Origin of the sequence: Burkholderia sp. AU6039, from assembly GCF_002223365.1 — a bacterium.
In the GTDB taxonomy this organism is placed as follows: Bacteria; Pseudomonadota; Gammaproteobacteria; order Burkholderiales; family Burkholderiaceae; genus Burkholderia.
On sequence record NZ_NKFK01000008.1, the window covers coordinates 1 to 57,671 of the forward strand.

The window sequence follows — 57,671 nt, forward strand, 5'->3', positions numbered from 1 at the left end:
GATCCCCTTGAAGGGTCGTTCGAGACCAGGACGTTGATAGGTCAGGTGTGTAAGCGCAGTAATGCGTTCAGCTAACTGATACTAATTGCCCGTAAGGCTTGATCCTATAACAAGTCTGTCTCGCGCTGAACACAGCGCGTCGGACTGGTTGATTCTCGTGTGTGATACACACAACTCAAGATTACTGCTTCTTCCCAGATTGGTCGCGTTGCGAAGCAACGTGACAACCCTCTTTGCCTGATGACCATAGCGAGTCGGTCCCACCCCTTCCCATCCCGAACAGGACCGTGAAACGACTCTACGCCGATGATAGTGCGGATTCCCGTGTGAAAGTAGGTAATCGTCAGGCTCCCTAAGCCGAAAACCCCCGCCCGAAAGGCGGGGGTTTTTGCATTTGGGCGACGGAAATGCACAAGGAATCGGAACGGGCGGTGGTGCTCTTTAGCCCGAGATCCCATGGAAGAAACGCTTCGACGGCATCGCCACTCAAGAAACGACGACCGTGAATTCAACCCCCGATTCAAAGTCCAGGGTCGTGGTCGAAAACCGCGGGTCGTTGTCGAGGTAGTGCTTGTACGGTCGAACGGCGTCCTCGGCTGTGTACATGTTGTCGGCCAGTACGACCGATCCCGGGCGCAGCAGGCGCTCGATCTGCTTGAAGAGTCTCAGATAGGCGTCGGCCCATACGTCGATAAACACCATGTCGAACGTACCGTCCAGTTCGGCGACGGTCTCGAATACGTCGCCCTCCCGCATGTCGACATAGGCATCCAGCCCCGCCGTCCTGACGTGATCGCACAAGCGTGTGAACTTGAGCGCATCGCGTTCGGTCGCGACGACCACGCCACGGCCCAACGTGCGCAGCGCCTCGGCGAAATACAGCGTGGATACGCCGCATGAACTGCCGAGTTCAAGGATTCTGGCCGGTCGTTGCGAGAGCACCATGTTGCGCAAGAATCCGCCCGTTTCCGGCGACACGGCCAACGATAGCGGACTGCCTTCGGGGGAATCGAAGTCGTCGCTGGACAGCCCGAACGTTTCGAGAAACCGCCCCCGCAGACGGGGCGCGATCGCGTCATATTCCTCGGCTAACGACAGAAAATCCTCGTTCGATCCCTGGAACTGCGCACGGGCGCGGGCGACGATTTCGGTCCGGCTCTCTTCGTGGAGCCGCTGCAGAAGAGCGAGGGTGGGTGAAGCCATGTGCGTTTCCTTGAAGAGATTGATTCGGTCGACGCAGTATTCAGCGGCGGCATCTCTCATCAGAGATCCCGCGCTGTCGCTCGATATCGGCGATACACGGAGGTTGCTACACCGTACGGGCGAGCGTGATTGCGCGCTCGGGGCACGCCGTCACACATAGTCCGCATGACCGGCACGCGTGCGCATTCGGCGTATAGGCGACCTTCATTCCATGCACACGCTGCTTCAGGCGATGCATCAGATCAAGGCCGAGGTAATCGACTTTGTCGATGCGCCGGATCTCGAACACGTTCTCGGGACAAACGGCGACACAATCCCCTTTGCCTTCGCAACGTTTCAGATCGACGACCGGCGCAATCACACCCGGCTTCTGTTTGCAGCCGCCCGTTGATTTGTCGGGCATGTTCATTCTCCCGTGGGCCGGTTGCTGCCGGATCGCCACGCGGTCCGGAAATGCTCGCGTTCCTCGGGGGTCATGGATTCCCACTTGCGCCAGTGGCGTCGACCGCGCCAGCCGTGATGTCCGCGGAATCCGCCGAACAGGATGCGGCTCAACACGAGCAGACCCAGCGCATGGGCGAAGTCGATCGTACGGGCGCCGACGAATAGCGCCGGCATGACCCAGTTCCATAACATCATGACGACCCATCCGAGCACGCCTATCGCGATCAACACGAGAAGCGCCTTGCCTGCACATCTGATTCGGAAATTCATCTGTCGATTCCTCTAGGTGTTATCCAGTTCGTCATAAATGGGCTGCAGTCGGGCACGCAAATGCAAGACCGCATAGCGTTTGCGAGCGAGCAGCGTATTGAGCGCGACACCGCTCTGTGCGGCCATTTCCTTGAAAGACTGGCCCTCCAGCTCGTGTGCGATAAATACCTCCCGCTGATTCGTCGGCAACTCGTCGAGCGCATCCTGCAAGGCCTTGAGCACCAGCGTGCGCGCGTAGCGTGCTTCGGGGCCGGCATCATGCGCCGGTAGCGCGAGGTCCAGGCGATACTCACCGTTTGTGTCATCGTCGACCTCGGGCAGATCGGTCAGCGGCTGTTCCTTCTTCTTGCGAAAACGGTCAACGATGCGGTTGCGCGCGGCACGGAAAAGCCATGCACTCGCCTGCTCGATTGGCGCAGGAAGTCGATACGCCTGTACGAATTCGTGAAACACATCCTGCAGGATGTCCTCGGCGTCGTCCGGGTCGCGAATCCGACGCCGGATGAAATTCACTAGCCTCGATCGTTCACGCATCACTGTCGCTGTGATGTCGCGGTCTGGGTCGGTCATCGTGTGCGAAGTGGGTGGCGATTCCATGTGCCTGAAGACGTTTCAGGCGCGCGAATATTGTGGCGAGAGAAAAAAATCTGCTGCCGAACGCGTCGACATTGCGTAATACCCTTTACCGCCGGCCACGAGCCAAGTGGATACCAATCGTAGGCGACCCATCGAGCACGCGTGCCAGAAAGGAATGGATACCGCGTCTCGTCCTTTTGCTTCGATATGCTGAACCCGGTGCGCTCTCGCAGTTGCCCATGCGGAAGTCGACCGGATCGCGATGCAGATCCACCGTCAACCCTTCGGCGAACCGGAACATGGCAACCTTCAGCGTATCCGGACGAGCGTTGCCGGTTCTTCAAGGCTCCCTGCTACGCGCCCCGGTCAGCTCGCACGGTATCCGATCTTGTCGGATCGGCCCGTCCGTCTTCCGATCCACGGTTCCGCCGATCCGTTGCCCGCACTGGTCTGGCCAGTCAGGCCTTAAGTTCCCGCAGCCGCTGTCGTTAAACAGTACGTTGCCCGCTTTCGGCGACCCCATTCATATAACGCGGTAACGGAGATCGAAGTCATCATGTTGTCCTCGATTCGTGCACGGATACTCGCGACCTGCGTCGCCATCGTGGTAACGGCGCTGGCCGTGACAGGCGGCCTGGTCTATTACGTCGTCAAGCAACACAACGACGAGACAATCGACCAGAATCACAAGTCGATCCTCGCCGGGCACGCGCTGGCGATCAACGAATGGGTGGCCAGCCGAGGCCGGGAAACCCAGGCACTCGCGGACACGATCCCGATCGGCGAGGGCGACCCGCTGCCGGCGCTGAAGTTGCTTGGGAAGTCGGGCGGCTTCGAGGTGTTGACGCTCGGCCTGCCGGACAAGACCGCGTTCTCGAACGTGCCGCTCGCACCCGGCTACGACCCGACATCACGCCCGTGGTACAAGCAGGCCGTCAGCGCCGGCAGCCTGGTCGTGACGGCACTCTACCGTGATGCAACGACCGGCAAGCCGGCTGTCGCGTTCGCGGTACCCGTGGTGCGCGAAGGCACGGTGAAGGGGGTACTGGCCGCCAGCCTGTTCATGGAGAGCGTGAGCTCGATCGTGACCTCGGTACACCCGACACCCGCGAGCTTTGCATTTCTGGTGGACAAGAGCGGACGCGTGATTGCGTCGGCCAAGACCGACCTGATCATGAAGCCGGCAACCGGGCTTTCGCCGGCACTCGACGCCGACCACCTCGGCGCGCTGCAAACCGCGTCCGAGCCCGTCGCGGTCGACATCGACGGCGCCACCAAGCTGCTGCGGGCCCAGCCGATCGCCGGTACCGACTGGTCCCTCGTGCTCGCGCTCGACAAGGCCGACGTGACGGCCGGCATGCGCGCGGTCGCGACGACGACGCTGGCGGCGATCCTGATCGTGGCCGTGATCGCGGCCGCGCTCGTCGGTGCGATGACGAACGCGGCCTTCAAGCGCATCCTGCTGGTTCGCGACGCGCTGACGGATGTCTCGACCGGCAGCGGCGACCTGACGAAACGCCTGCCTGCCGACGGCGCGGACGAAGCCGCGCAGATCGCGCATGCGTTCAACCTGTTCGCCGAAAAGATCAGTACGATCCTGCTGCAGATTCGCGAGTTCAGCGAATCCGTCAACCTCGCGAGCGCCGAGATCGCGCAGGGCAACCAGGATCTGTCCGGCCGGACCGAGCATGCTGCATCGAGCTTGCAGGAAACCGCCGCCGCGCTCGAGGAAATCGCCGGCACGGCCCGCAACTCGGCCGATGCCGCGAGCCAGGTGAGCCGTCTGGCGGAATCGGCGTCGGACGTCGCGGTGCGCGGCGGCACGGTCGTCAGCGAAGTCGTCTCGACGATGAACGAGATCACGCAGGCGTCGAGCGAGATCGCCAACATCGTCGGCGTGATCGACGGCATCGCGTTCCAGACCAACATTCTCGCGTTGAACGCTGCCGTCGAGGCCGCACGTGCGAACGAGCACGGCCGGGGCTTTGCGGTCGTCGCGGGCGAGGTGCGAGCGCTCGCGCAGCGCAGCGCGCAGGCCGCCAAGGAAATCAAGCAGTTGATTCACTCGTCGGTCGAGAAGATCGAGGGAGGCTCGGGACTCGTCCAGACGGCCGGCACGACGATGAACGAAATCGTCGAGGGCGTGCGCAGCATCACGAGCGTGATTGCGGAAATTACCGTGGCCGCCAAGGAGCAGAGCACGGGGATCGAGCAGGTGAATCAGGCGGTGTCGCATCTCGACAATGCGACGCAGCAGAACGCGGCGCTCGTCGAACAGTCGGCGGCGGCCGCGACGTTGCTGCGCGAGCAGGCCGCCAGGCTCGCGCAGACGGTCGGCGAGTTCAAGCTCGAGGACCGCCGCGCGATGACGTTGCAGTCAGCATGAGATGGGCGATACCGGGTGCGTCTGGCGGCGGTGCCGACGGACGTTGCAATCAGATCGTGATCCTCACGATCGGGAAGTACCTGCCCGGGACGACGCTCGATTCCTTTTCGCCGATTTGTTCAGCGCCGAGCGCCAGATAGAACGGAAGCGCATTGGGGTCCGCTTCGATCACGAAGCTTCTGATCCCCCTCGCGGCGCTTTCCCTGCGGACCTCTTCCCACAGTGCCCGGGCGACACCACGGCCCATGTGGTCGGGATGGACGAACAGCCATCCGGGCGTCGGGCGATCCGATTCCGATGACGCCCGGACCCAGAACCCGATGATTGCTTCGCCGGACTCCGCAACGTATCCGATCGACCCGTCGATCGTCTCCGGCGCAATCGTGAGATCGCTCTGCCACAAGTCGAGCCAGTCCTGCGGATAGCCCCAGTGTGCCTTCGAAATGCGAGCCAGCCGCGTGAGTGCGTCCGCGTCCGCGGTACGGGCAGCGCGTACGGTGAATGCTTGGTGCATCTCGTCTCCTGTGATGGTCGACACCTTCGTCGGGGTATCGCCCGGCTCGCATCGACTCAACGCCGGATTCGCCGCTGGCCGACTCGAAGGAAGGCCAGGCTCGGCGCGGCTACGCGACCTGCGACGCATGCCCGGCGACGACGCGCCAGCCGGCGGACGATCGGCGCCAGAGCCGAGTATAGGCAAACATGCCGTCGAACGCCGTGCCGTCGAAATGGCCGGCGAGTCTCGCCTTCGTCGTGGTCAGGATCATCTCGCCGATCGCGTATGCGTGTGTCTCCTGCACATCGAGCCTGTCGAGGCGCAGCAGCTTCGCGTGATGCGCGGCCAGGTCGTCCTCCTTCGAGATGACCTGGCCGGTCGGGACGGTGAACACCAGGTCGTCGTCCAGCAACGCATCGAGCGCTTCGACATCGCTGGCCAGCATCGCGGCACGAAGGGCGATTTCACTGGGTTCGATCGCTGTACGGATTGCATCCATGTCAGGGCCTCGCATCGTCTCTGAAGGTCTGTGGTTCAGCTCATACCGGCGAGCAACAGCAGCAACGAACATACCGCACCGACGAATACCGTCTACCGCGCGTTCGACAGCGATTGGCGCCGGACGAGCATCACCACGCAGATGCCGATCGACGCGACGACGTTGACGGCCGGATAGAACGCGACCGCGACGCTCCACGTGCTCAACGCCAGCAAGGCCAGCGCGTACTTGAGCACGCACAGCGCGAAATACGCGAGGCTCTCGCTCCACGGATCGCGGATCGTCTTGCGGACGGTCGGGCCGAGGCCGGCCAGCTCGATCAGCGTGACCAGGCAGATCGAGAGCGTCGGGTCGTCGGTCAGCATCCACAGCGGAATGGCCGACAGGGCCGCGACCAGGAAAAACCAGTCGATGCGGGTCCAGCCGCGTTCGCCCCGAAAGATGCTCGCCACCAGCGTCAGGAAGCAGGTAACGGCAATGGCTGCCGTGCACCACGCGGACGGCCCGGCACCCGCGACGAACTGGCCGGCCGCCGCGATCGCCGTGACGACCGACCACACGAGCCAGGTGAACAGATGCGGGCGAACCGTGCGCCGGTAGATGGCGAGCGCATACGGAATCGCCGCCAGCAAAGACACGGCCGTTCCGATCACGCCAAAGATCGAAGCGGCGCCCTGATCGACACTCGTCATCGATGCATCCTCGTTCGCGCAGGCCGACCAGTATGTGGTCGGACGGGCCGGGGCGCAATGTCGTACCGGCCAGATGTCGTCGCGGATGACACGTCGAATCTCATCGGAAAGCCGACGCGATCGCACGCAAACAAACGGCACCGGGATCGCGACGTGGCAGGAAAACCCACTGTACGACCGCGGAATGAATAGAAATAACCTCTTCAATGAGAAGAAAAACTGTTCTTTCAAATCTCTTTTTGACGACCGACAGTTTGCCAACCGGACGACTGCGGCGATGCGCGGCGGTCATGGGCATCGGTCGTGCCCGCTGGCGTCTTTCGTCGGGTCGAGTTCAGGCGCAGAACAACGCATAAACGCCTGGTCGTCAAAACGGAGTCTTGAATGAACCCAACTTCAGCAGAAACGCTTCAGCACGCGGACTGGAGACGCCTCGCGGCGCAAGTGGTCCCGAGAACCCTCGCGCATATCGGCGGGCGCGGCGTGCCGGCTCGAAACGGCCGGACGTTCGCCGCGATCAATCCGGCGACGGAGGCCGTCATCGCGGAAGTCGCGTCGTGCGATGCATCGGACGTCGACGACGCAGTGCGCGCCGCGCGTCACGCGTTCGAATCCGGCGTCTGGTCACGTTGCGCGCCGGCCGAGCGCAAGCGCGTGCTGTGCCGGCTGGGCGAGCTCATCGCAGCGCACGGCGTGGAGCTCGCGCTGCTCGACTCGCTCAACATGGGCAAGCGCGTGGCGGACGCGTTCAGCATCGACGTGCCGGCCGCGGGCGGCCTGTTCAGCTGGTACGGCGAAGCTGTCGACAAGCTGCACGGCGAAGTCGCGTCGACCGACCCCGGCAACCTCGCGATCGTCACGCGCGAACCGTTGGGCGTGGTCGGCGCCGTGGTGCCGTGGAATTTTCCGCTCGACATGGTCGCGTGGAAGGTCGCGCCCGCGCTGGCGGCGGGCAACAGTGTCGTGCTGAAGCCGGCGGAACAGTCGCCACTGTCGGCATTGCGTCTCGCGGAACTGGCGCTCGAGGCCGGCCTGCCGCCGGGCGTGCTGAACGTCGTGCCGGGCTACGGCGAAACCGCGGGGCGTGCGCTCGGGCTGCATCCCGACGTGGACGTGCTCGCCTTCACCGGATCGACGGCCGTCGGCAAGAAATTCCTCGAGTACGCCGCGCAGTCGAACATGAAGCAGGTGTGGCTCGAGTGTGGCGGCAAGAGCCCGAACCTGGTCTTCGACGATACGGACGATCTCGACCTGGCCGCACGCAAGGCGTGCTTCGGCATTTTCTTCAACCAGGGCGAGGTGTGTTCCGCCAATTCGCGGCTGCTGGTCCAGCGTTCGATTCACGATGCGTTCGTCGACCGGCTGATTGCGCATGCCGCCGCGTTCATGCCGGGCGATCCGCTCGATCCGGCGAGCGGGATGGGCGCCATCGTCGACGAGCAGCAGCATCGGCGCGTGCGCGAGTGGATCGCACGCGGCCGCGATAGCGCGACGCTCGCGATCGGCGGAGGCGCGCCGCGCGTCGACGGCAAGGGCTACTTCATCGAGCCGACGATCTTCATCGACGTGAAGCACGACGACGCCATCGCACGCGAGGAGATCTTCGGGCCGGTGCTGTCGGTGATGGCGTTCGACACCGAGGACGAGGCCGTCCGGCTCGCGAATGATTCGATCTATGGGCTGGCCGCGTCGCTCTGGACCGGCAGCCTGTCGCGTGCGCACCGTGTATCGGGGCGGCTGCATGCCGGCACGGTGTCCGTCAACACTGTCGATGCGCTGAGCGCGCAGACGCCGTTCGGCGGGTTCCGCCAGTCGGGCTTCGGCCGCGATCTTTCGCTGCATGCGATCGACAAGTACACGGGCCTCAAGACGACCTGGATCAGTTACTGATTCGACGCGGCGGCCCGCATGCGGTTGCGCCGCGCAACACGACAACGCTTTTCATCCACACAACGAACCGGAGACTCGCCCATGAATGCGCCCAACTTTCCGCATCGTACGACGCAGGACTATCAACGCAGCGACGCCGCCCACCACCTGCACGCATTCGTCGACCAGAAGGCGCTGAACGAGGAAGGCGCGCGCGTGATGGTGCGCGGCGAAGGTATCCATCTATGGGATAACGACGGCAACCGCTACCTGGACGGCATGTCCGGGCTGTGGTGCACCAACGTCGGCTATGGGCGGCCGGAGCTGGTCGACGCCGCCGCGCGGCAGATGAAGGAACTGTCCTACTACAACATGTTTTTTCATACGACGCACCCGTCGGTGATCGAACTGTCGGAGCGGCTGTTCGCGCTGCTCGGCAATCGCTTCAGTCACGTGGTGTATACCAATTCGGGATCCGAATCGAACGAAGTGCTGATTCGCACCGTGCGGCGATTCTGGGACGTGATGGGCAAGCCGCAGAAGAAGGTGCTGATCGGCCGCGTGAACGGCTATCACGGGTCGACGGTGGGCAGCGCGTCGCTGGGCGGGATGGCGTTCATGCACGAAATGGGCGACCTGCCGATTCCGAACATCACGCACGTGGACGAACCGTACTGGTACGCGAACGGCGGCGACCTGAGCCCCGAGGCATTCGGCAAGCAGGCGGCGCTGTCGCTCGAGCGCAAGATCCTCGAGATCGGTGCGGACCGCGTGGCCGCGTTCGTCGCGGAGCCGTTCCAAGGGGCGGGCGGGATGATCTTTCCGCCGGACGGCTACTGGCAGGAAATCGAGCGTATCTGCCGTCAGTATGACGTGCTGCTGTGCGCGGACGAGGTGATCGGCGGCTTCGGCCGCACCGGCGAGTGGTTCGCGCATCGTCACTTCGGCTTCGAACCGGACCTGATCTGCATGGCCAAGGGCCTGACCTCGGGCTACGTGCCGATGGGCGGGCTGATCATGAGCCGGCGCATCGGCGAGGCGCTGGTCGACAAGGGGGGCGTCTACGCGCACGGGCTGACCTATTCGGGGCACCCGGTCGCGGCCGCCGTCGCACTGGCCAACCTCGACGTGCTCGAGCGCGAAGGCCTCGTCGAGCGGACCAAGACGGATACCGGGCCGTACCTGCAGAAGGCGCTGCGCGATGCGTTCGGCAATCATCCGCTCGTCGGCGAGATCCAGGGTGTGGGCGCGGTCGGCGCGATCCAGTTCGCGAAGAACAAGGCGACGCGCGAGCGCTTTGCGAACGAGGCCGACCTGACCTGGCATAGCCGGACGGTCGGGTTCGAACTCGGCGCGATCGTGCGTTCGACGAACGGCCGACTGATCGTTGCGCCGCCGCTGGTGATCGATCACGCGCAAATCGATGAACTGGTCGACACGATGCGCAAGGCCGTGGATGCCACTGCGCGCGAAGTGCTCGGGATTGACTGCTGACGGATTGAGCGACGCGCTTGGGCCCGATGAGCGTCGGGCGCAAGTGCGCCAAACGACAGGATCCGGTTCGGCGACGAGCCAATTGCGTGCGGCCACCGGAGCGGCAATCTGACCGGGTGAAGACTGGGCGTCATGGGCGGTGGTCGCGATAAGTCGATGTGCTGCTGACTGCGTGTTGATAAGGAATGCAAATGGTATGGCCGGCGTGTTGAAGCACGCACGTTTTTGAGCCGCCCACGTATTCCCAGTCACCCTTCAGCCCCCGAATCCACGAACATCACAACAGAAACAAGGAGACGAAATGAGTCAGGGCGAGTCCGTTGCTCATCTCGAGGAAAGCACCATCCAGCCGATTCCGCTGACCGAGCGGCACGGCAGCGCGAAGGATCTGTTCACGATCTGGTTCGGGTCGAACATCATGATGCTGACGATCGTCACCGGATCGCTCGCGACCACGGTGTTCAAGCAGCCGTTCTGGTGGGCGGCGCTCGCCACGCTCGTCGGCAGCCTGATCGGCGCGGTGTTCATGGCGCTGCATTCGGCGCAGGGGCCGCAGCTCGGCGTGCCGCAGATGATCCAGACCCGCGGGCAGTTCGGGTCGTTCGGCGCGCTGCTCGTGGTCGGGCTGGTGGTCGTGATGTATGTGGGCTTCTTCGCGTCGAACTGCGTGTTCGGCGGGCAGGCGCTGCACAGCCTGAACGCCGGCATTCCGCTCGACGCGGGCGTGGTGGTGATCGGCCTGATCAGCCTGCTCGGATCGATCTACGGCTACAAGCTGATCCACGCGTATGCGCGGCTGTTGAGCTGGTGCTCGGGCAGTGTGCTCGTGCTGGCGTTCGTGTGGATCATCTTCGTGCACGGACTGCCTGCCGATACGTTCTCGAAGCATTCGCTGAACCTGTCGGGCTTCCTGGGCGCGATGTCGGTCGCCGCGCTGTGGCAGATTGCCTATGCGCCTTACGTATCGGACTATTCGCGCTACCTGCCGCCCGATACCGGGCCGCGCACGGCGTTCTGGTCGAGTTACTGGGGCTGCGTGCTCGGCTCGTTCTTCCCGATGCTGCTCGGTTGCCTGGTGGGGCTCGCGACGCCCGACGGCAATGTCGTGAGCGGCCTCACGGGCCTCACACAAGGGATCAGCGTGCTCGTGATCGTCGTGCTGTCGTTCGGCATCGCGGCCAGCAATGCGATGGAACTGTATTGCGGCGCGCTGTCGGCCATCACCGTGCTGCAGACGCTCTTTCCATCGTGGTCGGGCAAGGCGCGGGCGCGGGCGATCACCGCGATCGTCCTGTGCGGCATCGCGCTCGCGATCGCGCTGTTCGGGCAGGACAATTTCCTCGCCGGCTACACGAACTTCATCCTGCTGCTGCTGTACGTGCTCGTGCCGTGGACCGCGATCAACCTCGTCGACTATTACCTCGTGTGTCACGGCGAGTACGACGTCGATTCGTTCTTCCGGCAGGACGGCGGCATCTACGGGCGCTTCAATACGATCGCCGTCGGCTCGTATCTCATCGGCATCGTCGCGCAGGCGCCGTTCATGGCGACCGATCTCTATACGGGCGAACTGGCGAGCCGGCTCGGCGGCGCGGACGTGTCGTGGATCGTCGGTTTGTCGCTGACGTCGCTCGTCTACTACGCGGGATGCAAGCTGTTCTCGCGGCCGCTGCAACGCGTCGCGTGAGCGTTTCCGGGTCGGCCGGGCATGCAGTGTCGACGGCTACGTGCCGCATCATCCGCTCGCCACGCCCGGCTCTCTCTCCGCCGCATGGACGTCCCGCCGGAACGCACCCGGGCTCGTGCCCGTCCATTTGCGGAATGCGCGATGAAACGCGCTCGGCTCGGTGAACCCGAGCTCGGCCGCGATCTCCGCGACGCCGAGCGCATGCCCGCGCAGCAGCGACTGGGCCAGCGCGCCGCGCAGCTCGTCCTTGATTGCCGCGAAGCTTTGCCCTTCGCTGCGCAGACGCCGCCGCAGCGTCGCGGGCGTCGTGCCGAGGCGCACGGCCAGCGTATCGAAGTCGGGCCACTCCGCGGCCGGTAACGCCTTCAACTGCGCGCGCGTCTTCGCGACCCAGCCCGTATCGTGCCGGTAGCGGACGAGCAGGTTGCCGGGCGCGCCGCGCAGGAAGGTCTTCAGCGCCTGCTCGGAGCGGATCGTCGGCAGCGCGAGGTATGCGGCGTTGAACGCGAGCCGGCTGTCGGGCCGGTCGAAATGCACGGGCACGCCGAAAAACTGGTGATAGTCGCTGCGCTGGCCGGGGCTCGGGCACGCGAAGTCGATGCGCTGCAGCGGGATGCGCCGGCCGATCAGCCAGCACGCGACGCCAAGGAGGATCAGCCAGAACGTCCGGTACGCGAACGCCGGGTAGGGCGCGCCCGTCTGCGTCAGCACGATCTGCGCCTGCCCATCGGCCACGATGAGCTCGCCATGCGGCTCGTCCAGCACCACGCGCAGGAACTGCAGCGCGCGCCGCAGCGCCTTGTCGAGCGTGCCGGCGTGCAGCACCGCATGGCACAGCAGCGTGAAGCTGCCGCGCCGCATCGGGCGCGCGGCGAGCCCGAAGAATTCGTCGTCGAGCGCACCGGCGATCGCGAGCCACAGCCTGCCGTACTGCTGCGGCGTGACGGGCTCGCGCACGGCGGCCGGCAGGCCGGCGGCGCGCAGCACGGCCTCCGTCGGAAGGCCTTGCCGGCGCAGGCACGCGAGCGCGTCGTCGACGAAATCCGGCGAAATCATCTGCGGCCCCATTTTCCTGCATCCTCCCGACATGGCAAAAGCGATCACGATTCTAGATTCGGTTTGTCATTGATTGCAATGTACGGGCTGTCTACTATCGAACTATCCCCGTCGCGCCCCTGGCTCGCCGGCGGCCATAACACACAGGAGACACGCATGTCTGATGGAGCTACCGCCCGCGCGGTGCCGGCCTACGCCGACGCCGTGGCCCGGTTCAGTATCGAGACCGCCGCGCAGCAACTGCACGGCGACCTGGAGCGCGGCCTGAACGCGTGCGTGGAATGCTGCGACCGCCACGCATCGGCGGACGCGATCGCGCTCGACTGGATCGACGCCGGCGGGCAGCACCATCGCTACACGTTTGCGCAGATGAAGGCGCTGTCGGCACGCGTCGCGAACCTGCTGGTCGCGCAGGGCGTGAAGCCGGGCGACGTGGTGGCGGGCCTGTTGCCGCGCACGCCGGAACTCGTCGCGACGATCCTCGGCACGTGGCGCGCGGGCGCCGTCTACCAGCCGCTGTTCACCGCATTCGGCCCGAAAGCGATCGAGCACCGGTTGCGCATGAGTGACGCACGCCTCGTCGTGACCAACGTCGCGAATCGCGCGAAGCTCGACGAGATCGCCGGTTGCCCGGCCGTTGCGACGGTGCGCGAGCCGGGCGAGACGCTGCCGGAAAGCGACATCGATTTCCGCGCGGCGCTCGATGCGCAGTCGGACGCGTTCGAGCCGGTGCTGCGCACGGGCACGGACCTGTTCATGATGATGTCGACGTCGGGTACGACGGGGTTGCCGAAAGGCGTGCCGGTGCCGCTGCGCGCGCTGCTCGCATTCGGCGCATACATGCGCGACGCGGTGGACCTGCGTGCCGGCGACCGATTCTGGAACATCGCCGATCCGGGCTGGGCGTACGGCCTCTATTACGCGATCACGGGCCCGCTGTTGCTCGGCCACGCGACGACACTCTACGAAGGCGGTTTCACGGTCGACAGCACGTACGACGTGATCGAACGCCTCGGGATCACGAGCCTCGCCGGCTCGCCGACGGCCTACCGGATGCTGATGGCGGCCGGCACGGAGGCGGCGGCGCGGCTGAAGGGCAAGCTGCGCGTGGTCAGCAGCGCGGGCGAACCGTTGAATCCGGAAGTCGTGCGCTGGTTCGACGCGGCGCTCGGCGCGCCGATCTACGATCACTACGGCCAGACCGAACTCGGGATGGTCGTGAACAACCACCACGGCCTCGCGCATGTGGTCCACGCCGGGTCGGCCGGCTTTGCGATGCCCGGCTACCGCGTCGCGGTGCTCGACGACGCGAGCCGCGAGCTCGGCCCCGGCGAGCCGGGCAACCTCGCGATCGACATCGCGCGCTCGCCGCTGCTGTGGTTCCACGGCTACTGGCAGCAGGACACGCCGGCGATCGCGGGCGGCTATTACCGGACCGGCGACAACGTCGAGCTGGAGCCGGACGGCACCGTGAGCTTCATCGGCCGCGCGGACGACGTGATCACGTCGTCCGGCTACCGGATCGGCCCGTTCGACGTGGAAAGCGCGCTGATCGAGCATCCGGCCGTGAGCGAGGCCGCCGTCATCGGCGTGCCTGATGCGGAGCGCACGGAGATCGTCAAGGCGTTCGTCGTGCTGTCGAAAGACTACGACGGCACGCCGGCGCTGGCCGAGGAACTGAGCCTGCACGTGAAGCGGCGGCTGTCCGCTCACGCCTATCCGCGCGCGATCGACTTCGTCGACGCGCTGCCTAAAACCCCGAGCGGCAAGATCCAGCGCTTCGTGTTGCGCAAGATGGAAGCCGAGAAGGCCGCTCAACCCTGAACACAACCTGTACGGACTGCGAATGGATATCAAGGATCGCGTTTTTCTGATCACGGGCGCCGGTTCCGGCCTCGGCGCCGCGGTGGCGCGCATGGTGGTCGCGGAAGGCGGCAAGGCCGTGCTGCTGGACGTCAACGAAGAAGCCGGCGCGGGCCTCGCGCACGAGCTTGGCGCGGCTGCGCGCTTCGTGAAGACGGACGTGACGAGCGAAGCCGACGGGCAGGCGGCCGTCGCCGCCGCGCGTGACGCGTTCGGCCGCATCGACGCGCTCGTCAACTGCGCGGGCGTCGCGCCGGGCGAGAAGGTGGTGGGCCGCGAGGGCCCGCATTCGCTCGACCGCTTCGCACGCGCGGTGTCGATCAATCTGGTCGGCACGTTCAACATGATCCGCCTGGCCGCCGACGCGATGTCGAAGCAGGAGCCCAATGCGGAAGGCGAGCGCGGCGTGATCGTCAACACCGCGTCGGTCGCGGCGTTCGACGGGCAGATCGGGCAGGCCGCGTATGCGGCGTCGAAGAGCGGTGTGGTGGGCATGACGCTGCCGATCGCGCGCGAGCTCGCGCGTTTCGGCATTCGCGTCGTGACGGTCGCGCCGGGCATCTTCGCGACGCCGATGATGGCCGGCATGCCGCAGGACGTGCAGGATGCGCTTGGCAAGAGCGTGCCGTTCCCGCCGCGGCTCGGCCGCCCGGAAGAATTTGCGGCGCTGGTGCGCCACATCGCCGAGAACACGATGCTGAACGGCGAAGTCATCCGTCTCGATGGCGCGTTGCGCATGGCACCGCGCTGACACTGGAGGAAACGAATCATGACGACTCAGGATCCGATCGTAATCGTGGGTATGGCGCGTACGCCGATGGGCGGTTTTCAGGGCGACCTGGCGGCTGCCAGCGCGAGCGACCTCGGCGCGGTAGCGATTCGCGCGGCGCTCGAGCGCGCGAACGTGCCGGCCGAGCGCATCGATGAAATCGTGTTCGGCTGCGTGCTGCCGGCGGGCCAGGGCCAGGCGCCGGCGCGGCAGGCCGCGCTGAAGGCCGGGCTGCCGCTCGCGGCGGGCGCGACCACGGTCAACAAGATGTGCGGCTCGGGGATGAAGGCCGCGATGTTCGCGCACGACCTGCTGCTGGCGGGCTCGGCAGGCGTGGCCGTCGCGGGCGGGATGGAGAGCATGACGAATGCGCCGTACCTGCTGCCGAAGGCACGCGCGGGGATGCGCATGGGTCACGGGCAGGTGCTCGATCACATGTTCCTCGACGGGCTCGAGGACGCATACGAGAAGGGCCGCCTGATGGGCACGTTCGCCGAGGATTGCGCGCAGGCGTACCAGTTCACGCGCGAGGCGCAGGATGCGTTCGCGATCGCATCGCTGACGCGCGCGCAACGGGCGATCGCCGACGGGCACTTCGTGTCGGAAATCGCGCCGGTGACCGTGAAGGCCGGCAAGACCGAAACGGTCGTGTCGATCGACGAACAGCCGGGCAAGGCGAAGCTCGACAAGATCCCGACGCTGAAGTCGGCGTTCCGCGACGGCGGCACGGTGACGGCCGCGAATGCGTCGTCGATCTCGGACGGCGCGGCCGCGCTCGTGATGATGCGCCGCTCGGAAGCCGAGCGCCTCGGCCTCACGCCGAAGGCCGTGATCGTCGGGCATTCGACCTACGCGGACAAGCCGGGCCTGTTTGCGACCGCGCCGATCGGCGCGCTGCGCAAGCTGTCGGAAAAGACCAGCTGGAACCTGCGCGACGTCGACCTGTTCGAGATCAACGAAGCATTCGCGGTGGTGCCGATGGCCGCGATGCGCGATCTCGACCTGCCGCACGAGAAGGTCAACGTGCACGGCGGCGCGTGCGCGCTGGGGCATCCGATCGGTGCATCGGGCGCGCGCGTGATGGTGACGCTGCTGGCCGCGCTCGAAACGTACGGGTTGAAGCGCGGCGTCGCGTCGCTGTGCATCGGCGGCGGCGAGGCGACGGCGATCGCGATCGAGCGCATCGCGTAACGTATCAAGCGTAGTTCGCACGCTGCGACGCGGGCGACGGGTATCGTGCGGGATTCTCTCGTGCGCTGCTCGTCGCCCGTTTTGTTTTTGGAGGCCTCGTATGGGCCTGTTGATCAATCGATACGAAACCCGCTAGGATGTGACCAAACCGTTTCGTTGTGCGATCTTTACGAGTTCCACCATATTCGAAGTGTGGAGCTTGCTCATGAGACGTACCTTATAGGTACTCACCGTTTTGTGACTGAGCATGAGGGTACGTCCGATTTCCTGGTTGTTCATTCCTTTAACCAGTAGGCCGAGGACCATCATTTCGCGGTCGGTGAGGCCATCGAGTCCTGCGGTCGCGCCGGTGCCTTCACTCGTCGCGACCTCCTGCAAGTTTTCGCGGAGCATGTTGGTGACCACCTGCGGGAAATACGAATAGCCGGCGAGCAAGGCCTTCACGGCCTTGGATATTTCATCCAGCCCGTCGTCCTTGCAAACGAAGCCTGACGCGCCGGCTTGCAGGCAACGCATTGCATAGTTGCGCGTGTCACCGGACGTGAGCACCAGGATGCCGGCGTTCAGTTCGGTGCCGCGCAGGCGCTCCATGACCGAGAAGCCGTCCAGATCGGGAATGACCAGATCCAGGACAACCAGATCGGGCTTGAGCGTCCGGACAGCCTGGACGCCGTCCACCCCCGTGCGGCATTCCGCGACGACTTCATGGCCGTCCTGCTCCAGGACCATTCGCACCGCCATTCGAATCAGCGGGTGGTCGTCCACGATCACAATACGACGATTCACTGTCCCCTCTGCGCAATTGATCTCTATTGGCCAAACACACCATCCATAACCTGGTGGCCCCTCTGGCGAATGTTTGTTTGGATGATATTGCCGCTAACCATACTTGAACGCAGATTGATCGCGAATGGGCTGAGTGGCTGGTCAGATATTTCTCGGTGAAAAACAGACTCTTCCGAATGGCCTGTCCCGGGGCGTGGGCGGTAAATTTGTTCACGCGATGGCGCCACGGTTTTTCCGGAGTCAGCACATTTGGCGGACCATCATTTTTCGGCTCATATTGATCGGAGTAAGACATGAAGAAGAAACTCGCGGGATTGGGACTCGTTGCTGGTGTATTGGCCGTTGCCGGTCATGCGCAGGCGGAAACCTCCGCGGAGATCAAGATCACCGGCAAGATCTTGCCCGATGCGTGCAATCTCACGATCGGCAACGGTGGTGTCTATGATTTCGGCTCCATCGCGTCGGCAAATCTTTACCAGGATAAGACGACGCAACTCCCGGGCAAGCTTCAGACCGTGTCCATCTCCTGCAATGCGGCCGCCAAGGTTGCGTTGAACGTGCGGGACAATCGGTCCGGCACGGCCGCCGGCGGCGCGGGCGACGACACCGAATTCGGCCTGGGCAACGGCAAGGTTGGCTACTACACGCTGAGTCTGGGCGGTGCCACGGGTGACAACAGCGGTGTGGATATCGTGGCCGCTCCGGCTGGATCCGACGCGTGGGCTTCCGATGCGGCGGGGCTGATGACGAAAGGCAGCGCGCGCAAATCGTTTGCGAAACCTGGCGACGTGACGCCCGGCGCATACAAGACCGTCACGGCCAATCTGACCGTGATCCCGACGATCAACAAACTGTCGGAACTGGATCTATCCGGCGGCAGTGTCGATCTGGATGGCTCGGCGACTATCGAAATGGCCTATCTGTAAACAGGTGAGATCCGGACTGGATCAGGATGTCGGACGGCTGCAACGGCTGACGTTCGAGTCGCCTCTCTCGAGCGCCTGCGTTAGCGCGGAGGCCTGAGTGACGAGATACCGGTCCGTATTGCTGCCGTTGGTGGGGGCTGGAATTGGCGTAGCGGCTGTCGACGCATGGGCTCCGGATGCCGCGTGTCTGCCAGCGCTCGGGCGATCGTGCCTTCGAGAGACGCACGTGGGAATGAGGTGAATCGAACCGTCGGCACGACGCACCTAGCGGAAAATGATTCGCAATCCGAATGACAATGCTGGACGCGGACGACCATGCCATTCCAAACGAAAGGGATATTCAGATGAGCTTGAAGCAGTGGTGTGTACGTTCCGTGCTCGCCTGCACTTTGTCGAGCACGGGCGCGGCATCGGCGGACGATCTTAAATTCAACGGCCAGGTCGACCTGAGTCTCAACGGTCAAATCAGATCGGTCGGCGCGTGCAACTTGACGCTGGAAAACGGCGGCGTCGTCGATATCGGCAATCTGTCGAAAGACGATTTTCCCAAGGATTCGTACTTTACGCTTGAACGCAGCATGTCGTTTCAGGTGGGCTGTCCGCGCCCGACCAAGGTCGGATTCGTGCTGATCGACAACGTCGGTGCAGGCGATCAGCACGATCAATCATTTAGTCTGAGCAATCCGAAAATTGGTTCGTACTACATGGGGTTAAGTACCGGTGACTACCGCGTGGTCGACGGAAAAAGAGCGCAATCGCTTCTCCACTCCTATGGCAACACGTGGGAGAGCGCTTCTTGGGGGGGATGGCATGTGATCCGCGGGCGTACCTATTCATGGGGTGTTGGAGGATCGGATCCGGCGGCGGGCACGTGGATGCAAGACATGTTGCGGATCTCGGTCTCTTTCAAGCCTCAAGACATTCCGTTCACCGACGAGATGGAGATCGCCGGTTCCGCGACCCTCGAACTTGTATACCTGTAGCGACCGCTCATTTCGTGGCTGACTCCGCTTGTCGGTCCACTGTGTTCGAGGGAAGTTCTTCAAACCCTGACGGTGGCGCGGGTTTGGAAATAACAGGCACCGGGTGGTCAATGTATCCGCGTGGTGGAGCGATGGTTTGTCCGATATCGGCACGTGTGATGCTTGACTCGGGCCTTCATTTTTTTGGTTCGTTTTCTATTGGAATAAGGCGATGAAGAAGAAACTCGCAGGACTGGGGCTGGTTGTCGGTTCATTGGTCGCTGCCGGTCATGCGCAGGCGGACACGTCGACGGAGATCAAGGTCGCCGGCAAGATCGTGCCCGATGGTGCGTGCAATCTCACGATCAGCAACGGCGGCGTCTATGATTTTGGCGTCATCGCGTCGGAAAATCTTCACCAGAACAAGACGACACAATTCGTTCCCAAGTCGCAGACTGTCGCCGTGACCTGCAATGCAGCCACCAAGGTCGCGTTGAGCGTGCGGGACAACCGCGCGGGTACGGCCGCCGGCGGCACGGGAGAAGACTTCGAGTTCGGCCTGGGCAAGGGGAAGGTCGGCTACTACACACTGACCGCTTTCAGCGCCATGAGCGACGGCGGTGACGCCAAGCTGGATGTCCTGGCGGCTCCGGCTGGATCCAACGCGTGGGCTTACGACGAGGCGAGGCTGATGACGAAAGGTAGCGCGCGCAAAGCGTTTGCGGATCCAGGCAGCTTGACGCCGGGCGCATACAAGTCCATCGCAATCTATTTAGCGGCGACCCTGACGATCAACAAATTGTCGGACTTGGATCTTTCCAGTGGCAATGTCGATCTGGATGGTTCGGCGACCCTCGATCTGACCTATCTGTAAAAAGGCGCGGTCGGAGCGGGCCCGGACGGCTGACGTTCGGCCTGTCGTTTCCCGAACGCTCATTTTCGGCAGGCAGATCAATGACGGGAATGAGCCCAGCAACCGGCCAAGGTCGGATTCGACGTGACCGACAATCGCGCCGGTACGCAACTGCCTTGGCCTTATAAACGGGGAAGGGGATCCGGACCCGATGAGATCGCTTGGGCGACCGTCCCTATTCGTGGAAAGGCCGTGCTGGCGGGCAGGGGAGCGAGCCCGTGGCGCTCAAGACACCGACGAGCCCGTTTTCCGCCATCGTTCATTTCGAAGCCGGCATCGTTGTTCACGGATGATCTCGTGACCGAGGGTCTCGCCACGCTGGAACCCCGCTACCTGTAACGTCGCCCTCTCGAATAGCGCGCTTGGCGGTAACCGCCACATCGCCGCAGCGGCCTCTTCCGCTGCTCTCGTTGAATTTCCTCAAAACTCGGACGTGACAGTCATTCTCGTCCTTAAAATCCATTTAAGTTGGATTGCTAATCATGTGCAGCCGTGTCGTGTGTCTATCGTCTCATCTTCAGTTTTTCTCGTCGTGCCGGCATGCATTGGCGAAGGCCATTCTGACGGCTGGATTGCCGATATGCCTGAGCGTTCCGGCCGTTGCGCAAGCCTCGGGCGTCCTGCCGGAGTCTTCCGTGGTGATCCTGAACGAAGCGGACGGCGAAGCCACGATGAATGTGAAGAATACAGAGTCGATTCCGCTGCTGCTGCATGCATCCATACAGAACACGCCGGAAGATCAAGCGTTGCTGGTCGTGGCGGTGCCGCCGGTGAGCCGGGTGGAAGGCCAGGATACGCAACTGGTGCGATTCCTGCTGCAGAGCCCGGCGCCGCTCCAGGTGCAACGGCTCAAACGCGTGACGTTCGAGGGCATTCCACCCAAGGGCCCCGACGGCAAGGCGCGCATCAGCATGACGATTCGCCAGAACCTGCCGTTGATCATCCATCCCGCCACGCTCGCGAAGCATGCCTCCCCCTGGACGCTGCTGCAGTGGTCGGTCGCGGACGGCAAGCTGCGCGTGCGCAACGACAGCCCGTATGTGGTGCGTCTGGGGCAAGGCGTGCAACTTCTGCCGGAAAAGACCGCCGTGGATCTGGGCAAGACCTATGTGCTACCCGAAAGCACCGTGGAAGTCTCGCTGCCGAAGGGGGCCGGTGCGCGGGCAACCGGCGTCAAACTGTCGCCGGCGACGATCTACGGCTACGAAGTCGACAGCTACGAGGCCCCGCTCGTCAATCTCACGACGCAACAGTAATGCGGCTCGATCGCGCCGCGCGCCGGGTACGGCCCCAACGCGAATCGAACGCGTACCGCAATGGGACGGCCGCATCGCTGTTGATGTTGCTGGCGAGTGCCTACCCGTCGCGGGCGCACGCGCAGACAGCCACGCCGCCTGACACGGCATCCGCCGTCCAAGCGACGACCGCGCAAACCACGTTCGATCCGGCGTCCGTCGATGCAGCCTTCAACTTCGATACGAGCATCCTGCAGCAGCGCGGGCTCGATCCACAGATCGCCGACTATTTCCGCACCATGCCGCGGTATCGGCCTGGCCGCAGCCGCGTTGTCGTCTACGTCAACGACATTCGGCGAGGGCGGATCAATACGTGGTTCGACGAGAACGGCGCGCTGTGCTTCGATCGCGCGTTTCTGGATGCGGCCGGAATGGTTGTGCCCGATGCGAAGTACGCGATACCCGGCGATTCGGAACCCGACACGTGCTACGACTTCGCGCGGGCATTCCCCGGCACGGATGTGGCGCTCAAGCCGGGGCGGGAAGAAGTGCGGCTCGTCGTACCGACCACGGCGCTTCGTCAGGCGTTGGCGGATTTCTCCGGTTACAGCCGGGGCGGCAACGCGGCGCTGCTGAACTACGAGCTGATGACCCTGCGCAGCGAGGCGAGCGGCATGCCGGGCTCGAACTTCCTGTCGCTCAACACCGAAATCGGCGTGAACGCCGGCGACTGGATCCTGCGCAGCCGCGCCTATTCTCAACGTCAGGACAATTCAGGATTCCAGAGTCGCCACCTCTACGCATACGGCCAGCGAACCTGGCTGCGATGGGGCGCCACGTTGCAGGCCGGACAGATCAATATCGCCAACTCCGTGCTGACCGGCGCGCCGTTGACCGGCATCCAGGTGTTTCCCGATGCCGCGCTGAGCAAGCAGGAGCGCAACATCGTCATGGTCGAAGGCGTCGCGCAATCGCAAGCGCGCGTCGAGGTGCGCCAGGCGGGCGGGTTGATCTATACCACGGTCGTGCCGGTCGGCCCCTTCTCGCTTACGGACTTGCCGCTGCTCAACGACAGCAACGACCTGGAGGTGACCGTCATCGAGTCCGATGGTGCGCGACGCAGCTTCGTCGTGCCCGCTGCGTCGATCGGCGCGGGGGCGCTCGGGCAGCGGCCGGGCTACGCGTTCGCGCTGGGCAAGCGTCGCAATCTCGACGGCAACAAGGCCCGCAATCCGTGGGTGGCGAGCGCGAGCGGCAACTGGGCGCTTGGCAAGCGCGGTAATGTCGGCGTGGCAGCGCTGTTCGCGCCCGGATACCAGGCCGCCAGTTGGGGCGTGGATATGCGCGTGTCGCAGTCGAGCAGCGTCAAGTTGCAGCAGCGTATGTCGTTGCAGGCCACGAAGTCGGGCACGGAAATCGAGGTCTCGGGCATTTTCGGCGGGTTGCACGAGAACCTGAGCATGAGCTTCAGCAGTGCGTATCAGAGCAACGGCTATCGCACGCTGGACGATTTCACCGTCGATGTCGGCCGGACCGGGTTCGCTGCATCGCGTTACCGGAGCCGGCATACCGCGGCGCTGGCCTGGTCCGATGCCAGGCTGGGCGGTCTGACGTTCGGCTACGCATTCACGAATCAACAGAACGGGGAGCGTACGCAGCGGCTGAACCTTTCGTGGGGCAAGAGCTTCGCGTTCGGCACCGTGTCGCTTAACGTCGAGCGCGATCTCAGCCCGCGCCGGGAGGACCGATATTACGGGAGCCGTGCATATGACAGGCCCGGCAACACCTATTACGCGTCGTTGAGCATCCCGTTCGGCAAGCGCAGTGTCCGCACCTATGCAAGCAATGCGAGCGGCTATACGCGTTTCGGCGCCAGCTACAGCGAGCGGATCGGCGATAACCTGAATTACTCGGTCAACGTGGATCGCAACACGCGCGACCGGAGCAACGCGGTGGCAGGTCAAATGGCGGCGACGCCGCGCATTGCCCAGGTCAACCTGGGTTTCTCCGATACCGGCAAGCGCGCCCGTTCGTATTACGCCGGGGCCTCGGGCGGCGTGGTGCTGCACGCGAACGGGGTGACGCTCTCTCCCTATCCCGTGCAGGACACGTTCGGCATCGTGTCGGCGTCGGGCGTATCGAACGTGAAGATCAATACGCCGCAGGGGCCGGTGTGGACCGACCTCTGGGGGCGTGCGGTGGTGCCCCGGCTCTCTGCATACAGCAGCAATCGCGTGGAGGTGATGACCCATACCTTGCCGCGCAACGTCGATATCGGCAACGGTACCCGGCAGGTCGATCCGGGGCGCGGATCGGTGAACCGGATCGACTTCGAACTTGCCCGCGTGCGCCGGGTGCTGCTCAATGCGCGCGACGCCGACGGCAATCCGCTGCCCGCCGGCGCCTATGTGCTGGATGGCCGCCAGCGATATGTCGGCATGGTGCTAGAGCAGGGGCAGGTGTTTCTGAACAACGGCGCCGGCGACGAGGTGTTGCAGGTGGCGTTGCCGGACGGCAGGCAGTGCCGGTTGCAATATGCATTGCCCGAGCCCTCGGGTTCCGGTGCGCTGTTCGAAAGCGCCGATGCCCGATGCATTCTTCAATGAGCCCCTGGCTTCGAGAGACGACATGTTGCAACAACCGAAACGCATTCGCCGGTGGGCGTGGACGATGTGCGCGGGCCTGAGCCTGGGCGGGGCCGCACAGGCCGCGGACAATTGCCGGATGCATACCGGGCACGCACAACTCGACTACGGTGCCCAGTACCGGCAAACCATTCTGGGGCAGCCCGCATCGCCCTTCGGATACTCGTTGGGAAAACGCCTCGTGTCGGTGAGCATCTTCTGCAAGGAGCCGGTGCGCATGGCGATTTTCCTTCGCGGCGATGCGCTCGACGACGGCGCGTTTCGCTTCGGTCAGCAGGGCGTGCTTTCCGTGACAGCCGGCGACGCCAATCTGGATGGCAGGTCCGTTGCATTGGGCCGTGTCGAGCATGCCGGTCAGCAACCGTCGGAGCCGGCCGGCAGAGTCGGCTTGCATCCGCGCTCGGGCGTTGTCGTCTTGGCGCACGGCGTGCCGGAGGCGGGGAGCCGGTTGAGTTTGCAACTGGAACTGGAACCCGTGATTCCGCGCAGCGCGGTCGACGTCGTCAACAGCGAATCGCACTGGTCCAGCAGCCATGCGCTGGAGCTGGTTCCGTTCTGAAGGCAACCGACCGGCGAGCTTTTCCGTGACGGCGCAGCGATGAGCCGCGCAGCGGCGCGGTGCGCGCTATAGCGCTCATTCCGATCGCTTCGCCTCCGGCGACACCGCCCCGCATGCGCGAATCACGAGCTGCACGACCTGCTCGGTCTTCTCGTCGTACGCCTTCTGCGTGAACGTGCGCTTGCCGCTCAGCGCGCGGATCTGCGCGTCGAAATCCGCGTAGTGCTGCGTGGTTGACCAGATCAGATACATCAGCGCATGCGCGTCGATCGGCGCGAGCAGCCCGCGCGCGATCCAGCCGTCGATGACCTTCACGCGCGTATCGAACCACGGCTTCACGCGTTCCGACAGGATGTCCTGCATGTGCTCCGCACCGTGGATGATCTCGTTGGCCCAGACCTTCGAGCCGAGCGGGCGCCGCCGCGACAGCGCCATCTTCGCGCGCACGTAGGCACCGATCGCTTCGACGGGATCATCGTCGGCCTCGAACGAACCGGCCGCGCGATGCCAGTCCTCGAACAGGTCGTCGAGCACGCGGCGGTACAGCGCAAGCTTCGTCGGGAAGTAGTAATGCAGGTTGGCTTTCGGCAGGCCGGCACGCTCCGCGATCATCGCGGTACTCGCGCCGTCGAGCCCGCGTTCCGCGAACACGGCCTCCGCGCAGGCGAGCAGATGCGCTTCGTTGGACTCGCGGATGTGCGCCTTGCGTCGCCGCAAAGGCGCGTGCGTTTCGTCGCTGTCGGTGGCTGCGGTTGCCGCCTGGTCATGTCTCATCGTTGCCCTCGCGCGGCGGGCATGCCGCGTTGGGCTTCATTCTAGCCGCTGATTCGCATCGAACGCACGCGTGCCGATCTCGCGCAGTCATCGCCATGCTGCGTTGCGATGGCACGTTTCTCGCTCCATTCATTCACGCAAGAAAGAGATTGATTTGGTCATTTTGATCGTCTAAAACCTGTCCAATCGGACAGGATTCGACGAGCGGCAGAAACCTTTCGGCCCGATTCGTCGGACGATCTTCGCGAACGACCGGGCATGCACCGCGCTTGGGCGGCGTTGCCCCGAAACAGGCATGACACGCACCGGCACAGACCGGGCTGACGACATCACCGACCCCACAGGAGCGATACGAATGAACGCGGTATCGGAAACAGTGAAGCGGGCAGCTTTCGACACGTCGATCAAGGTCGACGGCAAGCGGTTGTGGGACAGCCTGATGGAAGTCGCGAAGATCGGCGCGACGCCGAAGGGCGGCGTGTGCCGCCTCGCGCTGACCGATCTCGACAAGGCCGGCCGCGACCTGATCGTCGGCTGGGCGAAGGCCGCCGGCTGCACGGTGACGGTCGATACGATGGGCAACGTGTTCATGCGCCGCGCGGGCCGCGTGGCCGATGCGGCGCCGGTCGTCACGGGCTCGCATGCGGATTCGCAGCCGACGGGCGGCCGCTTCGACGGCATCTACGGTGTGCTCGGTGGCCTCGAGGTGATTCGCAGTCTCAACGATCACGGCATCGAGACCGAGCATCCGGTCGAGGTCGTGATCTGGACCAACGAGGAAGGCTCGCGCTTCGCGCCCGCGATGGTTGCGTCGGGCGTGTTCGCGGGCGTGTTTTCGCTCGAATACGGGCTGTCGCGCAAGGACGTGGATGGCAAGACGATCGGCGAGGAGCTGGCGCGGATCGGCTACGCGGGCGACGTGCCGTGCGGCGGACGCAAGCTGCACGCGGCGTTCGAACTGCATATCGAGCAGGGGCCGATTCTCGAAGCGGAATGCAAGACGATCGGCGTCGTGACCGACGCGCAGGGGCAGCGCTGGTACGAGGTCACGTTCACCGGCCAGGAAGCGCACGCGGGGCCCACGCCGATGCCGCGGCGCCGCGATGCGCTGCTCGGCGCGTCGCGCGTGGTCGATCTCGTCAACCGGATCGGCCTCGATCATGCGCCGTTCGGCTGCGCGACGGTCGGCATGATGCAGGTCTACCCGAACTCGCGCAACGTGATTCCGGGCCGCGTGTTCTTCACCGTCGATTTCCGTCATCCGGACGACGCGGTGCTCGCGAAGATGGATGCTGCGTTGCGCGACGGCGTGGCGCGCATCGCCGGCGAGATCGGGCTCGAAACCCAGCTCGAGCAGATCTTCTATTACAAGCCGGTCGCGTTCGACGCGGCCTGTGTGGAAGCGGTGCGCAGCGCGGCCGACCGCTTCGGCTTCTCGCATCGCGACATCGTGTCCGGTGCCGGCCACGACGCGTGCTACCTCGCGCAGGTCGCGCCGACGTCGATGGTGTTCGTGCCGTGTGTCGACGGCATCAGCCACAACGAGATCGAGGACGCGACGCCCGCGTGGATCGAGGCCGGCGCGAACGTGCTGCTGCACGCGATGCTGTCGCGCGCATGCGAACCGGCTTCATGACGCCGCGACCTTAACCGCCGGCAGGCTGCTCGATGCCTGACAGCCTGACCGTAGCATGCCTAACAACGACCGCCCCGACTGTGCATTCGCAGCCGGCGGGGACGGCTTTGTCTCCACCCAGTCGAAGGAACGCGTATGACCACCCAGCCAACCGGCGATATCGCCGCGCATCGCCTGTCGTCCACGCAACTCTCGTGCGAATTCGCCGACATCGCGCCGCTGCTCGATCCGACTGCCGCGGCGGCGGCGGCCAGCCGCTGCCACTACTGCTACGACGCGCCGTGCGTGCAGGCCTGCCCGACGCAGATCGACATCCCGAGCTTCATCCGCAAGATCGGCAACGGCAACCTGAAGGGTGCCGCGACCGACATCCTGTCGGCGAATCCGCTGGGCGGGATGTGTGCCCGCGTGTGTCCGACCGAGATCCTGTGCGAGGGCGCATGCGTGCGCAACCACCAGGATGCGCAGCCCGTCGCGATCGGCGCGCTGCAGCGGCATGCGACTGACTGGGCGATGGAGACCGGCGCGGTGCGCTTCACGCGCGCGCCGGACACGGGGCGCCAGGTCGCGGTGGTCGGCGCGGGGCCGGCCGGGCTCGCATGCGCGCACCGGCTCGCGCTCGCCGGGCACCGCGTTACGCTGTTCGACGCACGCCCGAAGGGCGGCGGCCTCAACGAATACGGGATCGCCGCGTACAAGACCGTCGACGATTTCGCGCAGCGTGAAGTCGAGTGGCTGCTGTCGGTGGGCGGCATCACGTTGCAAACCGGCGTCGCGCTGGGCCGCGACATCACGCTCGACGCGCTGCGCGAGCAGCACGACGCGGTGTTTCTCGCGATGGGCCTCGGCGGCGTGCGTGCGCTGTCGATCGACGGCGAGCAACTGAACGGCGTGATGAACGCGGTCGATTTCATCGTGCAGGTGCGGCAGACCGATGCGCTGGAGAACGTGGCGGTCGGGCGGCGCGTGGTCGTGATCGGCGGCGGCAATACGGCCATCGATGCGGCGGTGCAGAGCCGCAAGCTCGGCGCCGAGCGCGTGACGATGGTGTACCGGCGCGGCGTGGAGGCGATGAGCGCGACGTGGGCGGAGCGCGAGTTCGCGCAGAAGAGCGGCGTCACGCTCGTCACGCATGCGAAGCCGGTGCGCATGGCGGGCGAGAACGGGCAGGTGACGGGCGTCGAGTTCGAGGCGGCATCGGGCGAGCGTTTCACCGTCGATGCGGACATGGTGCTGAAGGCGATCGGCCAGACGCTGGTGCCGGACGCCCTCGACGCCGCGCTGCTGACGGCGGACGGCACGCGCATCGCGGTGGACGCCGACGGGCGCACCGCATGGCCCGACGTGTGGGCCGGCGGCGACTGCGCGGCGACGGGCGGCGTCGACCTCACGGTGCAGGCCGTGCAGGACGGCAAGCGCGCGGCCGCGTCGATCGACGCCACGCTCGCGCAGCGCGACGCGAAGGCCGCGTGAGCGCGCCACGCGCGTCACGCACCACGAGCACAACCAACACGACCCCACTCTCACGGAGCCGACCATGGCCGACCTTCGCTGCACCATCGCGGGCATCACTTCGCCGAACCCCTTCTGGCTGGCGTCCGCGCCGCCGACCGACAAGGCCTACAACGTGAACCGCGCGTTCGAGGCGGGTTGGGGCGGCGTCGTGTGGAAGACGCTCGGGCTCGATCCGCACGTCGTCAACGTCAGTTCGCGCTATGGCGCGGTGCAGTGGAACGGCCAGCGCATCGCGGGGCTGAACAACATCGAGCTGATCACCGACCGTCCGCTCGACGTGAACCTGAGAGAGATCGCGCAGGTGAAGCGCGACTGGCCGGACCGCGCGCTGATCGTGTCGCTGATGGTGCCGTGCAACGAGCGCGACTGGAAATGGATCCTGCCGCTCGTCGAGGACACGGGCGCCGACGCGGTCGAGCTGAACTTCGGCTGTCCGCACGGGATGAGCGAGCGCGGGATGGGCGCGGCGGTCGGACAGGTCCCCGAATATGTGGAGATGGTCACGCGCTGGGTGAAGGAGGGCACGAAGCTGCCGTGCCTCGTGAAGCTCACGCCGAACATCAGCGACATCCGGATGGGCTCGCGTGCCGCGTACAAGGGCGGCGCGGACGGCGTGTCGCTGATCAACACGATCAACTCGATCGTCGCGGTCGATCTCGACCACATGGCGCCGATGCCGATGGTCGACGGCAAGGGCACGCACGGCGGCTACTGCGGCCCGGCGGTCAAGCCGATCGCATTGAACATGGTCGCGGAGATCGCGCGCGACCCGGAAACGCCGAACCTGCCGATCTCGGGCATCGGCGGCATCTCGTCATGGCGCGACGCGGCGGAGTTCATGGTGCTCGGCGCCGGCAGCGTGCAGGTGTGCACCGCCGCGATGCATTACGGATTCCGGATCGTGTCGGACCTGGCCGACGGATTGTCGAACTGGATGGACGAGAAGGGCTACGCGACGCTCGACGACATCCGCGGCCGCGCGGTGCCGAACGTGACCGACTGGAAATACCTGAACCTGAAGTACGACATCAAGGCGCGCATCGACCAGGACCGCTGCATCCAGTGCGGGCTGTGCCATATCGCGTGCGAGGACACGTCGCACCAGGCGATCACCGCGACGAAGGACGGCGTGCGCCACTTCGAAGTGGTCGATTCGGAATGCGTCGGGTGCAATCTTTGCATGCATGTGTGTCCGGTCGAGCAATGCATCACGATGGAGCGTGTCGATTCGGGCGACTACGCGAACTGGACCACGCATCCGAACAATCCGGCAAGCGCGGACGCGGGGGCGAGTGCAGGCGCGGCGGCACCCGAGAAGCACGCGAAGAAGGCTGCTTGACGGCGTCCGGCGAGGCAGGTCATCCTGCATTGTCGCCTTTCGTTCCACCCGGGCCGGCATCGGTTGATGCCGGCGCTGACGTTTTAGTGGAGTGCGTTCGATGAATCACGCAGCGAATCCCGCCGATCCCGACAGCGCCGCGGCGCAGGGCGGCAGCCTGTACAACGACGACCTCGCGCCGACGACGCCGGCGCAGCGCACGTGGAAGTGGTATCACTTCGCGGCGCTGTGGGTCGGGATGGTGATGAACATCGCGTCGTACATGCTGGCGGCCGGGTTGATCCAGGAAGGCATGTCGCCGTGGCAGGCGGTGATGACCGTGCTGCTCGGCAACCTGATCGTGCTCGTGCCGATGCTGCTGATCGGCCATGCGGGCGCGAAGCACGGGATTCCTTACGCGGTGCTCGTGCGCGCGTCGTTCGGCACGCAGGGCGCGAAGCTGCCGGCGCTGTTGCGGGCGATCGTCGCGTGCGGCTGGTACGGGATCCAGACCTGGCTCGGCGGCAGCGCGATCTATACGCTGCTGAACATCCTGACCGGCAACGCACTGCACGGCGCGGTGCTGCCGGTCGTCGGCATCGGGTTCGGGCAGCTCGCGTGCTTCCTCGTGTTCTGGGCGCTGCAGCTCTACTTCATCTGGCACGGCACCGATTCGATCCGCTGGCTCGAGAGCTGGTCCGCGCCGATCAAGGTCGTGATGTGCGTGGCGCTCGTGTGGTGGGCGACGTCGAAGGCGGGCGGCTTCGGCACGATGCTGTCGGCGCCGTCGCAGTTCGCCGCGGGCGGCAAGAAGGCCGGGCTGTTCTGGGCGACCTTCTGGCCGGGGCTGACCGCGATGGTCGGCTTCTGGGCGACGCTCGCGCTGAACATTCCTGACTTCACGCGCTTCGCGCATTCGCAGCGCGACCAGATGATCGGGCAGTCGATCGGGCTGCCGTTGCCGATGGCGCTGCTGTCGGTGGTGTCGGTCGTCGTGACGTCGGCGACCGTCGTGATCTACGGCAACGCGATCTGGGATCCGATCGACCTGACGAGCCGGATGACGGGCATCGGCGTGGGCATCGCGCTCGTGATCCTCACGCTCGACACGATGTGCTGCAACCTCGCCGCGAATCTCGTCGGCCCAGCCTACGACTTCTCGAGCCTGTGGCCGAAGGCGATCTCGTACCGCACGGGCGGGATGATCACCGCGACGATCGCGATCGTGATGATGCCGTGGAAGATCCTCGCGACGACGGACGGCTACATCTTCACCTGGCTCGTCGGCTATTCGGCGCTGCTCGGGCCGGTGGCGGGGATCCTGATGGTCGACTACTTCCTGATTCGCGGCACGCGGCTCGACACGCGCGCGCTGTTCGACGAGCGCGGCGGCTTCAGCTACGCGCGCGGCTGGAACCCGGCCGCGCTGGCCGCGCTCGCGGTCGGCGTGCTGCCGAACCTGCCCGGCTTCCTGCATACGGCCTTTCCGGCGTCGTTTCCGAACGTGCCGGCATTCTTCAACACGCTTTATACGTACGCGTGGTTCGTCGGCCTCGTGCTGGCGTCATGCGTGTACGGCACCTGGATGAAGTGGCGCGCCGGACAGCACGCGCAGATCGCGCGCGCCTGATGCGGCACCCGACAGTCAACGAGGAGGCAACCCCATGGCAATCCTGATTCGTGGCGGCACCGTAGTCGATGCGGACAGATCCTATCGCGCGGACGTGCTCTGCGCAGCGCCGGAGGACGGCGGCACGATCCTGCAGATCGCCGAGCAGATCGACGCGCCGGCCGGCGCGACCGTCGTCGATGCGCACGGCCAGTACGTGATGCCGGGCGGTATCGATCCGCATACGCACATGGAGCTGCCGTTCATGGGCACGACCGCGAGCGACGATTTCTACTCGGGCACGGCCGCCGGGCTCGCGGGCGGCACGACGAGCATCATCGACTTCGTGATTCCGAGCCCGAAGCAGCCGTTGATGGATGCGTTCCATGCGTGGCGCGGCTGGGCCGAGAAGGCCGCGGCCGACTACGGCTTCCACGTGGCCGTGACGTGGTGGGACGAGAGCGTGCACCGCGACATGGGCACGCTCGTGCGCGAACACGGCGTGTCGAGCTTCAAGCACTTCATGGCGTACAAGAACGCGATCATGGCCGACGACGAGGTGCTCGTGAACAGCTTCTCGCGAGCGCTCGAACTCGGCGCGTTGCCGACCGTGCACGCGGAGAACGGCGAGCTCGTGTTCCAGTTGCAGAAGGCGCTGCTCGCACGCGGGATGACGGGGCCGGAGGCGCATCCGCTGTCGCGGCCGCCGGAGGTCGAGGGCGAGGCCGCGAACCGCGCGATCCGCATCGCGCAGGTGCTCGGCGTGCCGGTGTATATCGTGCATGTGTCCGCGAAGGACGCGGTCGATGCGATCACCAAAGCGCGCAGCGAAGGGCTGCGCGTGTTCGGCGAGGTGCTGCCGGGCCACCTGGTGATCGACGAGGCCGTCTATCGCGATCCGGACTGGACGCGTGCGGCCGCGCACGTGATGAGCCCGCCGTTCCGCTCGGCCGAGCACCGCGAGGCACTGTGGCACGGGCTGCAGGCGGGGCAGTTGCATACGACGGCAACCGACCACTGCGTGTTCTGCGCATCGCAGAAGGCGATGGGCCGCGACGACTTCACGAAGATCCCGAACGGCTGCGGCGGTGTCGAGGATCGCATGTCGGTGCTGTGGCATCACGGCGTGAACCATGGCCGCATCACGCCGAACGAGTTCGTGCGGATCACGTCGACGAACGCCGCGCAGATCTTCAACCTGTATCCGCGCAAGGGCGCAGTGCAGGTGGGCGCCGATGCCGATCTCGTCGTGTGGGACCCGGCCGCGACCAAGACGATCTCGGTGAAGACCCATCATCAGCAGGTCGACTTCAACGTGTTCGAGGGGATGACGGTGCAGGGCGTCGCGACGCACACGCTCACGCGCGGCGCACTTGCGTGGGCCGACGGCGATCTGCGCGCCGTGCGCGGCGCGGGCCGCTATCTGAAGCGCCCGCCGGCGGCGAGTTACTACGAGGCCGCGCGGATCGCGAACCGGTTGCGCGAACCGCATCCGGTCGAGCGCGCCGGTTGAGCGTTGCGTGTCGCGCGGGGCGTGCCGGTTGGAACGGCACGCCCCGTGCATGTTTGAATGTGCTTTCCCAGTCATGCCGGCACCGCGCCGGCTTTCTCTCCGCATCCCGCCGATTCTCTCAATATTTGGGATGAATTGGGCGCGGTCTCGTCTTTCCGATCCTCAGGTACATAGAACAACTGAGCAAGTCGACGCAACACGCGATGTCGCGCAAATGCGACCATTTTGTTTGCGTTGTCGACGTGCATACCGGCGAGTAATATCCACCGACGGCGTTGCGCAGGCGTGCCGGGCCGCCCGCCGAACAGTCCAATAACATTGAGAGCAAGGAGTACGAGGTGGATATTCTGCGCAGTCTCCTGGGTATGCTGTTCCTGCTGCTGGTTGCCTATCTGCTGTCGAACAACCGGCGCGCGGTGAGCGGCCGGACTCTGATCGCCGCGCTGTGCACGCAGCTGGCGATCGGTGCGCTGGTGCTGTTCGTGCCGGTGGGCCGTGCGGTGCTGGCGGGCGCCGCGAACGGCGTCAATCGCGTGCTCGACATGGGCAATCACGGCATCGCATTCGTATTCGGCGGGCTCGTCGACAGCCGGATGTTCCAGCTGTTCGGCGACGGCGGGTTCGTGTTCGGCCTGCGCGTGCTGCCGATGATCATCTTCGTGACCGCGCTGATCGCGGTGCTGTACTACATCGGCGTGATGAAGTGGATCGTCGCGATCCTCGGCGCGGCGCTCGCGAAAGTGCTCGGCGTGAGCCGCATCGAGGCGTGCTCGGCGGTGGCGACGATCTTTCTCGGGCAAAGCGAAATGCCCGCGCTCGTGAAGCCGTTCGTGCGGAACATGACGAGCGCCGAGATCTTCACGGTGATGGCGAGCGGCATGGCGTCGGTCGCGGGTTCGGTGCTGGTCGGCTACGCGGGCCTCGGCGTGCGGATGGAATACCTGCTCGCCGCGTCGTTCATGGCGGTGCCGGGCGGGCTGCTGTTCGGCAAGCTGCTGTATCCGACGGTCGAGCCGAGCCGCGTCGTGGTCGACGGGCTCGACTTCGACGACAAGCGGGCCGCCAACGTGATCGAGGCGGCGGCGTCCGGCGCGTCGGTCGGGCTGCGAATCGCGATCAACGTCGGCGCGATGCTGATCGCGTTCGTGGGGCTCATCGCGCTGATGAACCTGATCGTCGGCGGCGTGGCCGCGTTCGCGGGCTTTCCGCAAATCACGCTGGTCGGTATCATCGGCCACCTGTTCGCGCCGCTCGCGTGGATCATCGGCGTGCCGTGGCACGACGCGGCGCTGGCCGGCAACTTCATCGGCGAGAAGCTGATCTTCAACGAGTTCGTCGCGTATGGCGACCTGTCGCCGTACCTGAAGGGCGGCGAGCACGTCGCGGCCGCCGGCCTGCAGGTGCTCGACCCAAAGACGCTCGCGATCGTGTCGTTCGCGCTGTGCGGTTTCGCGAACTTCTCGTCGATCGCGATTCTCGCGGGCGGCTTCAGCGCGGTCGCGCCCGAGCGCCGCTCGGAAGTCGCGCGGCACGGCCTGCGCGCATTGACGGCCGCGACGCTGTCGAACCTGATGAGCGCCGCGATCGCCGGCCTGTTCTTTTCCCTGCATTGAGCCCGCAGCGGCCACCGACCGATCGAGGAGAGGCAACGATGTTCTTACCGCAGGAATTCATTCGCCGGAAGCGCGACGGGCAGCCGCTCGATCGCGACGGGATCGCCGCGTTCGTGCGCGGCGTGACCGACGGCAGCGTGACCGAGGGCCAGGTGGCCGCGTTCGCGATGGCCGTGTATTTCAACGACCTGAGCACCGACGAACGCGTCGCGCTGACGCTCGCGCAGCGCGACTCGGGCGACGTGCTCGACTGGCGCGTGCTGGATCTCGACGGGCCGGTGATCGACAAGCATTCGACCGGTGGCGTCGGCGATGTCGTGTCGCTGATGCTCGGGCCGATGGTGGCAGCGTGCGGCGGCTACGTGCCGATGATCTCGGGGCGCGGGCTCGGCCACACCGGCGGCACGCTCGACAAGCTCAGCGCGATTCCCGGTTACAACGTGAAGCCCGACACGGACGCGTTTCGCCGCACGGTGCGCGACGTCGGCGTTGCGATCATCGGGCAGACCGCGCGGCTGGCGCCGGCCGACATGCGCATCTATGCGATTCGCGACGTGACGGCGACCGTCGAGTCGGTCGCGATGATCACCGCGTCGATCCTGTCGAAGAAGCTCGCGGCCGGGCTCGACGGGCTCGTGATGGACGTCAAGGTCGGCTCCGGCGCATTCATGCCGACCTCCGAGAAATCGGCGGAGCTGGCGCGCAGCATCGTCGACGTCGGCAACGGCGCCGGCATGAAGACGACCGCGATCCTCACCGACATGAACCAGTCGCTCGCGCCGTGCGCGGGCAATGCGCTCGAAGTGGTGTGCGCGATCGACTACCTGACGGGCAAGTCGCGTCCGGCGCGCCTGCATGAGGTCACGATGGCGCTTTCCGCTGAGCTGCTCGTCACCGGTGGGCTGGCACGTGACGTCGCAGACGCGCGCGCGAAGTTGCAGCATGCACTCGATACGGGTGCGGCAGCGGAACGCTTCGCGAGAATGGTCACGGCGCTCGGCGGCCCCGCGGATCTGATCGATGCGCCCGCACGCCATCTCGCGCGGGCGCAGGTGATCGTGCCGGTACCGGCGCGCACGAGCGGCGTGGTGCAGCGGGTCGATTGCCGCGCGCTCGGGCTGGCGGTCGTCGCGCTCGGCGGTGGCCGCACGCGCGCGGCGGATGCGATCGACTATAGCGTCGGCCTGACGGCGCTCGCGGAGATCGGGCAGCGTGTCGGGGCCGGCGAGCCGCTCGGCTACGTGCATGCCCGCGACGCAGCAGCCGCCGCGCACGCGGTGGACGCAATCCAGCGCAGCTACGTGCTGGGCGAAACCGGTGATGCGCCGCCGACCGTTTATCAGCAGATCGGCTGACCAAGCGCCGGTACGGGCACAGGCGATCACTTCACTTCACGTCACGGGTGTATCGCGACGGTCGGGGTTTGGCCGCGCCGATACCTCCCCGCACACAATCGAGGCTACGACGAGATGGAACGAAACGAACTGATCGAAGCGGCGAAGGCGGCGCGCGAACGCGCGTATGCGCCGTATTCGCGCTTCAAGGTCGGCGCGGCGCTGCAGGCGCGCGACGGGACGGTTTTTCACGGCTGCAATGTCGAGAACGCGTCCTACGGACTCTGCAATTGTGCGGAACGCACGGCGATGTTTTCGGCCATCGCCGCCGGTTATCGTCCGGGGGATTTCACGCGGCTCGCAGTCGTGGGCGACACGGACGGCCCGATCGCGCCGTGCGGCGCGTGCCGCCAGGTGATCATCGAGATCGGCACGCCCGACATCGAAGTGATCCTGGCCAACCTGAAAGGGGCCGTCGAGGTCACGACGGCCCATGCTTTGCTGCCGGGCGCGTTCCGGTTGTAACGGCGCGCGCTTCTCAGGTCACGCGCCGCACGCATCACGCGCCGTCGCGTGCGTCGCGGATCGGGATCACCGTGCGCGCGCCGCATTGGCGCAGCAGGTCGCGCAGCTCGTTGATGACCGGAAACACCTCGTGGTTCCAGTCGGCGCCCTGACGGTCGTGCGCTTCCTGCTCGCGCTCGACGATCCAGCGATCCTCGCGGAAGATCCGCTCGGTGAACCAGACGAGCAACGGCCACGCGAGATCGAGCGCGAACGGGATGCCGGGCTTGTGGATCGACAGCAGCCCGAACGTGCGGTTGGTACGCTGCTCGGCGTCGAGCGGCACGTAGACGATCCACAGGTCCATCACGAGCGTGCCTTCGCTCGAGCGGATCTGCAGCGTCTGGTACGGGTAGCCGGTGCGCACCGTCATCACGCTCTTGTCGGACTGGTCGGCCGGCTTCTTGCTGGCGCCGAACACGAGCGCTTCGCCCACCGGCTGCTTGCCTTCCATCCGCGCGAACGTGTAGTCGACCTCGACCCAGTCGTCGCCGCGGCGCCGGCCCACCGAGCGCGCGCGCATCTGCCCCATCTGCTTGCGATGCAGGAACTGATGGTTCATGTCCATCAGGTTCTCGTGCATGAACGAGTAGTGGCACTTGACCTCGCGGCCGAAGCGGCGCGTCTTGTATGCGCGGTTGTCCGCCGATTCGAGCGCGGGGAACGGCCGGGTGTCGGCGAGCGTCGCATCGCCCGGGAACACGAAGATCAGCCCGTGCGCTTCGCGGCACGGATACGCGCGCACGCCGTTGGGCAGCCGCTCGCGGCCGAGGTACGGCACGTCGACGCAGCGGCCGCTGTCGCACGCGTAGGTCCAGCCGTGATAGCAGCAGCGCAGCGTCTCGCCGCTCACGACGCCCGCGTGCAGCGGCACCTGGCGGTGCGCGCAACGATCCTCGAGCGCATACACGGCGCCGGATTCGGTGCGCACGAGCACGATCGGATCGCCGGCGAAGCGCACGCCGAGCGTCTTGCCGCGTTTCAGCTCGCGCGACCACGCGAGCGGGTACCAGTGATCGGGGTGAATCGGCACGCGGCGCAGGTCGCGCACGGCCGCGCCGGAAGAGGGTTCTACAAGGGTGCCGCTGTCAGGAATGGGCACTGCGCGCATGCGTGACGTCTCCTGGCTGAACTGGGATTCCGGGCGCCGCATGATGCGGCGGGGATCTGGAGAAGTCTACGCGAAGTTGCGTGCCGCGGCGGACGCGATGCGGGTTTGCCCCGGCACGGCGGCCGCGGTTTCGTTGATGCAGCCCAAACCGGGTCGAAGGCGGCGCGCTTTTGGGTGGCCGCACAGGCCCGGACGGTGCGGCAGGCACCACGCCGTCACCCCGTCACCCCGTCACGCGGCCGCTTGCCGGTCACGAGCGCGCATCGCGCCACAGTACCGCGTCGGTGCGGTACAGCGCCGGGAAGTGCTGCTTCAGCCCGGTGATCTTCGGCATGTCGTTGTACGCGATGTACGGCGCGTCGGGGTGCAGTTCGAGGTAGTTCTGGTGATACGCCTCGGCCGGGTAGAACCCCTTGTAGTCCTCGACGCGCGTGACGACGGGCGCCGGAAACACGTGCGCGGTGCCGAGCTGCGCGATGTAGGCGGTCGCGACCGCGCGTTGCTGCGCGGTGGTCGGGAAGATCGCCGACCGGTACTGCGACCCTTCGTCGGGGCCCTGCCGGTTGAGCTCGGTCGGATCGTGCGCGACCGAGAAGAACACCTGCAGCAGCCTGCCGTACGTGATCTGGGTCGGGTCGTAGACGATGCGAACCGATTCCGCGTGCCCGGTCAGCCCCGAGCCGACGAGCGCGTAGTGCGCGGTTTCGGACGCGCCGCCTGCATAGCCGGCCGTGACCTGCTTCACGCCCTTCACGTGCTCGAACACGCCCTGCACGCCCCAGAAGCAGCCGCCGGCGAGCACGGCCGTCTCGTCGTGCGATGCGCCGGGCGTTTCGTCGAGCGTCGGCGCGGGCACGGTGCGCATCGGCTCGGCGGAATTGACGATGCGCTGGTAGCCGAACACGGCGGCGGCCGCGACGGCGATGGCGCCGATGCGGCGCAGCATCGCCGTGCGCCGTTGCGGCGCGGGACCGCGGGGAGAGGTGGTGTTCACGGTGTGCTCCTTCGAAAGGCGGTAGGGGAAGCGGGTGGCCCGGACGCGGCGCCGGTGCGCCGCATCCTGCCGGGATCAGCCGAACGTGAACGCATACGCATTCACGCCGGGATCGAGAAACTCGATCGAGAACGTACGGTCGGCGATCGCGCCGGGCTGCCGGACCAGCTGGTACAGGCGCTGCCCGGTCACGGTGCCGTAGCCTTGCGCATCGACGTCGCTGCCGTGCGCGGCACCGGGCGCCGCGCCGTCGAGCGTCACGCGGAAGCGCACCGGCTTGCCGTCCTCGCCGGGGCCGAGCACCAGGTGCAGGTCGCGTGCATGGAAGCGGTAGACGATGCGGCCGGCCGGCGCCGCGAGCGTCGCGCGTTCGGCGCCGACCTGCCACGTGCCGGCGAGGCCCCAGTCGTTCAGATCGGGCCGGGCCGGCTCGGCGTAGTGGTATGCCGCGTCGCGGACCACACCGCCCGGCGACATGAAGTCCTCGGCGCGTGCGTAGCCGACGTAGGTCTCGGGCGAGCGGACGTCCGCGCTGTCGGCCGCGGCGAGCGCCCCCTTCGCGGGCGCACCGGCGAGCCCGATCGGCACGTTCAGCGCTTCCGGATGGCCGGCCTCGGCGAGCAGCGACTGGATCGCGCGCTCCGATTCCGCGTATTCGCCTTCGCCGAAGTGGTGGCGGCGCACGCGCCCCTGCGCGTCGACGAAGTAGTGCGCGGGCCAGTATTCGTTGTTGAACGCGCGCCAGATCGTGAAGCGGTTGTCGATCGCGACCGGGAAGTCGATGCCGAGGTCGTGCACGGCCTTCTTCACGTTGCCGATGTCGCGCTCGAACGCGAACTCCGGCGCGTGCACGCCGATCACGACGAGCCCGTACGGCGCGTACTTGCGTGCCCACGCGGTCGTGTAAGGCAGCGTGCGCAGGCAGTTGATGCACGAATACGTCCAGAAATCGACCAGCACGACCTTGCCGCGCAGGCTGGCCGCCGTCAGCGGCGGCGAGTTCAGCCACTGCACCGCGCCGTCGAGCGACGGCAGCGTGCCTTCGACGGGCAGTGCGGCAGCCGCATGCGTCGTATCCACCGCGCGCATCATCGCGCCGCCGGCGATCGCCCCGCCGTTGGCCTGGGTGCGATCGGCCGCCGCGGCCATCATCGCGCCGCCGTTCGTGTTGCCGGCGGCGTTGCCGGTCGCGGCCATCGCCGCCGGTGCGCCCGGTGCGCCGTTCGAACGCCCGCCGAGCCGGTCGACGAGCTTCGTCTCGAGCCCGCCCGTCGTGACGGTCGACAGCTGCGCGAGCGCACCCGTATCGAGGCCGAGCGCGATCGCGCCCACGCCGGCCAGCAGCGCCACGCCGATCCCGCGCTTGATCCATTCGCCGGCGCCGAGCGAGCGTTTCATCGCGGCGAACACCTTGCCGCCGATCACGAGCGCGACGCCGAGCGACGTTGCCGCGCCGGCCGCATACGCGACCAGCAGCAGCGTCGTGCCGACGCTGGCGCCGCGCAGCGCGGCCCCGGTCAGCACGAGCCCGAGGATCGGGCCCGCGCACGGCGCCCACAGCAGGCCGGTCGCGACGCCGAGCAGCAGCGACGACGCGGGGCCGGCCGGGCGGCCGTCGCGTTGCGCGAAGCCGGTGAGCCGGTTGCCGGCGGCGACGAGCGGGCGCGTCAGGTGTTCCGCGAGGCGCGGCATCAGCAAGGTCAAGCCGAAGATCGCGAGCAGCACGATCGCGACCCAGCGGCCGGCCTGATTGGCCTGCGCGACCCAGCCGCCGCCGACGGCCGCGAGCGTCGCGACGACGGCAAACGTGAGCGCCATGCCGACGAGCAGCGGCAGGCCGCTGCGGACGAACGGCTGGTCGGCGCGCGCGAACACGAACGGCAGCACGGGCAGGATGCACGGGCTCAGGATCGTGAGCACGCCGCCGAGGTAGGCAAGGACGATGAGCAGCATGGTGCGTTCTCCAGTCGGTCGGGAGTTCGGGGCCGGATCAGGCGGCGGCGGGGTGGAAGGTGAGCGCGAGGCCGTTCATGCAGTAGCGCAGGCCGGTGGGTTGCGGGCCGTCGTCGAACACGTGGCCGAGATGGCCGCCGCAGCGGCGGCAGTGCACTTCGGTGCGGACCATCCCGAACGATGCGTCGGTGTTCGTGGCGACCGCGTGGTCGAGCGGTTTCCAGAAGCTCGGCCAGCCCGTATGGCTGTCGAACTTGGTGGCCGACGAGAACAGTGGGAGCGCGCAGCCGGCGCACGCGAACGTGCCTTGCCGGTGCTCGTCGTTCAGCGGGCTGGTGTACGGCCGCTCGGTGCCGGCCTCGCGCAGGACCGAGTACTGGGCGGGCGTGAGCCGGCGATGCCATTCGGCGTCGCTGAGCGTGACTTCAAAAGGGGCGGCCGTCTGCGGGGCGGCCGGCGATGCGGCGAACGCACGGCCGACCAGCGCGCGGCGGCCGACGGACGATAGCGTCGCGAGCACGGCGAGGCCGGTGGCGCCGGCGAACAGCAGATGTCTGCGGGTGGGCATGATGGGCTCCTGGCGGCAGGTCCTGAAAACATGCGCCCATCGTAGTCAGCGGCCGGTGTCGAAGTCCTCACGGAAAGTTAAATGAATTGTGAAGGTTGGGGTGGTTCGGCGAGGTGCGTCGGAATCCGTCGAAGCTCCAATCGGCAAGGGCCTTCGAGGGGCGAGCCGCCGGTGCTTGCTGAGCACCGGTTCGCGCCGCGTTTTTTAGTGTTTTTCTAGTGTTCGTCGAGCGTGGCGGCCGCTGGACGAATTCCGACCGGCCACCATCAACACGTCTCTGAACGGCCGTTTGGCTGGTGAGTACCTCGATGCGTGGTCCGCCAAACATCGTGACGGTCGAGGACGACCTGATTGGCCTGTTAGGGGCGGTGTGGCGGCGCTTGTCGAATTCCGGTGCGCAACTGCGCCTGCATCCTTGCATGCCCGCGTTCGAGCAGCGACGTATCGGGCGTTTCGATTGGCGGTAATTCCGCCTTGACCAACATCTCCGCCTCAAGCCGCTCGACGTCCAGCGCACGCAGAATTGCGGCGACCACCGGCTCCGGAACGACGTTTTGAGGGCCTTCATTGGTGATTCTGAGGATCGTCGCGAGCGCGGTTCCGGCGATCACGTCGAGCGCGGTGCCGACGCCGACATGGGTGAAACGCCCCAGTGCCAGACCCTGCTCGATATGCGGCGGCAGGAACACGTAGATCAGGCTGCTCGGCCCCGCGGAATGCAGGCCGGCCGCGCAAATGAAGCGCGCCAGCAGCGGATACGCGCGCGCCGCGTGCAGGAACATGCGCACACCACACGCGATGCGGAGCGCCGGATCCTCATAACCGTGGACTTCCGCTTCGATCAAACGCAGCAACTCGTCGTTCAGTTCCTGCGTCACCGCCGCGAGCAGATCCTCGTTGGTGCGGAAGTATTTGTAGAACGTGCCCTGCGACACGTCTGCGGCTGCAATGACGTCCTGGATGACGCTTGCGCCGACTCCCTTTTCTGCGAACACGAGCATCGCGCTTTCGATCAGGCGGGCGCGCATGCGTTCGCGTCGCTCCGCCGCGACGCGGGTCCGATGGTCAACGGTCGTTTCATTCATGGCGGGAATTATACGGCGACGCAACAGACGCTCCGGCTGGCTAGGTGAAGACGAGTATATTGTCATGATGACAAATATCTCATTATTAAAACAAGCAAGCCTGATCAACCGTCTGGAGCGACTCCGCCGTGAATGCCCCGTTCATGACTCACGCAATGACTCAACGCACCGTTCGAGTCGGTGCGCGAACCATTTCCTTTACCGAAGCGGGCGAGGGCCCGGTGGTGCTCATGCCCCACGGCTGCGGTCCCGGCGCTTCCGGCATGTCCAATTACGCGCGCAATGTCGGTGCGCTCGCGTGCGTCCACCGGGTCGTCGTGCCCGACATGCCCGGCTATGGCAAATCGACGAAGGGCCTGGATCGCGGTGACCCGTTCGGCGACCTGGCCGCGAGCATGCTCGGGATGCTCGATGCGCTGCGTATCGAGCGCGCGCACATCCTCGGCAACTCGCTGGGTGGCGCCTGCGCGTTGCGCATGGCGATCGAGCGGCCGGCAGCGGTCGGCCGTCTCGTGCTGATGGGGCCCGGCGGCGTGGACACGACGCGTGGGTTGCCGACGCCCGGCCTCAAGCGTCTGCTGAATTACTACAAGGGCGAAGGCCCGACATTGCAAAAGCTTGCGACGTTCATCCGGGGCGACCTTGTCTACGACGGCAGCCTTGTATCCGATGCGACGCTCCAGGAGCGCTTTCAGTCCAGCATCGACCCGGAGGTCGTCGCCAGCCCGCCATTGCTCGGCCCCAAGGGCATTCCGCAATTCAGGAAACTCGACTTCACGCGCGATCCGCGTCTGGCCGGCGTGCAAAACCCGACGCTCGTGTTGTGGGGAACGGAGGACAAGGTCAATCGACCGAGCGGTGCCCGCTCGCTGCAGCGGCGCATGCCGAACTGCGACGTGCATCTGTTCAGCAAGACCGGTCACTGGGTGCAGTGGGAGCGCGCTGACGAATTCAACGCGATGGTGGTGGCATTTCTGGCCGAAGACAGCGCCGACGCGCTTGACTTCCGCCGTGTTTGAGCCGGAGCGCGCCGCCATGCCGACGGCGGACATCCAAGCCCACCAGCGATACATCGTGCCGTACGAAACCTGGCTTCAAAGCATGCGGATCGTGCCGCGGGCATGAGGGCGCCCGACGACACTATGGCCCGGCTTCCGAGCCGGTTTTTTGTGTCTGGCGGCAGCTCGGGGTAACTGCGCACGGCTGTAGGGGCGTTTGGGTTTGTGAAGGGGCCGTCTGCGGCATTCAATAGTTTCAGTCAATGGAATGGCGGTTGCGAATCCGAATTTCCAATTGAATGCGACTGGTCCAATGGCCGTTCTGAATCGTCTTAAGCAATTCGGAACACGCATCGAATGTGCGAGCACGGCGCGAGTGCGTTTCGCGCGCGGCGCGATCTTCAGGTGCGTGAAGGTCCGATCAGGCGTCGCGATTTCGCGATGACCGCTTGATCGTTCCTGGCGCATCAGCCCAAGCCGATGCGAGCAATGTCAGAGCGAGAAACCCTTTCCTGAAGTATGACCATGGCTGAAAACATCGCCCAAACCGTGATCCGCCGCGCCGACTACACGCCGCCGGCCTTCCTCATCGATTCCGTCGCGCTCGAATTCGATCTCGCGCCGGCCCGCACGATCGTCAGGAATACGATGCGCGTGCGCCGCAATCCGGACGCCGCGCCCGCGCCGCACCTGGAGCTGATGGGCGAAGCGCTCGAATTCCTCGGCGCCTGGCTGGATGGCGCGCCGCATGGCGCCGTGCGTGCGCACGAACACGGGCTGACGGTCGAGAACGTGCCCGAAGCGTTCGAGCTGACGCTCGAAAGCGCATGCGCACCCGACCAGAATACGACGCTGTCGGGCCTCTATGTGTCGAGCGGCAACTTCTTCACGCAGTGCGAAGCCGAAGGTTTCCGCCGCATCACCTACTTCCTCGATCGCCCCGACGTGATGGCGTCGTATACGGTGACGCTGCGCGCCGACAAGGCCGCGTACCCGGTGCTGCTGTCGAACGGCAACCTCGTCGATTCCGGCGACCTGCCCGACGGCCGCCACTTCGCGAAGTGGGAAGACCCGTTCCGCAAACCGAGCTACCTGTTCGCGCTGGTCGCGGGCAAGCTCGTCGCGATCGAGGAAACGATCACGAGCGGCTCGGGCAAGGAAAAGCTGCTGCAGGTGTGGGTCGAGCCTGCCGACCTCGACAAGACGCGTCATGCGATGGACTCGCTGATCCACTCGATCCGCTGGGACGAGAAGCGCTTCGGCCTCGAGCTCGATCTCGACCGCTTCATGATCGTCGCGGTCGGCGACTTCAACATGGGCGCGATGGAGAACAAGGGGCTCAACATCTTCAACACGAAGTACGTGCTGGCGAACCCCGAGACCGCGACCGATACCGACTTCGCGAACATCGAATCGGTGGTCGGCCACGAGTACTTCCACAACTGGACCGGCAACCGCGTGACCTGCCGCGACTGGTTCCAGCTGAGCCTGAAGGAAGGCCTGACGGTGTTCCGCGACCAGGAATTCTCGGCCGACATGGCCGCGGGCGACGACCTCGAATCGGCGGCCCGCGCGGTCAAGCGCATCGAGGACGTGCGCGTGCTGCGCCAGCTGCAGTTCGCCGAGGACGCGGGCCCGATGGCGCACCCGGTGCGCCCGGAAAGCTACGTCGAGATCAACAACTTCTACACGATGACGGTCTACGAGAAAGGCTCGGAAGTCGTGCGGATGTACCAGACGCTGTTCGGCCGCGACGGCTTCCGCAAGGGGATGGACCTGTACTTCAAGCGCCACGACGGGCACGCCGTGACCTGCGACGATTTCCGTCACGCCATGGCCGACGCGAACGGGCGCGACCTCGCGCAGTTCGAGCGCTGGTACAGCCAGGCGGGCACCCCGCGCGTGTCGGTGCGCACCGCGTACGACGCGGCCGCGCGCCGCTACACGGTGACGCTCGCGCAGGGCTACGGCGACGGGTCGCCGGCCGCGCGCGAAACGCAGCAAGGGCCGCTGCTGATCCCGTTCGCGATCGGCCTGATCGGCCGCGACGGCCGCGACCTGCCGCTGCGTCTCGACGGCGAAACCGCCGCCGCAGGCACGACGCGCGTGCTCGACTTCACCGACACCGAGCAGACCTTCACGTTCGTCGACGTGCCGGAACAGCCGCTGCCGTCGCTGCTGCGCAATTTCTCTTCGCCGGTGATCGTCGAGTACGACTACAGCGACGACGACCTCGCGTTCCTGCTCGCGCACGACAGCGATCCGTTCAACCGCTGGGAAGCCGGCCAGCGCCTCGCGACCCGCGCGCTGCTGACGCTCGCCGCGCGTGCGGCCGCGAACGAGCCGCTCACGCTCGGCGAGAACTTCGTTGCCGCATTCCGCCGCGTGCTGACCGACGCGACGCTGTCGCCGGCATTCCGTGAACTCGCGCTGACGCTGCCGTCGGAAACCTACCTCGCCGACCAGATGGCGGAAGCCGATCCGGCCGCCGTGCATCGCGCACGCCAGTTCGTGCGCCGCCAGCTCGCTACCGCGCTGCGCGCGGAGTGGCTCGCCGCCTACGAGCAGCACCAGACGCCCGGCGCCTACGAACCGACGCCGGAGGCCTCCGGCCGCCGTGCGCTGAAGAACCTCGCGCTCGCGTATCTCGCCGAACTCGAGGATCCGGCCGATGCGGTGCGCCTCGCGACCGCGCAATACGATGCGGCGAACAACATGACCGATCGCGCGGCAGCGCTCGGCGCGCTGCTGTCCGCCGCGGCCGCCGGCACGACCGAACCGGCCGAGCGCGCGCTCGACGATTTCTATCGTCGCTTCGAGAAGGAAGCGCTCGTGATCGACAAGTGGTTCGCGATGCAGGCGGCACAACGCGGCACGCCCGCGCAGCCGACGCTCGCGAAGGTCCGCAAGCTGCTCGCGCACCCGGCGTTCAACCTGAAGAATCCGAACCGCGCCCGCTCGCTGATCTTCAGCTTCTGCGCGGCCAACCCCGCGCAATTCCATGCGGCGGACGGCTCGGGTTACGCGTTCTGGGCGGAACAGGTGCTCGCGCTCGACGCGATCAACCCGCAGGTCGCGGCGCGCCTCGCCCGCTCGCTCGAACTGTGGCGCCGCTTCACGCCGGCGCTGCGCGACCGGATGCGCGAAGCGCTCGAGCAGGTCGCCGCCGGCGCGAAATCGCGTGACGTGCGCGAGATCGTCGAGAAGGCGTTGGCTTGACGGTTGGACGCGTCGGCGATTTCAATTGATCCGGTGGTGCGGGATTCCATGCGTCTTGCAGATAGATGGCCAATGCCGAAGGCGGCGGTCACGTATCTGCCAATCATGTGCGGAGCATTTGTCACCGAATGGATTCTTCCTTGACGGAAAACGCCGGCGCCCCCGCATCGCTCGCGACAGACGTGCCGCAATGTCGGACAGCTCCGCTCTGTATTGCCGACGCAATCACGTGGTCATACTAATTTTAATTCGGAAGATTTCAATTCGTATGTCGAATTTATCGATGTAACGACGACGCGATTCAGAATAAAAATACTTTCCATATTTCTTTCGCGAGATCGTGCCGCTTATCGAGGGGGTTTTCTTTGTGCGCGTGTCAGAAGTCGCTGCGCCGGGATTTATGCGTTCCTAATTCGTCATATTAAGTGAAACGTAAGATCTCGGCGGGCGGTAGGAAATTATGTCTCGACAAAAGTTAAAAGCGCCCAAAAAAAGAAATTCATTCTAAATTGGCGTCGCTATGATGATGTCATCTTAGGGGCGAACGCTTGAAATTGATTTGGTCAGATCACGGCGCGGCAGCCGGTCAATTCTTACGATCTCCATGTATCGCTGGATGTGGGACGGAGCAACGCAAATGGCTAGCTTTATCGATGATCTCTTGCGGGGCTACGCCGACCTCCGCCGTGTTCTCACCCGGGAGTTGAGCGCTGACGATGCCGCCGATATTGCGCAGTCGTCCTTCGAGCAGGTGCTCCGCTATGCGGGGCAGCGCCCGGTTGAATCGCCGGCCGGCCTGCTGTTCGCCATCTCGCGCAACCAGCAGATCGATTCCGCTCGACGCAGGAAGCGTGTACCGCACCAGTCGCTCGACGACGTCGACGGACTCGTCGACCAGTTGCCCGTATCCGAACTGACGCCGGAGCGACGCTATGCTGCGCGTCAGCGGATGGAGATTCTCGGCAAGGCGCTGGATGCGTTGCCACCCCGTTGCAGGGAGGCATTCGTGTTGTGCAAGTTGCACGGTCTTTCGTATGACGAGACTGCGCAGGAGATGGGAATCAGCACGACCGTCGTGCGCAAGTACCTGGTTCAGGCGATGAAAGAATGCAGAATCGCCTTGCTGTAGAATGAATCATTCGATTCGCTACGGATTGTGCCATTTTCAACGATGACATGGACCGAGTCGCAAAAGGACGAGGCTGACGAACTCCTCGTAACGATCAATTTTGGTCGGGGCGAGGAGCGAACCCTTGCGCGTGCTGCGCTCCAGCGCTGGGCTGGAGACGATCCGAAACGTCTGGCGTATATCGCCGAGCATATGAGCGTCGACCGAGAGGTTGACACTTTCGTGCACGAACTGCGCGGTCGCTACAGGCGTCATCTTTCGCCCTCCCGGGAAGCAGTTGTGCGACGCGCGCCGAGATGGCCCGCAATCGCGAGTGCAATCGGTTTCGGTGCGTGTGCATTCGCAGTGGCCGCATGGGCGGTCAATCCGGTACTGTCGGAGCAGCGTTTTTCGTCGGCTATCGGTGAGCAGGTCGACGCCGCTCTGGATGACGGCAGCCACGTGCGCCTCAATACCGCTACGTCGATACAGTTCGTCAATCGGCTCCGGTCTCGGGAAGTGACGATGCTGGAAGGCGAGGCGCTCTATGCCGTCAAGCACGACTCCCTGCGTCCTTTTCATGTGATTGCCGGCGCGACCGATATCCGCGATGTCGGCACGCGCTTTTCCGTACGCGTTCGTCCCGCCGATGTGGACGTCGCGGTACTGGAAGGGCGCGTCGAGCTGTCGCTCCGCTCGGGCGGCCCTGTCGTCGATCTCGACGCGAACGAAGCGGCGAGGGCAACCGGAACGCAGATCGTCGAAGTATCCGACAGTCAGGAATTCGACGCGATGGTGAGCTGGAAGGATCGGCGCCTGCAATTCGACGGCACGCCGCTGTCCGGCGTCGTACACGAATTGCAGCGCTACCGGGTCGCCCGCATCGTGCTTGCGGATAACGTCGCGGCGCGGTTTCGCGTGACGGGCGGGTTTTCAATTTCGGATCCCGATGTTTTGCTGAGATCGTTGCCCATGGTCGCCCCCGTGACGGTGAAGTTTCAGCCGGACGGGACAGCCGTGATCGCATCGCGTCGATAGCGCCGCTTCCGCGTGTTGCTGCTGCCGTCAATGTTCGCACCTGACGAGGCGACGCCGGCGTTACACGTCCTCGTATAACGAAAACGCCGAAGAATTCTTTCGCGCTGGCAAGGAGCCAGCTGTCCATCGGTCGGTCCTGGTCTGCGGTCGTCGCACCGCCCGGTGCGCCCGAGCACGGACGCGCGCTCGCTATCGACGCGCGATAACTTCCAGCAGCGCTTCACCCTCCACGCCTCGCAACTTGCTTCCGCCGAGCGATTTCGCGATGGCGACACGCAACCGACAAGCCGTTCTTTCGGGCTCGCGCAGGCAGCCCGATTCAAAAGCATTTGGCTATCGTCGCGATGAAAAATTTCAATAGCGCGCCGCTGGTCCTTTTTGTTCCCTGCTTCGTCTTTAGTAGTGAAGCCTGATTGATAACAACGTCAAGGCTCACTCACATCTTTGCACTGACAGAGAGGGGACAATGAAGAAATCAAAGCAGCCTGTGGCAAGGGCGTTGGCAAGGCATGTGGCGGCCATCGTGGTCGGAATGGCGAGCATTCCGTTGTATGCGCAAACTTCAATCAATTTGCCCGCGCAGTCGCTTTCCGCCACGTTGTCACAGCTCGCTCGCGAGGCCGGCGTCAATATCCTCGCGCCCGATAACATCGTTGCGGGCCGCGCCGCGCCGGCGGTGTCGGGCATGCTGACCGTGAATGACGCGTTGGCGCGCCTGTTGAACGGTACGGGGCTGCGTGTCGAGCAAGTGGACGCGAGGACTTACGTCATCAAGCGGTCCGACCCACCGCCTTCGCCGGGCGCGTCGAAGTCGGGACCGGATTCAGTACTCCCGACGATTACGGTCAGTGAAAGCACCAGCAGCGCCAGCCTCGATAAGGGTTTCGTCGCCGATTCGACCAGCACGGCGACGCGCACCGATACGCCGATCTCGCAGACCGCGCAGTCGATTCAGGTCGTCACGAAGGATCTGCTCAACAGCAAGCAGACTCAAACGGTTTCCGAGGCACTCGCCAACGTGAGCGGTGTCACGGTGCTGGACTGGGGTAATGGTGCTCAAGTCAATGTCCGGGGCTTCACAGCGGCTACGATGAGCAATGGCCACAACGATACGGGGTCCAGCAATTCGCTGGATATTCCGGTGGCCGGCGTGGAAAGAATCGAAGTGCTCAAAGGTGCCGACTCCATTCTTTCGGGAGCCATGGTTCCGGGCGGCGTGGTCAACATCGTGATCAAAAGACCGACCGCCGAAACCGTTCGGCAGCTGACGCTGCAAACGGGCTCCTACGGCGACTGGATGAGCTCGATCGATCTGGGTGGCGCGCTGACGAGCGACAAGTCGCTCCGTTATCGGTTCGTCTTGTCCGCCGAGCGTGCCGGGGAGTCCTTCGGCGGTTACGACGGCCAGAGAAACTTCTACGTCGCGCCGTCGATCGAATGGAAATCGGGTAACACGGACATCGTTCTCGGCTACCAGCATCAGGTGGTCAACAGACCGCCGATACAACTGACACAGCCTCGGCTCGGCGACGACCCGCTGCCGATCCATTCGCGCAGCACGCCATCCCAGAATTCGCTGAGCCAGATGGATACGCTGTCGGTCGATTTCACACGGCAACTCGGATCGATCTTCAAGTTTGAAAGCAAGGCGCAATATCAGGCGTCGACTTTTTCCCTGCGTGATTTCTATGATCCGATCGGCATCGGATCCGGGAAGACCGTTTTTCTGGGCTTCAATGACCACTCGCGTTCCTACGGCTTCGACCTGGACAATCATCTGCAGGCGAAGTTTTCTTTGGGCCCGGTCAAGCAAACCGTTCTCGTGGGCGTGAGCAACAGCGACTATTGGACAGATTTCACCAGTTTGCCCATGAAGTTTCTCGTTGCCCCATTCCCGCTGGCTTCGGCACCGCCCATTCCCGGGACGCCGAAATATTACGGCAGCCCCGTCAAATCGTACTCCAGCACGGTCTACTTCCAGGATCAGATTACCTGGGACAGGTTGCATATCCTCGCGAGCATCGCCCGCGGGACGGTATGGGGCACCAATACGGCCTCTCAATCGCAATGGTCGCCGAACCTCGGCATCCTTTACCAGCTCACGGATAACGTCGCCGTTTATGCAAACGCGTTGCGCAGTTTCTACCCGCAATATGGAACGCTTCTGCTGGATGGCAGTGTGCCGCCTCCACAAATCGGACGATCGGTCGAGGCAGGCTTCAAGTTCAACTTCTTCGACGATCGCCTGAGCGCAACGGCCGACGTATTCAGAACGGCGCAAAGCAACGTCCTGGTTGGCATTCCCGGCACGAACTTCGCCACGCTAGGCGGGGGGATGGTGGTACGCGGGGTAGAGCTCAGCCTCACTGGCCGTCTGTTCCCAGGTTTGAACGTTGCCGCGAACTACACCTTTAGCAATCAGCAGCAAATCCCGGACGGTGTGAGCGAAGTGCCGCGTCATAGCGGCACGATCTGGATGACCTACGACCTGCAGGGCGAGCGTTTGCATGGGTGGGGCGTCGGCGCGGGCGTCGAAGCGCGCAGCGGCTATCAAGTGTCGAACTCGCTCGTCGGGGTATTCAAGGCTCCGGGGCAAGCGCAGACCGATGCGAGCGTGTATTACCACGCGAAGCAATGGACGGCGACCCTGGGCATCAAGAACCTGTTCAACCGCACCCTCTATCAGAACCAGATGACTTCATCGATTGTCGGCCTGCAGCCGGGCCGACTGATCTATCTGACCGGACGCTACAACTTCTGAGGCATGTCGTGGATAGTTCGATCGTATTGCCGTCAAGGTACGCATCCGGCCCCGCGGCAGCGGGCCGGAAGGTTCGTATCGGTTATGGCCGGCCTGTCGCAATCGGCGTGGCAGTGGCGCTGCATGCATTGCTGCTGGTCGCGTTCTGGAAGGCCGACGTCCATCTCGACCTGCATGCCGGGAAGCTCGCGTCGGCCGGATCGTCGATCAGCGTGACGCTGGTGAACGCGCCGCAACCGACCCCGACGCCCGTTCCGCCGCGGCCACCCGTCAAGCCGGTGACGCGCAAGCCGCCCGTGCCGCACCGCGCGCCCGTGCTCGCCACGCACCACGACGCACCGCGTGCGGCCCAGGCGGCGACCCCGCAAGCGCATGAACCGGATCCGCCGGTGCCTACGCCGCCGGCCGTCCAACCCGTCGAGACAAGCGCGAAGAGCGCCCCGTCGGCGCAGCCGGCAGCCGCGCAGATGATGGCGCTCGCCGGCGGGCAGGACGCCAAGAGCGTGGCGCACGTTTCATGCGACATCGAGCGTCCGCCGTATCCCGCGCTTGCACGCCGGCTGGGTCACGAAGGCAAGGTGGTGCTTCGCGTGACGATCGGCATCGACGGCCGCATCACGGAGGCGACGACCACCGAATCGAGCGGTTTCGAAGAACTCGATGCGGCCGCGCGTGCCGCGATGCTCGCCGGGCATTGCAAGCCTTACCTGGAGAACGGGACGCCGATCGTCGTTCGTGCGCTTCAACCACTTGAATTCAGATTGGACAACTGAGCTGCAAGCAGCTCGTCGAGGAGTACAGCAATGAACTACGGAATCGCAGACATCGTAAATCGTGGCGACACGATCAGTCACGCCATCGCGCTGGTCCTGGTCGTCATGTCGCTGACGTCGTGGGCGGTCATGCTCTACAAGGGCGCGCAACTGATCCGCATGAGAAGGCAGAGTAAAGCCGCCGAGCGAAAATTCTGGCAGGCGGGTTCGATCGAGGAAGGCTGTGCGGCACTGGGTCGCTTCGACCACAGCAACCCGTACCAGAATCTCGCGGAGGCCGCGCGTGAAGCATCGGAGCGACATAACGATACGCACCTGAAGGAAGTGCTCTCGCCGGACGACTGGCTGCAGCGCTGCCTGAGCGTGGCGCTCGAAGAGCAGGTTGCCCGAATGGCGAGCGGCCTCGGGGCGCTTGCATCGGTCGGCAGCACGGCGCCGTTTGTCGGCCTGTTCGGCACCGTCTGGGGGATCTATCACGCGCTGCTCGGCATCAGCGAGGCGGGGCAGAGCAGTCTCGCGCAAGTGGCCGGGCCCGTCGGCGAATCGCTGGTCATGACCGCGTTCGGCCTGTTTGTCGCGATCCCTGCCGTGCTCGGTTACAACGCGGTGTCCCGCGGCAATCGCATGATCGTCCACAAGCTCGCGCGCTTCCGCCACGAGTTGCACGCGTATCTGATGAACTCGGACCGTCATCGCACGGCTTCCGTTCGCGTGAAGATCGAGCAGAAACGCGTCGCGACGGTCGAGGAGAGCTGACATGGCGTTCTTTGACGACAGCCACGACGACGTCATGAGCGACATCAACATGACGCCGCTCATCGACGTGATGCTCGTATTGCTGATTGTGTTCATGGTGACGTTGCCGGTGATCAATCACGCCGTCAAGCTCGACTTGCCGAGTGCGAACAGCAGTCCGAACGATACGCGGCCCGCGCACGTGAGTTTATCGGTCGACGCGAGCGGCACGGTGATGTGGGACGAGAAACCCGTTGAAGCCGATGCACTGGATGCCAGGCTGAATCAGGCGGCGGCCCAGCAACCGCAGCCGGAGATCGAGCTGTATGCCGACCGGGCCGCGCGTTATGAATCGGTGGCCAACCTGCTTTCGGCGGCCCAGCGCGCAGGCCTCGTGAAAATCGATTTCGTCACACAGCCGAAATCAAAATAAATTTAGGAATATGAATGATGTCAATTCTTGATACGACCGCCGCGACGCTGCTCGACGACGTGTCGGGCGAAACAGCCGTACTCGTGGATTTCTGGGCACCGTGGTGCGGACCTTGCCGTGCGCTCGCGCCTCATCTGGATCGGCTTGCGAAGGACTATGAGGGGCGACTGAAGATCCTGAAGCTGAACATCGACTCCGAGCCGGACGGCGGAAAGAAATTCGGTGTGAGGGCGATTCCGACGCTGATCTTTTATGCGAACGGCAAGGAGCACGACAGGCTGACCGGACCGTCGACCATACGGATGCGCATGACGATGGAGAAATGGTTTGCGCAATGCGGACTGGAGACGCCGGAATCGGCCGCGAGCGAAGCAGGAAACAACGAGCCGGAGGCCGCCGCGGTCGATGCACCGGCCGTGGAATGGTGCAGCTTCGGCGGCGATGAAGCGCACAAGGATAGATGCATCAGCCGCTATCACGAGCTTTCGGACGCGCAGCGCGGAAGTGAGCGCGTCCAGGAGCCCTCGACGCGGCTGGCAGGCGCCCGGGGTCAGTTCGAGGAGGTTGTCGGGGTACCACGGCAGTTCGGGGACCTCGTCGATTCGATCTGGATGTTCCTGAGCCGAGTCAAGGAGGGTGCGGAAGAAGCCGATGCGACGGCGCTGAAGATCTTCCACGCAATTCCGGTGGGCGCGAATCTCGCGCGCGCCACGACCGACGTTCTCCATGAACTCGTTTACCGCTCGCGCTGGGAGATCACGCAGTACTTCACGGGTGAAACCGAGCGCGGCATCGTGTTGCGCATCAAGGCAGCGCACGCGCGCGAGCTCGCCGGCGAGAAGATCGCGGCAAAGGAATGGGAGGCGTTGCAGCGCGCGGCCGTGATGCTGGGCGTGGGTGACGGATCGGCCGACCTCGAGGCAAGCCAGATGCTCGAGGGCTTGGCCGGTCCCATGTCGGACTGGTCGGCCAATGGGAAACTCCACATGATCCTGAAGTACGTGAATCGGGAGCTTCGCCGCAAGGCCGATTGGCGTGACGACGAAGAGCAGAAAATCACCGCGATGATCGAACGCGCTACGGAACAGGTGCACAGCGAGATCGGAAGTGCGCCGCGCGACGACGCCGCAGCGCGGGCGGCATGGGTGTCGGCCTTCATCGAGCGCCGCGGGGCGTTCATTCAACAGTGCCGGGAGCAGGACCCGGACCTCTGGAAGCGATACGACGTCGTCAGCATGGATAGCGTGCGGCAAGCCGCAATCGTCTGTGCAGATGTCGCGGAATCCCTGTTGACGTGGCTGAGCACGAACGCTCCCCGTTCCGTTTGAACTTCTTTCCTTCCTTCGATTATTCATGATCTCTGTTGATCCCTCCTTGCGCAATCTGATGGTCGCAAAGGACATTCTGCTGACGCCCTACGGCGTCGACGAGAGCCTGCTCACGCGCACGATCGCCGACATCTTCACGCATCGCGTCGACTACGCAGACCTGTACTTCCAGGCACGCCGCAGCGAAGCATGGCGCCTCGAGGAAGGCATCGTCAAATCGGGCAGCTTCAGCATCGGCCAGGGCGTCGGCGTGCGTGCGGTCGCGGACGACCGCACCGCGTTCGCGTTTTCCGACGATCTCTCGCCCGCGGCGATCGCGCTGGCGGCCGCGGCCACCAAGGCGATCGCGGCGGCCGGCGGCGGCATGCAGAACCTGACGGCGGACACTTCGCTGAAGAGCGTGACGGGCCACGACCTGTATCTGCCGTCCGATCCGCTCGCGTCGCTCGACGCGACGGCCAAGGTCAAGCTGCTCGAGCGCATCGAGCAGATGGCGCGCGGGCGCGACCCGCGCATCACGCAGGTGATGGCGGGCCTCAACGGCGAATACGACGTCGTGCTCGTCGCGCGCAGTGACGGCGCGCTCGCGGCCGACATCCGCCCGCTCGTGCGCGTGTCGGTCACGGTGATCGCCGAGCAGAACGGCCGCCGCGAGAGTGGCTCCGGCGGCGGTGGCGGCCGCTTCGACTACGGTTACTTCACGGACGACGTGCTGTCGCGCTACGTCGATGACGCGGTGCACGCGGCGCTCGTGAATCTCGACGCACGCCCCGCGCCCGCCGGCACGATGACCGTCGTGCTCGGGGCCGGCTGGCCCGGGATTCTGTTGCACGAAGCGATCGGCCACGGCCTCGAGGGCGACTTCAACCGCAAGGGCTCGTCGGCGTTCGCCGGCCGCATCGGCGAGCGGGTTGCAGCGAAGGGCGTGACGGTGGTCGATGACGGCACGGTGCCGAACCGCCGCGGCTCGCTCAACGTCGACGACGAAGGCAACCCGACGCAGCGCACGACGCTGATCGAGGACGGCATCCTGACGGGCTACATCCAGGACACGCTGAATGCGCGCCTGATGAAGATGCCGGTTACCGGCAACGCACGTCGCGAGTCGTACGCGGCGCTGCCGATGCCGCGCATGACCAACACGTACATGCTGAACGGCGACAAGGATCCGCAGGAAATCATCGCTTCGGTGAAAAACGGCTTGTATGCGGTCAATTTCTCCGGCGGGCAGGTCGACATCACGAGCGGCAAGTTCGTGTTCTCGGCGTCCGAGGCGTACATGATCGAGAACGGCAAGATCACCTACCCGGTGAAAGGCGCGACGCTGCTCGGCAGCGGCCCGGAATCGCTGAAGTACGTGAGCATGATCGGCAATGACCTGTCGCTCGACAAGGGTGTCGGCACGTGCAGCAAGGAAGGCCAGGGCGTGCCGGTCGGCGTCGGCCAGCCCACACTGCGGCTGGACGAGGTGACGGTTGGCGGAACGCATTAAGCCAGGATCGATACGGCTCGTTTCGACGGACTTTCGCGCCCGATCAATGTACGAATAAAGACATGTTCACTGCCACCACGCAAGCGGACCCGAAGGACTACAGTCTCAACGGCCGCTTCTTTCGACGTTTCATCGACATATCCCGCCCCTACTGGACGAGAGCCGGCGCATCGCGCTCATGGCTGGCACTCGGCATCTTCATCTCGTTCTCGTTGTTCGAGATCCTGCTTGGCGGCAAGGTCTCGATCCTGACCCGGCAGATGAGTGACGCGCTGGTGGGGCGCCACGAGCTGTCTTACTGGCGCCTGTTCTTGCTCGTGACATCGATCGGCCTGGTCATCAACAACGGCATCCTCAGTCAGTTCTTCGATTTCGTCTACACCCGGCTCGCCATCCACTGGCGCGCATGGATGACGAATGACCTGATGTCCCGGTATCTGGGGGGCCGGACGTACTACCGGATCGAACAGGATGGCGACGTCGACAACGTCGATCAGCGCATTCAGCAGGAAGCGGGGCCGTTCTGCAACATGGCGGCGATGTTGCCGCGCATCGCCATCTACTCGGCCGGCACGTTGGGCATCCAGGGCTTGCTGCTTCGTCAGATTTCCCCGCTCTTGTTCTACGGCGTCATTGCTTACGGCATCATTTCCGCCGTGGTGACGTGGCTGCTGTACCGGCCGCTCATTCGCCTGAACTTCGACTTGACCGTTTCCGAGGCTGAGCTTCGCTTCGGTATCCTGCATGTCAGGAGCAATGGCGAGACGGTCGCGCTTTACCGCGGCGAATCCGCCGAGGCGCGCAGCGTGGCGCGACGGCTGGACAAGGTCGTGGACATCGCGATGGGCACCGCGCGCTACGCCTTCATCATGCGATCGACCGAGTCGCTGGTCGGTGTCGTCTGGACGCTGTTGCCGGTCGTCATCCTCGTGCCGCTCTACTTCAGCGGCAAGATCAGTTTCGGCGTGGTGACGCAAGGAACGGCGTCGGCAACGCTGCTGCTTCAGGGCATCCAGCGCGTGACGACGTTCATGCCGATATTCGCGTCCGCCGCGCCCCATGTGGTGCGGCTTGCCCAGATCGTCGAAAAGGCGGATGCGGTGAACGCAGCCCATGCCGATCGCGCGGAAACCATCGCGTATCAGGAAGGGAACGCGATTCAACTGACGCGTCTTACGCTCCAGACGCCGGGCCGCGAGCGCACGCTGCTGCGAGGATTGAGCCTGGCAATCGGCTGGGGCGAGCACTTGCTGATCATGGGGCAAACCGGCGTCGGCAAGAGTTCGTTGCTGCGCGCCGTGGCGGGACTGTGGCGAACGGGCAGCGGAACGATCACGATGCCGCCGCCTCAGGATGTGCTGTTCCTGCCGCAACGTCCGTACATGCTGCTGGGAAGCCTGCGCGAACAGATCCTGTACCCGGAGACGGAAAGCACGCATACCGATCAACAGCTCCAGGCCTTGCTGGAGCAGGTCAATCTGCCGGATCTCGCGCGCAGGCATGGGGGATTCAATACGGTGATCGATTGGTCGAGAGTGCTGTCGTTGGGAGAGCAGCAGCGGATCGGCTTCGCACGCGCACTGGCTGCGCGCGCCCGTTACGTGTTTCTCGACGAGGCAACGAGCGCTGTCGACCTGGCCACCGAGCAATCGCTGTATCGGGCACTCGCGCTGGCCGG

Annotated in this window: 48 protein-coding genes and 2 rRNA genes (1 of these 50 running past the window's edge); 34 read left to right on the forward strand and 16 right to left on the reverse strand. The window is 65.1% G+C overall.

Going from position 1 to position 57,671, the window contains the following annotated elements:
• Positions 1-106: ribosomal RNA gene (locus tag CFB39_RS35740) — 23S ribosomal RNA — on the forward strand; the annotation flags it as partial.
• A gap of 130 nt (positions 107-236) precedes the next feature.
• Positions 237-349, forward strand: a 5S ribosomal RNA gene (rrf, locus tag CFB39_RS35745).
• 137 nt (positions 350-486) lie between these two features.
• Here rrf and CFB39_RS35750 read toward each other — a convergent pair.
• From CFB39_RS35750 to CFB39_RS35765, 4 genes are all read right to left on the reverse strand, one after another.
• Positions 487-1,203 carry an O-methyltransferase gene (locus CFB39_RS35750; protein ID WP_089476816.1) on the reverse strand — a complete coding sequence of 239 codons (717 nt, stop codon included), beginning with the start codon at positions 1,201-1,203 and terminating at the stop codon, positions 487-489.
• A gap of 106 nt (positions 1,204-1,309) precedes the next feature.
• Positions 1,310-1,612 carry a 4Fe-4S dicluster domain-containing protein gene (locus tag CFB39_RS35755; protein WP_373452763.1) on the reverse strand — a complete coding sequence of 101 codons (303 nt, stop codon included), beginning with the start codon at positions 1,610-1,612 and terminating at the stop codon, positions 1,310-1,312.
• A complete protein-coding gene (locus tag CFB39_RS35760) occupies positions 1,609-1,917 on the reverse strand; it encodes a hypothetical protein (RefSeq protein ID WP_089429233.1) in 309 nt (102 codons plus the stop codon). Before CFB39_RS35760 ends, CFB39_RS35755 begins: the two co-directional genes overlap by 4 nt.
• Positions 1,918-1,929: 12 nt before the next feature.
• A complete protein-coding gene (locus CFB39_RS35765) occupies positions 1,930-2,514 on the reverse strand; it encodes an RNA polymerase sigma factor (RefSeq protein ID WP_089429234.1) in 585 nt (194 codons plus the stop codon).
• Positions 2,515-3,049: 535 nt separating this feature from the next.
• Between CFB39_RS35765 and CFB39_RS35770 the strand changes: the two genes are divergently transcribed.
• Entirely contained in the window at positions 3,050-4,879 is a 1,830-nt protein-coding gene (locus CFB39_RS35770; RefSeq protein WP_089476554.1) for a methyl-accepting chemotaxis protein, read from the forward strand.
• A gap of 49 nt (positions 4,880-4,928) precedes the next feature.
• On the opposite strand, the gene CFB39_RS35775 is transcribed toward CFB39_RS35770, so the two are convergent.
• From CFB39_RS35775 to CFB39_RS39885, 4 genes are all read right to left on the reverse strand, one after another.
• Complete coding sequence (locus tag CFB39_RS35775) at positions 4,929-5,393, reverse strand: GNAT family N-acetyltransferase (RefSeq protein WP_089476555.1); 465 nt, start codon at positions 5,391-5,393, stop codon at positions 4,929-4,931.
• A 109-nt stretch (positions 5,394-5,502) separates the two neighbouring features.
• Positions 5,503-5,874: a nuclear transport factor 2 family protein gene (locus CFB39_RS35780; protein WP_089476556.1), complete on the reverse strand. Its 372-nt coding sequence runs from the start codon at positions 5,872-5,874 to the stop codon at positions 5,503-5,505.
• A 92-nt stretch (positions 5,875-5,966) separates the two neighbouring features.
• Positions 5,967-6,566 carry a hypothetical protein gene (locus CFB39_RS35785; protein WP_089476557.1) on the reverse strand — a complete coding sequence of 200 codons (600 nt, stop codon included), beginning with the start codon at positions 6,564-6,566 and terminating at the stop codon, positions 5,967-5,969.
• Positions 6,567-6,666: 100 nt separating this feature from the next.
• Positions 6,667-6,858 (reverse strand): hypothetical protein, encoded by a 192-nt coding sequence (locus CFB39_RS39885; RefSeq protein WP_143329950.1) that lies wholly within the window; start codon positions 6,856-6,858, stop codon positions 6,667-6,669.
• A 92-nt stretch (positions 6,859-6,950) separates the two neighbouring features.
• Here CFB39_RS39885 and CFB39_RS35790 point away from each other — a divergent pair, with 92 nt between their 5' ends.
• The 3 genes from CFB39_RS35790 (at position 6,951) to CFB39_RS35800 (ending at position 11,616) form a co-directional block, all read left to right on the forward strand.
• Positions 6,951-8,456 (forward strand): aldehyde dehydrogenase, encoded by a 1,506-nt coding sequence (locus tag CFB39_RS35790; protein WP_089476558.1) that lies wholly within the window; start codon positions 6,951-6,953, stop codon positions 8,454-8,456.
• A gap of 81 nt (positions 8,457-8,537) precedes the next feature.
• The gene (locus CFB39_RS35795) at positions 8,538-9,929 is read left to right on the forward strand and encodes an aspartate aminotransferase family protein (protein WP_089476559.1); all 1,392 of its coding nucleotides are present in this window, start codon (positions 8,538-8,540) and stop codon (positions 9,927-9,929) included.
• Positions 9,930-10,230: 301 nt separating this feature from the next.
• A complete protein-coding gene (locus CFB39_RS35800; RefSeq protein ID WP_089476560.1) occupies positions 10,231-11,616 on the forward strand; it encodes a cytosine permease in 1,386 nt (461 codons plus the stop codon).
• A gap of 48 nt (positions 11,617-11,664) precedes the next feature.
• Here the strand turns inward: CFB39_RS35800 and CFB39_RS35805 are convergent, their stop codons facing one another.
• Entirely contained in the window at positions 11,665-12,684 is a 1,020-nt protein-coding gene (locus CFB39_RS35805; protein ID WP_089476561.1) for an AraC family transcriptional regulator, read from the reverse strand.
• A gap of 144 nt (positions 12,685-12,828) precedes the next feature.
• Here CFB39_RS35805 and CFB39_RS35815 point away from each other — a divergent pair, with 144 nt between their 5' ends.
• Genes CFB39_RS35815 through CFB39_RS35825 form a run of 3 tightly spaced genes read left to right on the forward strand, consistent with a single transcriptional unit; the run spans position 12,829 to position 16,495 of the window.
• A complete protein-coding gene (locus CFB39_RS35815; protein WP_089476562.1) occupies positions 12,829-14,496 on the forward strand; it encodes an acyl-CoA synthetase in 1,668 nt (555 codons plus the stop codon).
• 22 nt (positions 14,497-14,518) lie between these two features.
• Positions 14,519-15,286: a 3-hydroxyacyl-CoA dehydrogenase gene (locus tag CFB39_RS35820; protein ID WP_089434060.1), complete on the forward strand. Its 768-nt coding sequence runs from the start codon at positions 14,519-14,521 to the stop codon at positions 15,284-15,286.
• Between the two features lie 18 nt (positions 15,287-15,304).
• Entirely contained in the window at positions 15,305-16,495 is a 1,191-nt protein-coding gene (locus CFB39_RS35825; protein ID WP_089476563.1) for an acetyl-CoA C-acyltransferase, read from the forward strand.
• A 132-nt stretch (positions 16,496-16,627) separates the two neighbouring features.
• On the opposite strand, the gene CFB39_RS35830 is transcribed toward CFB39_RS35825, so the two are convergent.
• Entirely contained in the window at positions 16,628-17,281 is a 654-nt protein-coding gene (locus CFB39_RS35830; RefSeq protein WP_089476564.1) for a response regulator transcription factor, read from the reverse strand.
• A gap of 293 nt (positions 17,282-17,574) precedes the next feature.
• Here CFB39_RS35830 and CFB39_RS35835 point away from each other — a divergent pair, with 293 nt between their 5' ends.
• From CFB39_RS35835 to CFB39_RS35860, 6 genes are all read left to right on the forward strand, one after another.
• Positions 17,575-18,207 carry a DUF1120 domain-containing protein gene (locus CFB39_RS35835; RefSeq protein ID WP_089476565.1) on the forward strand — a complete coding sequence of 211 codons (633 nt, stop codon included), beginning with the start codon at positions 17,575-17,577 and terminating at the stop codon, positions 18,205-18,207.
• A gap of 290 nt (positions 18,208-18,497) precedes the next feature.
• Positions 18,498-19,190, forward strand: a complete 693-nt coding sequence (locus tag CFB39_RS35840; RefSeq protein WP_089476566.1) for a DUF1120 domain-containing protein — start codon at positions 18,498-18,500, stop codon at positions 19,188-19,190.
• A 211-nt stretch (positions 19,191-19,401) separates the two neighbouring features.
• Positions 19,402-20,043: a DUF1120 domain-containing protein gene (locus CFB39_RS35845; protein ID WP_089476567.1), complete on the forward strand. Its 642-nt coding sequence runs from the start codon at positions 19,402-19,404 to the stop codon at positions 20,041-20,043.
• Positions 20,044-20,564: 521 nt separating this feature from the next.
• Positions 20,565-21,338 carry a fimbria/pilus chaperone family protein gene (locus tag CFB39_RS35850; RefSeq protein ID WP_089476568.1) on the forward strand — a complete coding sequence of 258 codons (774 nt, stop codon included), beginning with the start codon at positions 20,565-20,567 and terminating at the stop codon, positions 21,336-21,338.
• Positions 21,338-23,923: a fimbria/pilus outer membrane usher protein gene (locus tag CFB39_RS35855; RefSeq protein WP_089476569.1), complete on the forward strand. Its 2,586-nt coding sequence runs from the start codon at positions 21,338-21,340 to the stop codon at positions 23,921-23,923. The genes CFB39_RS35850 and CFB39_RS35855 overlap by 1 nt, the downstream gene beginning before the upstream one ends.
• Positions 23,924-23,945: 22 nt before the next feature.
• Positions 23,946-24,521 (forward strand): hypothetical protein, encoded by a 576-nt coding sequence (locus CFB39_RS35860; RefSeq protein ID WP_089476570.1) that lies wholly within the window; start codon positions 23,946-23,948, stop codon positions 24,519-24,521.
• A gap of 75 nt (positions 24,522-24,596) precedes the next feature.
• Here CFB39_RS35860 and CFB39_RS35865 read toward each other — a convergent pair whose 3' ends face one another.
• Positions 24,597-25,295: a TetR/AcrR family transcriptional regulator gene (locus CFB39_RS35865; protein ID WP_089476571.1), complete on the reverse strand. Its 699-nt coding sequence runs from the start codon at positions 25,293-25,295 to the stop codon at positions 24,597-24,599.
• 355 nt (positions 25,296-25,650) lie between these two features.
• Here CFB39_RS35865 and CFB39_RS35870 point away from each other — a divergent pair, with 355 nt between their 5' ends.
• From CFB39_RS35870 to CFB39_RS35905, 8 genes are all read left to right on the forward strand, one after another.
• Positions 25,651-26,931, forward strand: coding sequence for a Zn-dependent hydrolase (locus CFB39_RS35870; RefSeq protein ID WP_089476572.1), 1,281 nt, complete (start codon positions 25,651-25,653; stop codon positions 26,929-26,931).
• A gap of 135 nt (positions 26,932-27,066) precedes the next feature.
• Positions 27,067-28,404: an NAD(P)-dependent oxidoreductase gene (locus CFB39_RS35875; protein WP_089476573.1), complete on the forward strand. Its 1,338-nt coding sequence runs from the start codon at positions 27,067-27,069 to the stop codon at positions 28,402-28,404.
• Between the two features lie 64 nt (positions 28,405-28,468).
• Entirely contained in the window at positions 28,469-29,785 is a 1,317-nt protein-coding gene (gene preA / locus CFB39_RS35880; RefSeq protein ID WP_089476574.1) for an NAD-dependent dihydropyrimidine dehydrogenase subunit PreA, read from the forward strand.
• A gap of 100 nt (positions 29,786-29,885) precedes the next feature.
• Complete coding sequence (locus tag CFB39_RS35885) at positions 29,886-31,394, forward strand: NCS1 family nucleobase:cation symporter-1 (RefSeq protein WP_089476575.1); 1,509 nt, start codon at positions 29,886-29,888, stop codon at positions 31,392-31,394.
• 34 nt (positions 31,395-31,428) lie between these two features.
• The gene (hydA, locus tag CFB39_RS35890) at positions 31,429-32,886 is read left to right on the forward strand and encodes a dihydropyrimidinase (RefSeq protein WP_089476576.1); all 1,458 of its coding nucleotides are present in this window, start codon (positions 31,429-31,431) and stop codon (positions 32,884-32,886) included.
• Between the two features lie 338 nt (positions 32,887-33,224).
• The gene (locus CFB39_RS35895; RefSeq protein WP_089430073.1) at positions 33,225-34,499 is read left to right on the forward strand and encodes a NupC/NupG family nucleoside CNT transporter; all 1,275 of its coding nucleotides are present in this window, start codon (positions 33,225-33,227) and stop codon (positions 34,497-34,499) included.
• Positions 34,500-34,537: 38 nt separating this feature from the next.
• A complete protein-coding gene (deoA, locus tag CFB39_RS35900) occupies positions 34,538-35,854 on the forward strand; it encodes a thymidine phosphorylase (protein WP_089476577.1) in 1,317 nt (438 codons plus the stop codon).
• 114 nt (positions 35,855-35,968) lie between these two features.
• Positions 35,969-36,358 (forward strand): cytidine deaminase, encoded by a 390-nt coding sequence (locus CFB39_RS35905; RefSeq protein ID WP_089476578.1) that lies wholly within the window; start codon positions 35,969-35,971, stop codon positions 36,356-36,358.
• A gap of 34 nt (positions 36,359-36,392) precedes the next feature.
• Here the strand turns inward: CFB39_RS35905 and CFB39_RS35910 are convergent, their stop codons facing one another.
• From CFB39_RS35910 to CFB39_RS35930, 5 genes are all read right to left on the reverse strand, one after another.
• Positions 36,393-37,508: an aromatic ring-hydroxylating dioxygenase subunit alpha gene (locus tag CFB39_RS35910; RefSeq protein WP_089476579.1), complete on the reverse strand. Its 1,116-nt coding sequence runs from the start codon at positions 37,506-37,508 to the stop codon at positions 36,393-36,395.
• 250 nt (positions 37,509-37,758) lie between these two features.
• The gene (gene msrA / locus CFB39_RS35915) at positions 37,759-38,454 is read right to left on the reverse strand and encodes a peptide-methionine (S)-S-oxide reductase MsrA (protein ID WP_089476580.1); all 696 of its coding nucleotides are present in this window, start codon (positions 38,452-38,454) and stop codon (positions 37,759-37,761) included.
• A 123-nt stretch (positions 38,455-38,577) separates the two neighbouring features.
• Positions 38,578-40,455: a cytochrome c biogenesis protein DipZ gene (locus CFB39_RS35920; protein WP_089476581.1), complete on the reverse strand. Its 1,878-nt coding sequence runs from the start codon at positions 40,453-40,455 to the stop codon at positions 38,578-38,580.
• Between the two features lie 37 nt (positions 40,456-40,492).
• On the reverse strand, positions 40,493-41,023 hold the full coding sequence (gene msrB / locus CFB39_RS35925) for a peptide-methionine (R)-S-oxide reductase MsrB (protein ID WP_089476582.1): 531 nt from the start codon (positions 41,021-41,023) through the stop codon (positions 40,493-40,495).
• A gap of 359 nt (positions 41,024-41,382) precedes the next feature.
• A complete protein-coding gene (locus CFB39_RS35930) occupies positions 41,383-42,108 on the reverse strand; it encodes a TetR/AcrR family transcriptional regulator (RefSeq protein WP_089476583.1) in 726 nt (241 codons plus the stop codon).
• Between the two features lie 155 nt (positions 42,109-42,263).
• Between CFB39_RS35930 and CFB39_RS35935 the strand changes: the two genes are divergently transcribed.
• The 11 genes from CFB39_RS35935 to CFB39_RS35985 form a co-directional block, all read left to right on the forward strand.
• Positions 42,264-43,127, forward strand: a complete 864-nt coding sequence (locus CFB39_RS35935; protein ID WP_089476584.1) for an alpha/beta fold hydrolase — start codon at positions 42,264-42,266, stop codon at positions 43,125-43,127.
• 504 nt (positions 43,128-43,631) lie between these two features.
• Positions 43,632-46,325 (forward strand): aminopeptidase N, encoded by a 2,694-nt coding sequence (gene pepN / locus CFB39_RS35940; RefSeq protein ID WP_089476585.1) that lies wholly within the window; start codon positions 43,632-43,634, stop codon positions 46,323-46,325.
• 637 nt (positions 46,326-46,962) lie between these two features.
• Positions 46,963-47,454, forward strand: a complete 492-nt coding sequence (locus CFB39_RS35945; RefSeq protein WP_089459803.1) for an RNA polymerase sigma factor — start codon at positions 46,963-46,965, stop codon at positions 47,452-47,454.
• A gap of 42 nt (positions 47,455-47,496) precedes the next feature.
• A complete protein-coding gene (locus tag CFB39_RS35950) occupies positions 47,497-48,471 on the forward strand; it encodes a FecR family protein (protein ID WP_089476586.1) in 975 nt (324 codons plus the stop codon).
• Positions 48,472-48,937: 466 nt separating this feature from the next.
• On the forward strand, positions 48,938-51,232 hold the full coding sequence (locus tag CFB39_RS35955; protein ID WP_089476587.1) for a TonB-dependent receptor: 2,295 nt from the start codon (positions 48,938-48,940) through the stop codon (positions 51,230-51,232).
• 107 nt (positions 51,233-51,339) lie between these two features.
• A complete protein-coding gene (locus CFB39_RS35960) occupies positions 51,340-52,005 on the forward strand; it encodes an energy transducer TonB (RefSeq protein ID WP_144030369.1) in 666 nt (221 codons plus the stop codon).
• A gap of 30 nt (positions 52,006-52,035) precedes the next feature.
• Entirely contained in the window at positions 52,036-52,761 is a 726-nt protein-coding gene (locus tag CFB39_RS35965; protein WP_089459807.1) for a MotA/TolQ/ExbB proton channel family protein, read from the forward strand.
• Between the two features lies 1 nt (position 52,762).
• Positions 52,763-53,173 (forward strand): biopolymer transporter ExbD, encoded by a 411-nt coding sequence (locus CFB39_RS35970; RefSeq protein ID WP_071335577.1) that lies wholly within the window; start codon positions 52,763-52,765, stop codon positions 53,171-53,173.
• 14 nt (positions 53,174-53,187) lie between these two features.
• Positions 53,188-54,501: a co-chaperone YbbN gene (locus CFB39_RS35975; protein WP_218829816.1), complete on the forward strand. Its 1,314-nt coding sequence runs from the start codon at positions 53,188-53,190 to the stop codon at positions 54,499-54,501.
• A gap of 25 nt (positions 54,502-54,526) precedes the next feature.
• The gene (tldD, locus tag CFB39_RS35980) at positions 54,527-55,993 is read left to right on the forward strand and encodes a metalloprotease TldD (RefSeq protein ID WP_089476589.1); all 1,467 of its coding nucleotides are present in this window, start codon (positions 54,527-54,529) and stop codon (positions 55,991-55,993) included.
• Between the two features lie 62 nt (positions 55,994-56,055).
• On the forward strand, positions 56,056-57,671 hold the 5' portion of the coding sequence (locus CFB39_RS35985) for an ABC transporter ATP-binding protein/permease (protein WP_089476590.1). 151 nt of this gene lie beyond the right edge of the window; the window shows 1,616 of its 1,767 coding nt (coding positions 1-1,616); it begins with the start codon at positions 56,056-56,058; its stop codon lies beyond the right edge, outside the window.

What these genes read in the sequence shown, in the direction of transcription:
- tldD (WP_089476589.1), top strand. Translation starts at nt 54,527, where the DNA reads ATGATCTCTGTTGATCCCTCCTTGCGCAATCTGATGGTCGCAAAGGAC.
- CFB39_RS35825 (WP_089476563.1), top strand. Translation starts at nt 15,305, where the DNA reads ATGACGACTCAGGATCCGATCGTAATCGTGGGTATGGCGCGTACGCCG.
- CFB39_RS35845 (WP_089476567.1), top strand. Translation starts at nt 19,402, where the DNA reads ATGAAGAAGAAACTCGCAGGACTGGGGCTGGTTGTCGGTTCATTGGTC.
- CFB39_RS39885 (WP_143329950.1), bottom strand. Translation starts at nt 6,858, where the DNA reads ATGACCGCCGCGCATCGCCGCAGTCGTCCGGTTGGCAAACTGTCGGTC.
- CFB39_RS35865 (WP_089476571.1), bottom strand. Translation starts at nt 25,295, where the DNA reads ATGAGACATGACCAGGCGGCAACCGCAGCCACCGACAGCGACGAAACG.
- CFB39_RS35870 (WP_089476572.1), top strand. Translation starts at nt 25,651, where the DNA reads ATGAACGCGGTATCGGAAACAGTGAAGCGGGCAGCTTTCGACACGTCG.
- msrA (WP_089476580.1), bottom strand. Translation starts at nt 38,454, where the DNA reads ATGCTGCGCCGCATCGGCGCCATCGCCGTCGCGGCCGCCGCCGTGTTC.
- CFB39_RS35835 (WP_089476565.1), top strand. Translation starts at nt 17,575, where the DNA reads ATGAAGAAGAAACTCGCGGGATTGGGACTCGTTGCTGGTGTATTGGCC.
- CFB39_RS35785 (WP_089476557.1), bottom strand. Translation starts at nt 6,566, where the DNA reads ATGACGAGTGTCGATCAGGGCGCCGCTTCGATCTTTGGCGTGATCGGA.
- CFB39_RS35815 (WP_089476562.1), top strand. Translation starts at nt 12,829, where the DNA reads ATGTCTGATGGAGCTACCGCCCGCGCGGTGCCGGCCTACGCCGACGCC.
- CFB39_RS35775 (WP_089476555.1), bottom strand. Translation starts at nt 5,393, where the DNA reads ATGCACCAAGCATTCACCGTACGCGCTGCCCGTACCGCGGACGCGGAC.
- CFB39_RS35760 (WP_089429233.1), bottom strand. Translation starts at nt 1,917, where the DNA reads ATGAATTTCCGAATCAGATGTGCAGGCAAGGCGCTTCTCGTGTTGATC.
- CFB39_RS35875 (WP_089476573.1), top strand. Translation starts at nt 27,067, where the DNA reads ATGACCACCCAGCCAACCGGCGATATCGCCGCGCATCGCCTGTCGTCC.
- CFB39_RS35950 (WP_089476586.1), top strand. Translation starts at nt 47,497, where the DNA reads ATGACATGGACCGAGTCGCAAAAGGACGAGGCTGACGAACTCCTCGTA.
- preA (WP_089476574.1), top strand. Translation starts at nt 28,469, where the DNA reads ATGGCCGACCTTCGCTGCACCATCGCGGGCATCACTTCGCCGAACCCC.
- CFB39_RS35905 (WP_089476578.1), top strand. Translation starts at nt 35,969, where the DNA reads ATGGAACGAAACGAACTGATCGAAGCGGCGAAGGCGGCGCGCGAACGC.
- CFB39_RS35770 (WP_089476554.1), top strand. Translation starts at nt 3,050, where the DNA reads ATGTTGTCCTCGATTCGTGCACGGATACTCGCGACCTGCGTCGCCATC.
- deoA (WP_089476577.1), top strand. Translation starts at nt 34,538, where the DNA reads ATGTTCTTACCGCAGGAATTCATTCGCCGGAAGCGCGACGGGCAGCCG.
- CFB39_RS35765 (WP_089429234.1), bottom strand. Translation starts at nt 2,514, where the DNA reads ATGGAATCGCCACCCACTTCGCACACGATGACCGACCCAGACCGCGAC.
- CFB39_RS35795 (WP_089476559.1), top strand. Translation starts at nt 8,538, where the DNA reads ATGAATGCGCCCAACTTTCCGCATCGTACGACGCAGGACTATCAACGC.
- pepN (WP_089476585.1), top strand. Translation starts at nt 43,632, where the DNA reads ATGGCTGAAAACATCGCCCAAACCGTGATCCGCCGCGCCGACTACACG.
- hydA (WP_089476576.1), top strand. Translation starts at nt 31,429, where the DNA reads ATGGCAATCCTGATTCGTGGCGGCACCGTAGTCGATGCGGACAGATCC.
- CFB39_RS35910 (WP_089476579.1), bottom strand. Translation starts at nt 37,508, where the DNA reads ATGCGCGCAGTGCCCATTCCTGACAGCGGCACCCTTGTAGAACCCTCT.
- CFB39_RS35955 (WP_089476587.1), top strand. Translation starts at nt 48,938, where the DNA reads ATGAAGAAATCAAAGCAGCCTGTGGCAAGGGCGTTGGCAAGGCATGTG.
- CFB39_RS35860 (WP_089476570.1), top strand. Translation starts at nt 23,946, where the DNA reads ATGTTGCAACAACCGAAACGCATTCGCCGGTGGGCGTGGACGATGTGC.
- CFB39_RS35945 (WP_089459803.1), top strand. Translation starts at nt 46,963, where the DNA reads ATGGCTAGCTTTATCGATGATCTCTTGCGGGGCTACGCCGACCTCCGC.
- CFB39_RS35885 (WP_089476575.1), top strand. Translation starts at nt 29,886, where the DNA reads ATGAATCACGCAGCGAATCCCGCCGATCCCGACAGCGCCGCGGCGCAG.
- CFB39_RS35800 (WP_089476560.1), top strand. Translation starts at nt 10,231, where the DNA reads ATGAGTCAGGGCGAGTCCGTTGCTCATCTCGAGGAAAGCACCATCCAG.
- CFB39_RS35930 (WP_089476583.1), bottom strand. Translation starts at nt 42,108, where the DNA reads ATGAATGAAACGACCGTTGACCATCGGACCCGCGTCGCGGCGGAGCGA.
- CFB39_RS35790 (WP_089476558.1), top strand. Translation starts at nt 6,951, where the DNA reads ATGAACCCAACTTCAGCAGAAACGCTTCAGCACGCGGACTGGAGACGC.
- CFB39_RS35975 (WP_218829816.1), top strand. Translation starts at nt 53,188, where the DNA reads ATGATGTCAATTCTTGATACGACCGCCGCGACGCTGCTCGACGACGTG.
- CFB39_RS35855 (WP_089476569.1), top strand. Translation starts at nt 21,338, where the DNA reads ATGCGGCTCGATCGCGCCGCGCGCCGGGTACGGCCCCAACGCGAATCG.
- CFB39_RS35965 (WP_089459807.1), top strand. Translation starts at nt 52,036, where the DNA reads ATGAACTACGGAATCGCAGACATCGTAAATCGTGGCGACACGATCAGT.
- CFB39_RS35820 (WP_089434060.1), top strand. Translation starts at nt 14,519, where the DNA reads ATGGATATCAAGGATCGCGTTTTTCTGATCACGGGCGCCGGTTCCGGC.
- CFB39_RS35805 (WP_089476561.1), bottom strand. Translation starts at nt 12,684, where the DNA reads ATGGGGCCGCAGATGATTTCGCCGGATTTCGTCGACGACGCGCTCGCG.
- CFB39_RS35840 (WP_089476566.1), top strand. Translation starts at nt 18,498, where the DNA reads ATGACAATGCTGGACGCGGACGACCATGCCATTCCAAACGAAAGGGAT.
- CFB39_RS35935 (WP_089476584.1), top strand. Translation starts at nt 42,264, where the DNA reads ATGACTCAACGCACCGTTCGAGTCGGTGCGCGAACCATTTCCTTTACC.
- CFB39_RS35920 (WP_089476581.1), bottom strand. Translation starts at nt 40,455, where the DNA reads ATGCTGCTCATCGTCCTTGCCTACCTCGGCGGCGTGCTCACGATCCTG.
- CFB39_RS35755 (WP_373452763.1), bottom strand. Translation starts at nt 1,612, where the DNA reads ATGAACATGCCCGACAAATCAACGGGCGGCTGCAAACAGAAGCCGGGT.
- msrB (WP_089476582.1), bottom strand. Translation starts at nt 41,023, where the DNA reads ATGCCCACCCGCAGACATCTGCTGTTCGCCGGCGCCACCGGCCTCGCC.
- CFB39_RS35970 (WP_071335577.1), top strand. Translation starts at nt 52,763, where the DNA reads ATGGCGTTCTTTGACGACAGCCACGACGACGTCATGAGCGACATCAAC.
- CFB39_RS35850 (WP_089476568.1), top strand. Translation starts at nt 20,565, where the DNA reads ATGTGCAGCCGTGTCGTGTGTCTATCGTCTCATCTTCAGTTTTTCTCG.
- CFB39_RS35750 (WP_089476816.1), bottom strand. Translation starts at nt 1,203, where the DNA reads ATGGCTTCACCCACCCTCGCTCTTCTGCAGCGGCTCCACGAAGAGAGC.
- CFB39_RS35780 (WP_089476556.1), bottom strand. Translation starts at nt 5,874, where the DNA reads ATGGATGCAATCCGTACAGCGATCGAACCCAGTGAAATCGCCCTTCGT.